Below are 57671 nucleotides of genomic sequence, written 5' to 3'. Positions count from 1 at the left end.
CTGTCGATCATGGATAGCGGTGTGGCTGCGATGAACCGGGAGCCCGATCTGGAGTTGGCCAAGGCTGCGATTCCCGCCAATCTCAAGCTGGTGGAAAGCCTGACTCGTGAATTACCTGCCAACCGTGAACTGAGAATCCATGCGGCGCAAGGTTTTTATGGCTATACATTCGGCTTTGTCGAGGACGATAACCCTGTACGTGCTTCAGCGCTCTATCGCAGAGGGCTGGAACATGCCTTGGCGGCACTGGAGACAGCCGGACTGGGGGATCCCATGAACATGCAGCTGGACGTGCTGCATCAAAAGCTGGCAACTCTTGGACGCGATGCGGTTCCTGACCTATTCTGGGCTGCATCCAACTGGGCCAAGTGGATCGACATGAACCGTACCGACCCGGCACGTATCGCCGATATGGGGAAGGCGGAGGCACTTATGCAGCGGGTGCTGGAACTCGATGAAACCTTCTATTTCGGCGGCCCCCATATCTTCTTCGGAGTATGGTATGGCAGCCGCCCACCGATGCTGGGAGGCAATTTCGCGCTGTCCGAAATGCATTTCGGCAAAGCGCGAAATATCACACAAGGCAAATTGCTTATTGCTGACGTGCTGTATGCACAATATCTCGCGGTGCAGCAAGGTAACCGCAAGGCATTCCACGACAAGCTCACCGCGGTAGTCGACACGCCGCCGGATAATTTTTCAGAGATGGCGCTTGCCAACGCAATCGCTCAACACAAAGCAAAAAACCTGCTAAAAAATGAGGAGGAATTATTTTGATGATAAGAAAATGGGTGTTTTTCCTGTTGCTGCTGTGTGCGTTTACTGCACGGGCGGATGAAACTTATGTGCTGAAATTCGCCACCCTCGCGCCGGCAGGCTCGACCTGGATGAATGTGATTGCGGAATGGGCGGGCAAGGTAGAAAAAGAAAGCCAGGGCCGTCTCAAGTTCAAGTTCTATCCCGGCGGCGTTTCGGGAGACGAACCCGACATGCTGCGAAAAATTCGCTTTGGTCAAATTCACGGCGCTGCCATGACAGGGCATGGCATCGGCTCCATTTATTCTCCGGCACGCGTACTGGAAATTCCATTCCTGTTCCGAAACTACGAAGAAGTCGATTATGTGCGGGCACAGATGATGCCGGAAATCCGCGCCGGTTTTCGCAAGAACGATTATGAATTGCTGGGGTGGATGGAAGTCGGCTTTGTCCGGTTCTTTTCCCGTACGCCGATAAACTCCATGGACGACCTGAAAAAACACCGCATCTGGCAATGGCAAGGAGACCCGCTTAGCGCCGCATTTTTTACCGCCAGCAATATCGCTCCTGTTCCGCTACCGATTACCGAAGTGTTTACCAGCCTGTCCACCGGGTTGATCGATACGGTTATTGCGCCGCCTCTCGGCGCCATCGCGCTGCAATGGTTCACAAAAACACCCTACATGACTGAAGTTCCCATGGCGGATGGCATAGGTGGCTTGGTTGTATCCGGCAAATTTTTCAATCGCCTGCCCAAGGATTTACAGGAATTACTACTGCGTACCGGCAACGAAGCCAGCGAAAAACTGCTGCTTGAAACACGCAATGACAACGAAAAAAGCCTGGGAGTGTTGAAACAGAATGGCGTTACTACCACCTTGGGATGGAAGGATATCAAGGAAGCCGATGTAATCAGCATCCGCGACCGCGCCGCCGCCGACTTGGCCAAGAGCGGTTACATCCCGACCGAGGTGTATGACCACGCACGCAAGGCGCTTGGCGAATACCGCGAGAAAAAGGCCAAGCAGCGATGAACAACCACGCCCGCAAATACTCTTTGCCGTCGAGAATCGAGCAATCTCTGACCCGCGCAGAAACGCTAGCTGCCAGTGCCTGCCTGGTAGCCATGCTGGTTCTGTCGCTACTCGAGATCGGCGCGCGCAACTTTTTTCATAGCGGCATCCCCGGCGCATCGACGCTGATCCAATATCTCGTACTGTGGGTCAGCTTTCTCGGCGCAGTGGTCGCAGTACGGGAGCGCCACATCAAAATAGACATCGCCACGCACCTGATTAGCGAAGCCTGGCGCAACAGGCTGGAACGGCCCATCTTCATCTTTTGCACGCTGGTATGCGGCACCCTGTTCTGGCATGCGGTGCGTTTCTGGCACGACGAATGGCTGAACGTATCCAGCGATGATAAATGGATTGCGGCCATGGGAATTATTTTCCCAGTCAGCTTCTGCCTGTTGTCGCTGCATTTCGCCTTGCGCGTCATCATCGGCCCACGCTCTGCAAGGCGCGTAAAATGACTGCCACTATCGTCATTCTCTTGCTGATCTTCGCCGCGCTCGGTGTGCCACTGTTTGTCATCATCGGCGCAGGCAGTCTGGTTGCCGTGTGGTCGGCAGACCTCGACCCGGCCGTGCTGATGGTTGAAATGCTGCGACTGGCTTCCTCACCCAACCTGATGGCCATCCCCCTCTTCACTTTGGCGGGCGTAGTACTCTCCAAAGGAGGCGCACCGGAACGACTGGTAAAACTGTTCAACGCCGCCTTCGGCTGGATGCCGGGCGGACTGGCGGTGGTCGCACTGACTACCTGCGCCTTTTTCACAGCACTTTCCGGCGCGTCCGGCGTTACCATCCTGGCCTTGGGCGGCCTGCTTTATCCCATGCTGTTGCGTGAAGGCTACTCCAAGCGCTTCTCGCTCGGACTGCTGACAAGCTCCGGCTCGCTGGGGCTCCTTTTCCCGCCTAGCCTGGTGGTACTGCTTTACGGCATGGTTGCAGGCGTCAACATCGAGCAAATGTTCAAGGCGGGCATTATTCCCGGCCTTATCCTCCTGGTAATGCTATCGATCTACAGCATCTATAACGGGAACGTAGGCAAGGTAAGAAGGGAGCCGTTCTCGCCCAAGGCACTGCGACGCGCTGTCCGCCTTGGTATATGGGATTTGTTGCTGCCTGTGGGCATCATTGCAGGCCTGTTGGGCGGCTTTGTGACAGTGACCGAAGCCGCGACCTGCACCGCCGCTTACGCGCTTTTTCTTGAAGGCGTTATCCACCGCGACCTGACCCCGGTGACCCAGATGCAAGGCTTCCCGGTTGCGGGAAACCTTCTGCTAGGCGTGCTCAGGGAAACCTGCATTTTGAGCGGAAGCCTGCTGATTATCCTGAGTGTCGCAATGGGGCTGACCAATTCCATGATCGACGCCCAGATACCGATGAAAGTCATGTCGTTGCTGGAAAATAACGTTACCAGCCAGCTTCAGTTCCTGCTGCTGCTGAATGTCTTCCTGCTCGCTGTTGGCTGTGTGATGGACATCTTTTCCGCTACCATCGTGATCGTACCGTTGATTCTGCCTATCGCGCTCCGCTTCGGAGTGGATCCAGTCCACCTCGGCATCATATTCCTGGCGAATCTGGAAATCGGTTACCTCACGCCACCGGTAGGCATCAACCTGTTCCTGGCCAGCCAGAGATTCAAGGAACCGATGTTAAGCCTGTTCCGTGCCTCGTTTCCGTTTCTGATGATCATGATGGTCTGGCTGGCAATCATTACCTACATTCCAGCGCTATCGCTTTATTGGAAGTGATTGACACTCCCCAACCCCTTTCCCGCCAGTGGGCGAGGGGTTGGGGCAGCAATTAAGTTCTACCGTACACATCATCAAAGCGCACGATATCGTCCTCACCGAGATATTCGCCGCTCTGCACCTCAATCATGACCAGATCCGTCCGTCCGGGATTTTCCAGACGGTGCCTGTGCCCTGCGGGAATGTACGTGGATTCGTTAGTCCGGATCAGCATGTTTTTGTCATCATTAACAATACTGGCTGTGCCGCTAACCACTATCCAGTGTTCACTCCGGTGGTAATGCATTTGCAATGAAAGCGAAGCGCCCGGCTTGACCATGATGCGCTTGATCTTGAAATTATTACCCTCTTCCAGCACCGTGTAGGTTCCCCAGGGACGAACCACCGTACGATGCAACTTGTGGCTATCGTGATTCATCAGCTTGAGTTGCTGAACCACTTTTTTTACATCCTGTGCGCGCCCACGATCGGCCACCAGCAGTGCATCCGGGGTATCGACAATCAGCAGGTTGTCCAGACCGATCGCCGCCACCATGCGACCATCGCTCTGGATGTAGGAATTACCCACATCCACCAGCACCGCCTCGCCGACAATGCGGTTGCCCGCCCCATCAGGAACGGTGAGGTCGCTGATAGCGTTCCACGAACCAATATCGCTCCAGCCGAAATCACCAGGAACCACCGCTACCACTTCAGATTTTTCCATAACCGCATAATCAATGGAGTTTTCCGGGATGGCTGCGAAAGTATCCGAGTCAATCTCCATCATCGGTGTGCTGCCCTGCGTTTTGCTGCGCGTAGTCTCCCAGCAAGCCAGGGCATGCTCGTAGATGGAAGGGGCATGCAGCTTGAACTGCTCCAGCATGACCCCTGCCTGGAAGCAGAACATGCCTGAATTCCACAGGTAATGGCCTGAACCGACATATTCCATAGCGGTCTCGTAGGAGGGCTTTTCAACGAAGCGCTTGACGGTGTGGCCCTCTGCCTCAATGTAGCCAAAACCGGTTTCCGGCGCGTTGGGAACAATACCGAAAGTCACCAGCTTGCCAAGTTCCGCCAAGTCACAAGCCTGCTTCACGGCAGCGGCAAACGCACCCTGATCTTCGATAAGATGATCAGCGGGAAGCACAAGCATGATTGCCTTACCATCAAAATCAGCGGTAACTTTCAAAGCGCCAAGCGCAATTGCCGCCGCCGTATTTCGCCCGAAAGGCTCCAGCAAAAAGGTATCCGCCACGCCAGGAAAGGTTTTCTTGGCAGGCTGATATTCATCCCTGCTTTTGAAGTAATGCTCACGATTCGTGATGGTCAGCACCTCGCGAACACCTTCAAGCGCAGAAGCACGCGCAAAGGTCTTCTGCAACAGGCTTTGCCCATCAGGCAGCTTCATGAAAGGCTTGGGGTGTGATTCACGGGAGATCGGCCACAAACGGGCACCGACCCCACCGGAGAGAATGATGGGTATAAGCATATTTACCTTATGAAATCATCTAGCGTGGGCTTCATAAATAGGTCACATACAGAAACGATACCCACCCCCTTACGGGGGAGGGAGTAACCAGCGATTCCGGGCGATGGACAAATCAAATCTTGGCCAGCACCCCCTTAGCCTCCTCAATACCCGGGAAGCTGGCTTTTGAATCAACCACTTTCTGCAGAGCGGTCTTCGCTGCTTTCATGTCGCCTTTTTTGTACAAGGCCATTCCCAGGTGGTACTGGAAGATCACAGCCTGAGGCGCTTTGTCCGCAGCTTTTTGCAGTAACGGCAAAGCTTGATCATTCTGACCCGATTTGTAGTAAATCCAGCCCAGCGTATCAACGAAGGCTGGGGTGGCCGAGTTTTCGAAGTGCTTGGCCAGTTCCAGCGCCTTGTCCAGGCTGGCTTTATCACCTTTCTCGGTAAGGAGGGATGCCAGGTTATTTGCCGCAGCCTCAATCCCTGGGGTTTTCTTCAGTACGGCTTCATATTCAGCAATCGCCTTGTCATTATCACCAGACCGCTGATAGAGTTCCGCCAACGACATGGACATCCTGGCATCGCCCGGTATCGCAACAAGCCCTTGCTGCAAGGAGTGTATCGCAGCTTTAACATCGCCACGCACCAAGTTGAGACTTGTAATATCAAGATAGGCAGCGGATACCTTCGGATTAAGCTGGATAACCTTGCGGAACGCCCCCTCGGCTTCCGCGTATTTCTTCTGGCTGACGTAGACTCCGCCAAGCAGAAGATGCGCCATGAAATTATCGGGCGTCGCCTGAATCGCCTGATTGATGCGAGCAACCGCCTTGTCTGTCTTGCCTTGAACCGCCAGTACATTGACCATCGCAGTCAGAGGTTCGATGGACTTGGGCGATTTACTCAGCGCCAGCTCAAATTCCGCCAGAGCCTGATCGAATTTCTTCTGCGCCTGATAAATCAGGCCCAGGCGGTAATAGCCAACCGGCTGATCAGGCGATGCCGCCTTGAGTTTGGACATGCTGCTTTCGGCAGCGCTCCAGTCCTTCTTGGCCGCCTCCAGTTCAGCTTTTGCCTGAAGAGCATGCAAATTCTTCGGATCCGCCGTAATAACAGCATCGACATCCTTCAACGCCCCATCATAATCCTGGGAAGACGCTAGGAAATCAGCTCTGGCCATCCGAACATTCGGATTATCGGGAAATTTGGAAACCGCATTGTTAAATGTTTCCTTGGCCAACTCCGGCTCCTTATTCGCCAGATGTGCCTTAGTCAGTAGCCCGAGCAGATCCACCGAATCAGGCTGATCCTTGAGCAAGCTGCGGAAATCGGCAATGGCGCCCTTGGCATCGCCCTTTACCAGCAACATCTTCCCTCTGAGTAGTAACGCCTGGTTGTCCTTCGGATTTTCCTTCAGCACTTCAGCAACCAGTTTCTCTGCCTCATCCTTCTTGCCAGCCTGCATTTCCATTTCAGCAAGTTGATTCCTTGCCTTCAAGCCTTCCGGTCCGGTCTTGTCGAGATCGATGATATCCAGATACAGTTGACGCAATTTCTCAGGCTTGTTCGTGGCCTGGTAAATCTTGGCCAAGCCAAAACGCACCTTGTATGCCTTGGGTTTGTTCTGAATGACAGACAATAATTCTTTTTCTGCCTCCTCAGGCCCCTTGCGGGTTGCCAAAAACTCCGCCAATAACAGGTAGCGCGTCTCGTCTTCTGGATCGGCCTGAATGGTGTCGCGCAGCGATTTTTCAGCCTTGTCTACCTGGTTCGTACGCGCATAAAAAGTCGCCAGGGTAATCCGGTATTCCAGTTTTTTCGGATCGATTGCGATAATCTCAATCAACTGTTTCTCTGCACTTGCCATGTCATTATGTTTGGTCGCAATGGACACCAAACTCATGCGCAGAGAAACATTCCTGGGATTATCCTTAATCCCCTTCTCCAGCACTTCCTTCGCCTTCGCCTCATCGCCCTTCTTGGTGTAAAGCGCTGCCAGCAAACTCACCGCTTCAAACTGAGTGGGGTCCGCCACAACGACCTGGCTGGCTTCCTGAATAGCGCCGGCTTCATCACCCTTACGTGCCATCAGCGCCGCCTTCAGAGTATGTGCCGCAGGATCCGCCGGTTTCTTGGCAAGAATCTCGTTGACCATTTTTTCCGCCTTGACGGCATCATTGGACAACAAATAAATTTTTCCCAACTTGGCTTTGGCGTCAAGATGCTCGGGATTCAATTCCAAGGCCTTCGAATAATTACCGTAAGCCTTCGGCCAGTTATTCTGCTCCTCCTCCAGCACACCGCTCATGTAATAAGCGTCGGCATTTTTGGGATCAATCTGCAGTACGTTCTTGAACTCGACCCGGGCCTTGTCGTAATCCGCTTGCTCCAGATAAGCCTTACCCTTTTCCAGGTGTTTGGCTTGACGCTCCGCCTTGCCGCCGCAACCTGACATGGAAATGGAAATAGCCAGCAGCATCGCAAGCAAATAGGATGGTTTATTGTTGAACTTCATGTCACTCCTCCAAGAGCTTCCTTAAAATACGAAACAAATATTTTTCTCAGCGTGTATTTAACTGATTACGCGCCATACCGCCGCATAAAATCCTGATAAGCCTTCCCGATACCCTCATCCATTGCGGTTTTCGCGCGCCATCCCAATTTGTTCAAATGCGTCACATCCAGCAGTTTCTGCGGCGTCCCATCCGGCTTGCTGGAATCAAATACCAGTTCACCATGGAAACCCACCACCTTGGCCACTCGTTCCGCCAACTCACGGATGGTTATATCTTCCCCCACACCAATATTGACGAATTCTCCGGTATCATTCGCATTCCGGTTTTCCATCAGAAAGACACAGGCATCAGCCATATCATCGCCGTACAAAAACTCGCGTCGTGGGGTACCGCTGCCCCACACGCTAACCTGCGCATCTCCACGTATTTTGGCTTCGTGCATCTTGCGGATCAGCGCTGGCATCACATGCGAATTCTGCAGATCGTAATTATCTCCCAAGCCATACAGGTTGGTCGGCATCACGCTCATAAAATTGGTGTCGTACTGGCGATTATAGGCGCCGCACATCTTGATGCCGGCAATCTTGGCAACCGCATAGGGCTCGTTGGTCGGCTCCAGCACGCCCGTCAGCAGATGCTCTTCCTTCATGGGTTGAGGAGCAAACTTCGGGTAGATACAACTTGAACCCAGAAACAGCAGCTTCTTCACTTCATTAGAATAGGCTGCGTGAATCACGTTGCTCTGGATCATCAGGTTCTGGTAGATAAAATCCGCCGGATAGGTGTTGTTAGCAACAATCCCCCCCACCTTGGCAGCGGCCAGAAACACGTGGTCCGGCTTCTCCTGCGCAAAGAACTCTGTTACCGCCCGCTGATCCTTCAAGTCCAGTTCGGCATGCGTGCGCGTCACGATATTCGAATAACCGCCCTTTTCAAGGCGGCGCATCAGCGCCGAACCCACCAACCCGCGGTGGCCGGCCACATAGATCTTGTCGCTGAATTGCATGGCGTTACTCATGGTAATCAAACGTTTTGAAGCCCTCACGCCGGCATAGATCATCCCGCTCAGAAGCTTTCAAATCTTCGCGCACCATTTCAGCGACCAGTTCCTTGAAGGTCACTTTAGGCGTCCATCCCAGCTTGGTTTTTGCCTTGGTCGGATCACCTAGCAGCGTTTCCACCTCGGTAGGGCGGAAATAGCGGGGATCGACCGAAACAATACACTTACCGGCAGCGTCATAACCCTTCTCATCAACGCCAGAACCCTCCCAGCGGATTTTAATCCCCAATTCTTCCGCAGCCGCATCGACAAAATCACGTACGCTGTACTGCACACCCGTCGCAATCACGAAATCTTCAGCGTGATCCTGTTGCAGCATCAGCCATTGCATTTCCACGTAATCCTTAGCGTGGCCCCAGTCGCGCTTGGCATCCATGTTCCCCAGGAACAAGCAATCCTGCAAACCCAGCTTGATACGCGCCAGCGCGCGAGTAATTTTGCGCGTAACGAAAGTCTCGCCACGAACAGGTGATTCGTGGTTGAACAAAATCCCGTTGCAGGCATACATGCCATACGCTTCACGATAGTTAACGGTAATCCAGTAGGCATAAAGCTTCGCCACCGCATAGGGCGAACGGGGGTAAAACGGCGTCGTCTCCTTTTGTGGAGTTTCCTGCACCAACCCGTAAAGTTCTGAAGTGGATGCCTGGTAAAAACGGCTTTTCTTTTCCAGCCCCAGTATCCGGATCGCCTCCAACACCCGCAGCGCCCCCAGCGCATCAGAGTTGGCCGTATATTCCGGCTCCTCGAACGAAACCGCCACATGGCTCTGCGCGGCCAGATTGTAGATTTCATCCGGCTGCACCTGCTGAATAATCCGAATCAGGCTGCTAGAATCCGTCATATCCCCGTAATGAAGAATGAAATTCCGGTTAGAAACATGCGGATCCTGGTAAAGATGATCGATGCGATCGGTATTGAACAACGATGCACGACGTTTGATGCCATGTACGATATAACCCTTTTTGAGCAGAAACTCTGCCAGATAAGCCCCGTCCTGCCCTGTTATACCTGTAATAAGCGCTACCTTTTGCATATTATTTTTCCTGTATCGAATAATCCCACTAATCAAAGTTGCAGCAATCCCTTGGCACCCAGAATACCAGAAGCCGCCATCACCGAAATATTCAGCACCCTGCCCCAGAACTTGTTGCCACGGTTAATGATGATTTCACAGCCGTAGAACAAAATCACCCCCTTGATCACCATCTCGCCGAATGCTGAGTCCGCAGAAGCCCCATCCATGAACAGGCCACTGGCAATGACCAGAAACACCACCAGATAATCCATCGGCGTCGAACGGAAATCGACGTCGTGCACATAGCGCACCACGATGACAATAGCCAAGGCCAGCGCAACAAAATACGCCCAGCGTAGTTCGGGAAAATCTTCCGGCAACTGCGAAGTGTACTGATGAGTCAGATAAACAAGAAAGGCAGCCGTACCATAAATGGCAATCCGCACCAGGTAGGCGTTGCTCTGCACGCGATCGAACAGCATCGCCACCAGCAAGACAGCCGCAATAGCAACCCCAGTCAGTCCAAAATCGCGCGGCACATCGCCGACCCATAAGCTAACGATAACAAAAAAAGCGGGGACCGTTATCCTGATAAACAGGGTTGGTGCCGTGCTAAATAATGGATGGCTCTTGAGTGACAAAACAAACCGGCTCAATCGGGATTCTGAACCATGCCGATTTACCCGCCAGCCAGTGCGCTCGCCCAGAATAAGCAGGACAAATACCAGAGCACATACACCAAGGTAGAGAGACAGCAGGACGGCATCAGCCTCATACTGTAACGCCAGAGCGCTAAGCACAAAAAACGTCTGGATAGCGTAAATAACCACGACCGACTGATAATGATCGAAACCCAGATCAAGCAGGCGATGGTGGATATGGTTCCTGGTCGCCTTGAACCAGTTCAACCCCTGATAAGCACGCTGAGCAAACACCGCGAGAATATCCACAATCGGCAGCCCAAGAATCAGTGCTGGCAATGCCATGCTCAAACCCGTGTTGGTCTGCTGGGTCAGGATCACCGCAAGCGCGCCCAGCGAAAACCCAAGAAACTGGCTGCCAGAATCCCCCATGAACACGCGTGCGGGATGCGTGTTGAAACGCAGAAAACCAAACACCCCACCCATCACCGCAAGGGCGATCAACGTCACCGCGATACCATCCGCGACATATGCCAGATAGGCGACGCATGCCAGACTCAACATCGACTCACCAGCCGCCAATCCATCCAGGCCATCGGAGTGGTTAATCGCATTGATCATGCCAACAATAGCAACCACCGTGAACGGCTTGCCAATATATGCAGGCAGCGGATCGTCCATAAACGGCACCAAGGCTACCCAGACATCGCCAAAATAAACCAGGCCGATGACCGCAACAAACTGCCCGATGAACTTGACGTAATGGCCCAGTTCCCGGCAATCATCCCAGGTACCAAAAATCAGCAGCACGACCGAGCCGAAGAGATAAAAAGCGATGGCAGAACTGATCGGCACCCACAACAGAATGGAAATCAGCGCGCCAAGCACGATACCAATCCCGCCCACACGAGGAATCGGTACAGAATGAACTTTGCGCGGATCAGGTAGATCGACCATTCCCAGCACCGGCGCCAGACGGATCATGATTGGAATGATCGCCATACTGACAAGCAAAGCGGTCAGCAATACAAAAAGAAAATTCAAGAGCCCTCCCGTATGTCACCCAATATATTAAGGGCAACTTATTATACTTTTATGAACTCACCCACTAACTACCTAATATGCGATGTAATTAACCTCGTGATCAAGCTTTGCAAAACCTACTACTAATAAAGTTGAATCGCATAGATGCACCGCCACCCCCTTTGAGAAAGCGGGGAAACCCCGCAACATCATTAATCAGGCACAAAGCTACTCAACTGACCAGCCGCCTCCTTGAGAAAGCGCTGCAACCGCTGCTCCGCTACCGCAACATCCTCGCCCGGCATTACTGGCGCCACCAGCCTGACCAACGCGCCATCCGTGCGATTACGCGTTAGCGCATCCCAGAAAATAAACCATTTCACCAGATATTCATTGGTAATCACGCGCCCACGCTGCTGGAACCAATAGTACGTCAGCTGCTTTTGTTCACCCAATTGAATCACCGCGCGGTTTACCACCAGCGGACGACCGTTCATGGTTACCCCTTCCACAACATGCTCCGCCAGCCCTACCATTGTCCAGCCGCCGCCCGGAATACAGGTACGTGGCGAATGAGCCGATTCACCCTTGCGCTGTGTAGCATAATAAGCCATGTATAAATTGACTGGCTTACCCGGCTCTTCTGAAAAATCAACCAGCAGATAGTCGTCTAGTTTCAATGCATCCAGGTAAATCTGCTCCAGGCGATTATCTTTACCTTTCCAACTACCTAACTCAAGTGGAAACGTAGAGAAATCCTTGCGTTGCGGTGGAACCTCGACACGTTCCGGCATGAGCATGGTTACTATGGACACCGCCATTACCACGAACAGCGCTGACAGAAAAGGTTTGGTAAGCTCACGACTCCTCACTTGGGCACCTTCAGGCGTATGCGCAGGCAATTCCAGCCCGAACGCCTCGCGCAGAGGCAGACGCTTATTTCCAATTTTGGAAAGCACCCACATTTCAACGACTAGAACCGCGGTACAAGCCATGAACACGGCCCATCCCTCAAAATCGTGCAGAAAACCCTCAGCCATCTCCTTACCCCAATACTCCACGGTCACGCCGATTATGCCGATTCGAAAACTGTTCATCAGCACTGTAACCGGAATTGATGAAAGGAATACAAAAGCCCTCTTCCAGAATGCCGCCTTGAAAAAGTAAGCCGAGATGAATCCCAAAGTCATCAGCGGGAATAGATATCGCAGACCACTGCAAGCCTCTACCACTTGCAATTTCAAGCTGCCCAAATCGATCACATTCCCTTCCAGGAACACACTGATACCAAACAGGCGAATGACCCAGACCCCAATCTCGGAGGATATAAACTGCAAGCGAGTGGAAAGTTCCGTAAGCAAAAATGACGGCAACGGGATCATGAAAGCCAGGAAAAGCAATGGCACGGCAACGATCTTGAAGCCCTGCCAGCCGCAGAATGCCAGCACCAAGCCCAACACAACCACCAGAAAAGAGTAATGAACGATCAGGAACAAAGTGCTCAGGTTACCGAGCAAGAACAGCGCCAAGCCAACCAGTACCAATACAAACCCTGCCCAGGAGCCATTGAAATCAATTCGCTCAAGAAGATCTTTGCGCTGCCAAATGAGGAACAGCGTAATGAAAGGGATCATATAGCCATAGCTATATTCTTCCTTTGTGTCCCACATCGCGACCAGCGCCTTCAGGCCTTCGAAATAGATCACTCCGGTTAACAGGCACAGAACAGCACCAACCAGCCAAATCCACAAAGTCGGCCGCCATACAACTACTGCATTACCCGAATCATTCATCATTCACGGCCTCATCAATTTCGTCACATTCAATCACTTCACAGGGAATGCCTGACGTAAAACATTATCTTTCTTCCAGTTGCGAACTGCATATTCCCTTCCATCCTTCCCCAGGCTAGAACGCCGCCCAGAATCCCCAGCCAGTGTAACAATCGCATCACGCAATCCAGAGACATCCCCTGGATTGACCACAATCCCGCAATCCTTCACCACATTGGCAATTTGCGTGCCTTCACGTACCGTTGCAATCACTGGCCGGCCACTTGCAAGTATTGCCGTCAGCTTGGACGGCATCACCAGATCCTCTGCATCGCCCCGCTGAGGCAGCAAATGGATATCCGCCAGGTTCAACAGCTCATTGAGCCGATCCATCGGCTGTAGCGGGAAAAATTTAACATTCCCGAGCCCCTCAGACATTTCCATCAATCTTTGCCGGGATGCGCCCTCTCCGCAAAGAATAAAAAGCATATCCCGGCGCTCAGACAGCATTTTGGCCGCCTCTATCAAAATCTCCAGCCCTTGCTTTTCCCCCATGTTTCCAGAATAAAGCAAGATTTGCACATCTTCCGGAATCCCCAGTTCCCGCCGGAAACCTTCTACGTTATCCAGAGGGTAAATTGCCGAAGTATCCACCCAGTTCTGGAACAATACCCTTCTGCTGCTATCCACGCCCTTGCCAGCCAGTCTTTCGACCATGCGTATGGATATGCTGGAAACCCTGTCGAACCGCCGCAGCAACCATTTTTCTACTGCCAGCACAGCAGAACGCAACTTTCTGGAGCGCAATATCCCCAGCTCAAATGCCGCGTCCACTTCAAAATCCTGCACATGCAGCCAGGCTTTAGCGCCCGCAAGTCGTGCCGCCATCCAGGCCGCTGGGGCGCAAAACAGCGGCGGCTCGATCGTAAACACGATATTCGGCCGCCAAATCAGGCCATGCCAGATCATAAGTGGAAAACAACTCATGGCAAAGCTGCACAGATGCAATATCCTGGTCAGACCTGTAGGTTTTTTTGGAACCCACAGTGGACACCTGAAGACAGCTACCCCAGCCACAACTTCCCGCCTGTACCAGCCAGCGGAATATCCCTTGGCAACTCGCCATGCTGGATAATATGGCGGTGCTGTAACTACACGAACTTCATGCCCCTGTTCGGCCAGCCATTCTGCCATCTCGCCTGTGTATTTGCCAATCCCGGTTAATTCCGGGGAATAGTTGATGCTATTGATCAGGATCCGCATTCGACAACCATTCTTATGTTATATGGGAAGACCCTGCTTGTGCCGCTCCAGCTCCCGCGATTTGAGAACAATCATATATTCATAGATTGATTGCAGTGCCGAATAAGTAAACCCGGCACGGCCATCCAGAAAACCCCGCTTCAGAAAATACAGCAGCGTGAATTTTATCAAGGGCCGCGCAGGAAGCCGATAAAACAATTCCTTTTGATGATATCGTTTTTTATGAAAATCTTTCTCGAAAAATGCCTTCCATAGGCTAAATTTTTCATTATTCGATCGATTACTCACAATTTGCTGCGCTTCAAAAGTGCTATATGAATTGTGACGCTCTACCCAATGCGAAATTCCCTTGCCAAAAGGGAAGTGATCCAGATAACCGCTCACTTGCCCAACAGGGCCATCAGGGATAGAGATCGGATTTACCAACCTTTCGTACCGCATTTTTTCCGGACGAAAAAGGCGAAGGTAGAAAGGCGAAGTTTGCACATGCTTGAGCCAGCGCCCCATAAAAAAATCACGCCGCTGTATGCGAAAGGCGACATTCTCACCTGGATTCTCCACCGCTTTACGGACTTCCAGAATCAATTCCGGCGTCATCCGCTCGTCCGCATCAATATAGAAAACCCATGGATATTTAAATGAAATATTCTGGAGCCCCCAATTCTGGTGAGCCGCCCAATTATCAAATGGCCTTTGAGTGACCGTTGCATTGGCGGATTTTGCGATTTCCACCGTTCTATCAGTGCTATTGGAATCGTACACATGGACATCATCTGACCAGCTTACCGACTCCAAACAACCGGGGAGGTCTTTCTCTTCGTTTTTCGTCAGAATCAGTACAGAAATCATAATAACTTTGTTCCATAAATATTCATTGAGCAAAATGGCATCGATATTCCTATATCCACCATCGAACTAAAGATTCTCATGGTGAACCCTATTCTTTATTTTTCGCGCCGGAATACCTCCATATACTGACCACGGCTCCATATCTTTTGTTGCGACACCACCCAAACCTAAAACGGCACCCTCCGCCATATTCACCCCAAGTTGGACCGTAGCACGCGAGCAAACCCAGGCATATGCTCCAATACGTATAGGTTTGGCTATTAACGGGAACGCCGGATCATCGGGATCATGGCTCGCCCCACACAAATAGGCTTGTTGCGAAATAACACTGTGAGATCCCAGATAAATCGGTTCTGGATTATAAATAATCGCCTCATCGGCCACACCCACTACATCGTCGCAAATCAGGTTCCACGGCGCCCAAATCCTGGCCTGGGGATAAATATGGCAACCTTTACCCAGCCTGGCGCCGAAACAACGCAACAAAAAGGCCCTCCAACCGTGAAAAGGTCTCGGCGACGGCCGAAAAAAAATTGCGTACACGATACCCCACATAAAACGCATAAGCCGATTCTTGAATGAAAAGCTAGCCGAAAGATACGGGTCAGGCAGCCCCTGATTGCTTGAACTCACTTTCTCCCCAATCTCATTATCTGGACAGTACCGAATACAATCTCTTTACAGCCGCACTTATTTCAAAGTGTTTGGTAAAACATATCAGCGCATTCTGCTTCATTTTCTGTTGATCTTCCGGTTTCATATTCAGCCATTCTTTCAGCATGCCTATCGTACCATCCAGATCATCGTTGGCGACAATGCCTGCCCCCTCTGCCTCGACTTCCCTCCAGATATTGACCCGTTTGGAGATCAGAGCCGGCAAACCACATGCCAATGCCTCTGCAACCACAATGCCGAAATTCTCCTGATGGGATGAGAGCACGAATACCACCGCTGCCCGGTATGCTCCCCATTTCTTATCTCCGGACAACATGCCCGTCCAGGTAATACGTTCCGCGATTCCCAGCAATTTACTTGTGGCCTCAAGTTCCGCTTGCCACCCTATTTGATCAGGCCCTGCCATGACAAGGTGCAACGAGGGATCTGCCTTCGCCACTCGCGAAAACGCTTCGATCAACAGATCACAGCCTTTTTTGGGGTGGATACGACTGATAAAAAACAACAGTCTTTTATTGCGAAGCTCAGGATAATCATTCAAAAAAATCTCGCGCTGGAGTGCCGCATCCCCCGGCGGTGCGGAGGTTCCGTAACCCACCACCTCTTCATTGCATCGATATAGCCAGAAGGATTGCCGTGCAAGAATCCGCTCTTCTTCGCATGTAAACAAAACCGCTTTTGCATCCCGAAGTACACGATACTCAGCCCAAGGCCAGTAAAGCCATTTCTTGAGGTGTTTGAATGGGTAGGTTCGCTTGAACCATGGGTCCAGCATGCCATGCGTAAAAACAAAATAAGGCGTCTTGCTGCCATGCAATACGCGCCAAGCAGCAAAGCCATGATATTGCCATAGACCGTTTATGATTATCGCATCATAGTTTTTGTGGTGCGCCTGCAACCAGGGAATCAAGTTTGGCGCGTAGGCATAATGTATGCTTTTGCTAAGTAACCGGGGTGGCCCCAGGGCATGCACCTTAAACGGAAACGCGGCCAACCAGGGCGCAGAAGGGTCATCCATAGATGCCACTTCCACTATGGAGCCCGCCCCTTCAGCTATCCGCGCAATTTGCTTGACGCCCTCAATCGGGCCACCACCTTCGGGGTTCACCGAAGAAATAAGATGCAATATGCGCATTTAATTAACCATCCCCCAGCAGATCGCTTTCGAATCTGCTAATTGTTCTTGTTTGTCTTCTTCATAGGTTTGGATCAATTGCAACACCCTCTCATCCCGTTCTAACTGTTTGCTCACCAGACCCTTCCTATGATCACACACCATTACTCCTATTTCGCTCTCCAAATATTGACCGTCCCACCAGTCATCGTAATAGGCGGCAGCGATCGGCCAAGGTTGTATATCCGAGTATTTTGGCCTATTGGAGCAATAGTGCAATTCGAGGGCAAAGAGAATGCATGATTCCTGGCCATCTGCAAGATATCTCCGCAACGAATATCTCCGGATTTATTTTTAGGCCAGTCGAAATCAACATACCCGTTGGATACGCCAACTATGCTGGATGCAACCCATCGCCCGGTTGCCACTAAATCATAATAGCTTGGATCTTCTACCGCCCTGGAGTAAAGGGTATATGGAGCAGATGGCTTTGATACTCGAGCTCTGGCCGCCTGCGCTGTATCATAGGGCTGTTTTTGCCCAATTAAATCAACCAGAACCTTTGCTGACAATATGTATCCCGTCGATGATGGATGCAACTGATCGCTCATGTTTGTAGACGAAGGGGGTGATACCTGACCAAAAACCCTGTCTTGAGTGTCGAGCACAACCACATTATCCCATTGATTTTCAAGTCGCTTATAAGCATTTCGTAGCAGCGTGGAATAGGCCTGTGCATTATTATTGGGTTTAACAAAACCGTATCCGTTAATGTCTACTGATAGAAGACTATTCGGCATTCTGAGAACGATATCCGCATTAGGCACCCCTGCCCGGATGCTGTTAACAGCTGACGTTAGCCTAGAGACAAGTTGGTTCTCGGTTGTTTGACCTAACCTTACATCGTTGATGCCATAGCTAATAACATAAAGATCTGCCTGCGCTGCAATTGAGGCAGTTAATCCATAAGTCACTCTGTCTCTCAGAAACTCGGACAGACTTGCACCATTTTCTCCATAATTCAGGATAGATTCGACACCATAAAGAGCCTCGCCTTCCTTCGCATAAAAATCATTAAGCTCCTTGAAGAGCATGGTTGCATTGGATGTCGTGCTGTCACCCACAAAACAGATTTTTTTTCCAGCTAACCCATTGGCAAACCAACGCGAAAGACGTACATCAGTATCTCGGTATCCGGAACCGGCAAGAACCACAACAGCAAAAAGAAGTAGTAATAATTTTGACACGTCCTTGAAAGGGAAGATAAATTTCATAATACACCAGTGCTAAAAAGAACCACCCTGCCACAAGCAGCCCTCAAGAACGCTTGATACCCAAAAGTGCCACGTGGCTTGCCGTTTTATAGGGATTAATTTGCCCATCCTTGGTATTCAACAAATGAATACTCTTACACTGCTGCCTTATTAGCTCATAGTTATCAAACACCGAATATGAATAGCCAAGACCATCTCCTTCTGAAATCGTATATCCCTTACCTTTTGTTTTTATAAAATCTGCTGCTCGCCATAACCCCAACAAATTAATAATCTGTTTTACATTTCGTGCGATAGCCGACCCTTGCCCAAAATTGTTACTATCAGACAAAAATATGGCCTTCTTGGCTACACGAAGCATTTCTGATACGACAATCTCTGGTCTTCTAATATGATGTAAAACACCAAACTCACAAACCAAATCAAACTCGCCATTTTTATACTGAAGGTTAAGCGCATCACCACCCACCAAGTCGGTCGGAGCTATCCCATTCTTATATCCTATCTCTCGCAGTTCTTTGACCGGCTCGATTCCCACAATGCGAATATCCGGCCGTTTATCTTTCAAGTAGAGTAACGTTCTACCGGTTCCGGAACCAATATCAAGAATTGACTTAACCCCCAGATAATTCAGTGCTGATTCCATAAATGACAACGCGAAATTATGTTCATCATCCTCCCCGTCAACATGCATCTCGTTATACCGACACGCTGTTTCAGCATAATAGTTGCGCTGCAGCTCTACTTCATCAATATTATTTGACACCATGAACTCCCCCTATGATTACGTTTTACAGCTAACTTAATTAATGCCATCACGGATTCCAACCCACGCTTCGATAGGAGCCAGAAATCGTACCGTCGAATACGAGAATTGCCTTGCCGCTCTTTGTTTAAGTATTCGTGCTGGGTTCCCAGCCACCACGCTATAAGCCGGAACATTTTTAGTGACCACCGCACCCGCCCCCACCACAGCACCATACCCGATACTGACTCCGGGTAAAATAATGGCGTTGGTGGCGATCCAGGCATAGTCTTCCACAACGATTGGCGCTTTGACATGCTTCCAGTCCGGATCGTCAATATCGTGACTTGCAGTTAGTAGAATGCAACCATCATTGACAACCACATTATTCCCAAACACGATTCTGTCGTGTAGCGCCAGGTGCACACGGCTACCCAGCACGCATTCTCGGCCCATTTTCAAATTAGACGCTTTCCCGTTTAACTCCACTGTACCTATGACAGAAAGGTCTCCAATCTCAGCACCCTTTAACGACAGGCGATAGACTCTGTAAAGGATACGGATCAATCCATTCAAGTTGACAACACGTTTTGCCCACACTTTAAACCATAGATATGAGAAGGGTGTTTCTCTGATTCTGTGGCGAAACAAATATGATAGGTAACTAATCATTCGCAGCCACCCTGAAATAACGGTTATATGAAAAAAAAGCGGCGGCAAACATTAAGCATTCAGCCAGTAATATTGCATAACCAGCACCCGTCAATCCAAAGGCCAACAAGAACACCCAGCCCAATAATAAGGACAGTGCCGATATAGCCAAGAAGTACCACGCAAATCGGGTATGTTTGTTAGTTGCCATCAGCGCAACCCAGAAAGGTTGCCATAGAATATGGACTAACGCTGCGAGTGTGAGCCCTATTAGCAATAGAGAGTTATGCGCAAGCGCCTTGGTCACCCACAAATCGATGACGGTTTCACCCAGAAAATAAACTGCCAATGCGGACACTATGCTTAATACGATTCCGAATTGCAGCATTTTGGTAACCAGCTTTTTGGCTTTATCGATGTCGTTGGCACCAAAGGCATAAGATAATTCCGGCCATATTGCTTGATTAATTGCAGTTGCCAATTGGATTGGCACTCGCGTGAAAGTTCTATAGATACTGAACACCGCCACCCCAATGGAACCGACCATACCGCCGACAAGCAGGATAAATCCCTGTATGGTAAAAGACAGGCCCAGCGGAAAGCACATGGATGCCAATGAGGGGCGTAGCAGCATTCTTATTGTCTGCAGACTGGCATGACTAATCCCAATCCGCAGAGGAGATCCACTCCTGCCAAGTATTAGCCACAAACTGACGTTGCCCAACATTCTGACCAGCAGGAAAGCCACCGCGACCTCAACAACCCCCCCTCCAGTTAATACGACAACTGTTGCCACAACCCACTCCATCAACCGGATGACATTGACGGCAGCAACAGAAAATGGGTTTCTTTTCAGCACCCTGAATGGCAGCTGCAAAATACCTGTCTGCATGCTCAAGGCGACGTGGGAAAATAAAAGCAGCAGGGTGATACTTAATGTCCCACCGGTGATTTTCGTTAAGCCAAGAAATTGGCCTGGCTCTATAAACCAGACAATGACCACCACAGGGATTAATACAACAATTGACAGGGAACTGACCATGACCCAGGTGCTCTGGAATATGGTCTGCATTTGCCGGATATCACCCTTTTCAGCGATCAGGGCCAACGAATTACCGGCCACGAGGCTAAGCCCGATATCGCTTAACACCAAATAGGAGGGAATAGCCGACAGCGTAATCCATTCCCCATATAGCTGAAGACCCCAGGCATGGATCAAGATAGGAACACTGGCAAGCTGGATTAATATCGTGACCGCTTGCCCGAAACCATTCGCACCAATGCCGTGTATGATTCTACGTTTAGTGCTCATTTAGCGCTCATCAAAGTCAAATTAATTTTAAGTAGTGCCGCGCTATATTATTCTAGTCAGCAGGAAGCACCCCTATTCCTACTAATGGCCACCTGTCTCTGGGTTTGCTTTCTGGCCGCAGCCATCACCAAACCGACAAATATCCAGTTATAACCATGTATTGTGCCGGTTCCTGTAATGTTCCCAGCAAGCATATAGAAACCGATAAATCCTAAAAGGATCATTGGAAGCAGGTTTTCTGTGCGCGCACACCGGATGCATTGCCCAAAAATTATCAAGGTAAAAAACACCCTGTACCCAATATATAAAATCCCAAAGGCAGGGCCAACTTCCATGACGACCCGAGGCCACTCATTTTCAGGCAAGACTATAGTCGTTTTTCCTAGCGCCAGTTTGGAACCACCGCTAGTGCCAAAACCAAGCCCATACCCTACAAGGGGAGCTTCAAGAACGACATCAAAAAATTCAGTGAAAGGTGAAAATGCTCGATTCGCGGTGCCTTCTGATTTATCTGCCTGATCAACGCGCGTGGAAAGGGCATCAAACGAATCTTTAAATGGCCCCATGAATAAAAACGCACCTACGCACAACAAAAAAAACAGTAATAGAGCACCAGTGAGTTTACGCTTAATACCCTTGGTAAATGAAAGCCCGAAAAAAGTTGCCAACACTACCAGACCGGCTAAAAAAAATGCCGTTCTACTGCCAGTTAACAGTAATGTCGTAACCGAAGAACCCGTGGCCATGACAAGCCAAGGCAAGGAAAGAAGAGGTGCACTCTTTCGATAAAGCCAGGCGAAAACAATCATGGCTATCAAGCTTGCGGAAAACATGGTTTGTCCCGCAGTAAACGAAAACGTACCCGTTGTTCGAACAATGTTATTTGCAACGATGAAGACGTGCCCGGTACTGTAAGCCTGGTTGATGAAACTGTGCGGGGGGGAGATGTACTGAAAATAAACCAGCACTGACAGCGGTATAGATACGTAAAGACTCTGCCTGATTAGCTTGTAAATATCTTCATGGTTGAAGGCATCTTTGATAACAAACATCAAAGGCAAGTACATAAAATACATGCGCCAACCGTAAACCAGCGTGAAGATATTCATGTCAACAATAGCAATTTGTACAAACATCAGAGGGATAAAAATGAAAGCTATAATCACCCCTGCTGTTAATAACCCATCACGTTTAACAATGTGGTAACGCCACGCGACAAAGTAGACCAGCAAAACAATTGGATCACGTGCAAAGAATATGAGTTCTTGAAGCTCGGGGAACACCCATTTCCGTAATGCGCCTTCAAAAAGCAAAAGCCAGTAAATCCAGAAGACATATTTAACTACTTTTCTTCTGGCTTTTTCAGACTTGTTAACGACAATTGATTTCTGGCTAATGTCGCTCGCAATGGTATTGCTGACATTATTGGATAACATGTTTCACCAGTTCAGATTGATACCGTGCCCATGAATATCGCTTGGCCGTTTCGAGAGCTGCGATTTTCATTTGATTAAGCAGGTCTATGTCATTGGCGAGTATTTCCAACTTTTCCGCAATTGCTTCGCAGGAACGAATCGGTACGATAAACCCATCTTTGCCATCGGTGATCACATCGGGCCCACCGCAATTTGTAGAAGCGATAACAGGTATGCCTTGCGACATGGCTTCCAGAATAACCAACCCAAAGCCATCCCAAAGCGAGGGAAAAACAAATACATCATGGCACCGCATTTCCTTCAGTACTTCATTATGCGGAAGACTGGGAAAATAACGGCACTTCTCAAGTTGCCGGTCCAATGGGATGCAGGTTTGATTCCGACTCCCAATAACGGTCAGTGCAATTTTATCTTTAAGGAGATCGCTAGCACCAAACAAATAAGAAATCCCCTTTCCCTGGCTAAGATTACCTACAAACAATACTTTCAGCTTTCGTGAATTATCTTTGTCAGGAATTACCTGTTGAATTGGTGTGGGTGAACCGTAAGGAATTATCACAACATCCTTATTAGCGAAATTGCCCAGCGTCAAATTGCTGGCGGTAAAATTACTTGCCACAATAACTTTGTCGGCAAGTGCAATTTCTTCATCCTTACGATTGAGTTTTTCAGTACTGTAATTCAGCGCTGCTATGGTTACGGCCCACTCAGGATTAAGCTCTGCTTCTTCCTGAAAAATATTGACTGCCGCACGCCAATAAGCACTAGCAATCTCATAGTTGGTGGTAACTCCCATTTTTCGGGCTGTCTGAAAAGTTTCTAGTGCCCCGTCTTCATAAGCGTAAACACCTTCCACCGACCCCATTTTAGATATCTGACGAGCTACGTTCCGGTCAAGGTTATGGTAAACAGCATCAACGCAACACAGACCCGTTTCATGCCGTGTTAAGGCGTCAATATTTAGAATTTTAGCCAGCAGGCGGCAGGCCTCTATTATTGGGTAAGTCGACACTTTTTCTTTGGGCAACATTCCATACTCCCTGCGCCGAAGCGTCGCCAGAACAGAGCGAGGAAGTATCTTTGCGAATCGGGAGTCCTCTTGCCATGCTACCGTTGTGTAAAAACGCTCGAGGGAATTAGCAAGATGGAACGCCAAGGCTGCATTTCTAACATTCTGATTTCCAGTGGGGTGACTAATTATCATAATTACTGCCCTACCTGCCTTCCTGCAGCGTAAATAGCGGGGTTGTTTTATTGTTGTTGATGAAAAGACCCAGCATTTCCGCAGGGTCATTGTTTGAACTATCGAGAATCAACCCCGAGTGCATCCGTTTGGAAACAGATAGACCTACCTTGCTGTTAATGAAAAAATTGAGCTCGGCCTTTTGGTCTTTCCTGTCTGTAAGAATGCTTGCATCCAGCTGCCTGATATCAAAACTGCACCCATTACAAAGTGTGTAACGCTGAAAAAGACTCCCGGCTATTGTCTGGGTAAAATCCGTGTGCACGAAGCCTAGACTTTTATTGGTTTCAAATGCCGGGTTGCCCTGATTATCAATAAATATAGAATTGGCGAAAAAGTTTGAAAGTGGGTGAATGGCACTTATCACCTTGCCATTGTTTTTAAATTGGCTGTCGATGAACGCATTAAGCCCATTACCCCTTTTTCCAGGCATATCGAGCGCAATGGTATTGTGTTCAAACTGGCAGCGGTAGCAGACATTTTTATCCATATAGGTCGTACCAGGCACATCACCACCTTTATACAAGGTGTTTGGCCGCTGCATTATAGCTGTCCCACAATTTATGAAATTAATATTGTCCAAAAAATTGTTATCCCAAGCGTATATGCTATCCAGGAAGATTGCAGCGTTACTCATGTTTCGAAACGTAATGTGCGACAGGACACTTCGATGATATTGGGCTCCGCCCCCTGACCCTTCAGTATCGTGATGTATGCCGTTCCTGCCACCCTGTAGTGTTAAATCCGCCAACACAAACCACGTTGATTTTAATTCATGGTTAATATGATTAGCTCCGACAATAAGGTCCATGTCGCTGCTATTGGCAACAAGGATAGTTTTATCCTGACCTGCACCAACTATTCCTTGACCATCTTTTAATTCAATTGATTTCGACAGATAGTAGATTCCAGGCTCTAACTTTGCAATATTTTGACGGTCAATAAGTGACTGAATCGATTCAGAAGCATTTTCATAAACCTTCAAAATGTTCTGGCTGTTTGGCCCAAGCGGATTGGGTATTTTCAAAAATTTTGGTTTCTCCCAATTTTTATAAACAACTTTTTCTTGTCGTAGAATTTCATTTATCGCAGGCCGGGATAATGAAGACAGTTGATTGTTCTCCGCAATTTTCCAATTATCAAACAATTTAGGCTCATTATTTTTGAATAATTCAGTAACTTTGGTTTCTGCATTTTCTGCCTTGTGGCCTATCTCAAGGGTATTAATTGCCAGTAACTCCTGAACATGCTTTCCCAAGATCAAGCCTGGCATTGATTGAGTCTTAACAAACGAACCCATTAGAAATATTTTTTTCGCATCAAGGTTAAAATATTGCGCACTCTCAATGCGAAGATTACCGCCATGTGGCATGAATATGCTGAGAAAGTCGGTATTCGAGACATTGATTGCTGCAGGGTAGTCCATAGGGGCCTTCATCTGCCACGACTCAATATCTATCCCGGTAAAGGTGATATTCTTTTGCTGGTCTATAATAATACTGTCCCCCATAGGACCCAGAATATTAGTCCAGACAAAGTGATTGCCGTAAGAGGGTTCAGTGCTGTTTCCCAGGATTGTCAGGGCAGGCCATGCGGTGTGGGTCATCGTTTTGATGAAGCGGTTGTTGCGTATATAACCTCTTTTAGAATTATCGATATTAATAATCCCGCCCTGGAAGTCAGTGAACAGGTTGTTCTCCAGCTTGGCATGTTTTATTTCTATAGAAGTTCGTATACGATTAAAACAATTTCTCGAGGTAACAAGATCAGAAGCTGGAAAAACAATTTTTCCATTATGGATATCGCTGACAATAACATTCTCTGCGCCAGCGGATATGACAATGTCAGGCACTTTAGTACCAGCCAAACCATACAAAGCCTGATTCGATTTCATTTTAATCGGGAAAGCGCGCGTGTAATCACCATTTGGGTCCAACCGCACAACGCCATGTTCATTTAATGCACTACCCAACTGTAGTGCTTTATTTACTGGCAAATAAAAAGCATCTTGAGGCACCGCAGCTTGAGCCAGTTTATCCGAACACAGCAGAGAGCCAGCGTTGACAACTGTAGCGTTCTGTATCAACAACGCAATCAACAAAGTCGAAACGGTAACCCTTAAAGATAATGCTTTCTTAATTCGCATACTGAGCTTCCCTGCGCCTTTTGTCTTCCAATGAGTGGTTTTCATGCCTACAGCTTTTCATCATATTGAGTACAGCCCGCGCCAAGTTCATTGTCCTGCTGCAGCGTCCCACTGGCTGGGAGTGAATTTCTGAACTTACCCCTGTCAAAAAGATTCTGTCTCTTTTGTAATTGATACGAAATAAAGCGGTCTGGTTTTCATTTCGATGACCAATGGTTCCCATGATACCCACTTCATATTACAGCCCGATTCCGTTCGATAAAAAATCACCCTCTTTGCTGTGCTTCCTCTCAGTAACCCTGGTTAAGCAAGACTGCCACTTATCGGACAGCATGAGTTCTCAAGGCATCCCCTCTCGAAGATTCATGTTTCTCTGCGTAGATGACCTGATAAATATTCGACAGCAATGAAATCGCCGCATTTCGCGAAGTGAAGCGCGAGGCAAAACATTCGTGCGATTTGCTCCGCATAAGTTCACGGTGAGTTGTATCCATACTGAACCAACGTTCGAACATGGCAACGCAGCCTGGCACGGTATCTTCTTCGGCCAATCCCGCACCGTCCATAACAATTGGACGCCAGATATTGACTGCCTTGGAAATCAAGACAGGCACTCCGACTGACAGCGATTCAGCAACAGCAATACCAAAATTTTCCTGGTGCGATGGCAACACAAATGCTTCTGAACATTGCAATGCCCCCCACTTGTCATCTCCTAACAGCATGCCCGTCCAATAAATGCATTCATCGACTCCCAAACGTCGGCTTAGGGACTTAAGGGACTCGGCATAAGGCCCATCAACCGGGCCTGCCATGATAAGGCGCATGCCTTTCATATCCCACAACCCCTTGTCGCGCAATTTAGCGATCGACTCTATGAGAATATCCGGCCCTTTTTTAGGGTGCACGCGGCCGAGGAAAACAAAACGTCTGAAATTCTTCAGTTCGGGGTGCTTTTCCAGAAAGGGTGCCCCATAGTCTTTATTCTGATCTGGCGCACCGGGGGTACCATAATTGACCACAATTTCATTGCAATCGTAGAGCCAGAAGGACTCCCGAGCCAACATACGCTCTTCCTCACAGGTGAACATCACTCCGCGAGCATCACGCAAGGCAGGATAGACCCCCCAAGGCCAATACAGCATCTTTTTAAGGTGCTTTAACGGATATCTGTACTTGAACCACGGATCAAGCATGCCGTGCGTGTAGACATAATAGGGTAAGCTCGATTTGCGTAGCGCCAGCCACGTGCCGAAACAGTTATAACCCCAGATGGCATTCACCACCACGACATCATAATTGTGGGCGTTAGCACGAAGCCATGGCACAAGCCTGGGTGTATAACCAAATATTTTGGAAGCCGGACCCATGGCATGCACGGGATGCGGAAATTTTCCCACCCATTCGCTGGCCGGGTCGTCAAGACTCAAGATTTCGATCTTGTGGCCATAGTTCTCATTGATTTTGGCTAGCTGCTTGACACCCTCAATAGGGCCTCCACCTGTTGGATTTACCGATGCAATTACGTGCAAAATGCGAAGCTGCATAAGTCAATCCTTAGCGACTTGCGAACACTTCGGGCATTCACATTGGTGAGAAACAGTGGAGGACAGAAGCTCATCCATGGGTATCCATCGCCCATCACTCCCTTGAACTGCACCACAGCCATGGCAAACGTTAAGCAAGGCACGCATCGCTTCCATTCGTTGACGGTGCGTTTCCAGGGTGCGTTTGAACATCAGAATAAAAAAACCAGCCAAAAAATATACGATGCCACGAATCAGACCGTTCCAATAGCGAAGCCATTCCTCGCTGTATTCCTGTCCAGACATGCTGCTGCTTAATATCCATAGACACACGGCCAAAACAACACTTATGGCAAGCCCCTTCCGGCCAAACTCCCAGGAGAATTGCGCAACTGGAATCATATAAAGAGGAAACAACGCAACTTCGTGACCTACTGTCAACTGACCTAAAAAGACAAGCGGAAAAAAAATAATGCCTGTCATAGTGCGCATGAAAAATTTAGATAAAGACAAAGCCCTTATAGTCATTCTTTTTCCTCAATGATTAATATATTGTGTTAACCAGTCAGATCTCTAACATACCAATCCATGGCTTCCTTGAGTCCCTCGTCGATGCGATGTGTCGGGGCATATCCCAGCAGGTTTTGGGCTTTGCTGATATCCGCCAGAGAATGACGCACATCGCCGGCACGGAAGTCCCGGTAGGTGGGTTTGAAGTCTTTCAGGTGCGGGAAGCGTGGTTCGAGCAGGATTCGAATGCCTTCGAACAACTGGTTCAGGCTGGTACGATCACCTACCGCCACGTTATAAACCTGATCCACTGCGTCCGGATTGTCGGTGGTGGCGGCCAGAAGGTTGGCCTGCACGGTGTTGTCGATGTAGCAGAAGTCGCGACTGGTTTCACCGTCGCCGTTGATAAATACCGACTCGTTTTTGATCATGCTGGCAACCCACTTGGGGATTACCGCGGCATAGGCCCCTGCCGGATCCTGGCGCTGACCAAAAATATTGAAGTAACGCAGGCCAACGGTTTTGAAACCATAGCAACGGGCAAATACGTCTGCATAGAGTTCATTGACGTACTTGGTTACGGCATAGGGGGAAAGCGGTTTGCCGATCAGGTCTTCTACCTTGGGCAAGCCAGGATGATCGCCGTAGGTGGAACTGGATGCCGCATACACAAAACGCTGCACCTGCGCATCCCGCGCTGCCACCAGCATATTGAGAAACCCCGTGATATTGTTTTCATTGGTCAGGATGGGATCTTCCAGCGAGCGCGGCACGGAGCCCAGCGCGGCTTGGTGCAACACGTAATCGACGCCGTAGCATGCCGCAGTGCAATCTGCCAGGTTACGTATATCTCCTTCGATCAGGCGGAAACTCTGCCACTGCGTCGGGGTGACCCGTGCTTCTACCTGATCCAGGTTATGGCGGTGACCGGTGGAGAAGTTGTCCAGCCCGACCACTTTCTGGTCTAGCTTAAGCAGCGTTTCCAGCAGATTGGAGCCGATAAACCCGGCTACGCCAGTGATCAGCCAAGCATGCGAATTGCCCTGAAGGTGCTGTTTGAGTTCATGATATTTTGTCATTGGTTTATCGTTATATTGAGTGTGTTCAACGCACTGTGATTTCCCTCTTCCAAACCCTCTCCCGCAAGCGGGAGAGGGAGTTCAGGATACTTACAGGCGCCAGACAGTCAGGCCGGCATCGCGCAGGGCCTTGCTGTCATAGGCAGATTTGACGTCGATGAAGGCACCGCCCGGTTTCAGCTTGGTCAGAAAGTCAGACAGTGGCCGCTCCAGGAATTCCTTGTGTGCCACAGCGGCCACGATAGCGTCAGCCTGCGGCAACTTGTCCCAGGCTGTGAGGCTGACGCCGTATTCGTGCTTGGCTTCACTGGCATCGCCTATTGGCTCGTGTACCAACACCTCGATGCCGTAGGTTTTGAGTTCGTTAATGATGTCTATCACCTTGGAGTTGCGCAAATCGCCGCAGTTTTCCTTGAAGGTGAGCCCGAGCACAATCACCTTGGCACCCTTGACGTGGCTACCCGCCTGTATCATCTGCTTGACGGTCTGCTCGGCGATAAATTTTCCCATACCGTCGTTGATGCGCCGGCCAGCCAGGATAACTTGCGGGATGTAGCCGAGCATGTCGGCCTTGTGGGTAAGATAGTAAGGGTCCACGCCGATGCAGTGGCCGCCTACGAGGCCGGGACGGAAGGGCAGGAAGTTCCATTTTGTACCCGCCGCCTGCAAGACTTCGAGGGTGTCGATGCCGAGCTTGTCGAAGATGATGGCGAGTTCATTCATGAGGGCGATATTGAGATCGCGCTGGGTGTTTTCGATGACTTTGGCGGCTTCGGCTACCTTGATGCTGGATGCACGATGCACCCCGGCGATGATGACCATTTCGTAGAGCTGGGCGACTTTCTCCAGAGATTCGGCATCGTCACCGGAGACCACTTTGAGGATTTTTGTGACGGTGTGCTCTTTATCGCCAGGGTTGATCCGCTCCGGGGAGTAGCCAATATGGAAGTCCTGCTTCCATTTCAGGCCGGATTCCTTTTCCAGGATGGGGACGCAGATTTCTTCAGTGGCGCCAGGGTAGACTGTGGATTCGTAGATAACGATGGCACCCTTCTTCATGTGTCGGCCAACACTGGTGCTGGAGCTGACCAGTGGGCTGAAATCGGGTTGGTGCGCTTTGTCCACCGGGGTGGGCACGGCGACGATGATGTAGTCGGCCTTGCCGATCAGTGCAGGGTCGGTGGTCAACGTGAGTTGGGTAGCGGCGCGCAGGTCGTCACCACTCATTTCACCGGTCGGGTCACAGAAGCGTTTGTAGCTTTCTACTTTCTCGCTAGACAAGTCGAAACCGATGGTCTCGATTTTTTTGCCGAATTCCACTGCCAGAGGTAATCCCACATAGCCCAGACCAACAACCGCAACGATACTCATGATTCGCTCCCTAAAGTAATGTAATTATCTACCTAAACTGGTACTACCCCCGACAGGCTGGGGATTTATGTAATTTGATTATCCCACGAAACTCCGCTTACTTCACCCCAGTTACCGTGGCGAGGCGCATAGATCTCGTCATTCCTCCAGGATTGCGCACTCAGGCGTAACCCTCTGGATTGCCTACCTGCCAGCGCCAGGCATCTTCACACATTCTTTCAACCCCGAATTGCGCCTTCCAGCCAAGCAGGCGTTCAGCCAAGGCAGGGTCGGCATAACACGTTGCAATATCGCCGGGGCGTCTATCCACGATCTTGAATGGCACGGCACGGCCGCTGGCTTTTTCGAAAGCCCGAACCATGTCCAGCACAGAATAGCCGTGCCCCGTTCCCAAGTTGACCGTAAGCGGTTGGCTCCCTTCCCACCCATTCAATGCCTGTAGTGCTGCAAGATGACCTTTTGCCAGGTCGACGACGTGAATGTAGTCGCGCACGCCAGTTCCATCAGGGGTTGGGTAATCGCCGCCAAACACGTTGAGGTGAGGGCGACGCCCCACTGCTACCTGGGAAACAAAGGGCATCAGGTTGTTGGGAATACCGTTCGGATCTTCGCCGATCAGGCCGCTTTCGTGTGCGCCGACGGGGTTGAAGTAGCGCAGCAATGCTACCTTCCATGAAGCATCCGAGAGCACGAGATCGCGCAAGACGTCTTCGATGATCAGCTTGGAACGGCCGTAGGGGTTGGTGGCTGAAAGCGGAAAGTCTTCGCGTATCGGCACTGTAGCCGGGTTGCCATAGACGGTGGCGGAGGAGCTGAAGACGATCTGCCGCACGCCGGCTGCGCGCATGGCGAGGAGCAAGGTCAGCGTGCCACTGATGTTGTTGTCGTAGTATTCAAGCGGTTTTTCCACCGATTCGCCCACTGCTTTCAGGCCCGCAAAATGAATCACCGCTTGCGGCTTTTCTGCTTCAAAAATTGTTGATAGCGCTACCCCGTCGCGCACATCGGCTTCATGGAATGACACATTTTTTCCAGTGATCCCCTCCACGCGGCGCAGCGCTTCGCGCGAGCTATTGCACAGGTTATCCACCACCGCAACGTCAAACCCGGCTTCAAGCAGCACCAGACAGGTATGAGAACCGATGTAGCCGGCGCCTCCGGTGATTAATATTTTTTGATTTTTGGTCATTTTTCTCATTCTCTATTTGGCTTGCCTCTCCCACTTTGTAAAACAGGGTTTGAGACGAATTCGTTTACTGTGCGCACTCTACTTTTTGTTACTACAGCCTCGCCGCATTCCCACCACGTTCCGGCACAATCCTGTAAAACAGGTTTTTCGCATTCTTCAGTTTGATTTCCTTCAAGCCGTATCCGACACGAAAATGCCTTGCCACTGGATGCGATGGGCCAATACCTGAATCCGAACCAAGCAGTGTATAAAACCCCGGTGCCAAGGAGTGGGTGCGTATCGTCAGTTCGCCATTGCTGAACGACACTAGGTTGCCACCATAGGGATTCGCCAGCGGTTCCCCGATAAAAACACCCTGACCGGGCATCGCCACGCTTTTCCAATAGGCTTCGATCAGCGTTTCACCACTGGTGTAGTGGCCCACCAGGACGCCCGGATACGGAAATTTACCAGGGTAATTGCACGGCTCGACCACTGCACCATAGCTGCCGGTCGCACCCGCCTCCAGCCAGCGCAGGCTACTCATCTGGAAACTGTCAGTAAGCTGTCCGCCCGCAGAAGTCAGGTGATCGGCAATCGCGCCGGGAACGAATGTATTGCTTGTTAGCTTATCTACCTGTGTCATGCCGGTGAAATAAAATAGCACGTCAGGTTTTTTCTCAATGTAATCCGCCTTGATCTGTTCCAGCTTTACTACACGTCCGAGGTAACGGCGTAGCGGCTCGAAGCCCGCCGCCCGCACATTGCGGTTCTTGTCACTGGTATCCAACAGATAGCCAGTGCCTGCCGGAAAGGTGCTATCGGACTGCACACCGCGGTCGATCAGTTTCTTCACATCCTCAATACTTGATCCCGCCAGGCTGATGGTCGGGCGCAGGCCGAAATCCTTGAATGGTGTGACACTGGCCGAATCGAAATAGGGATTGGGTTTCGTTAACGCACAGCCATTTGCACAGAATTTTTTGTCAAATCCGGCGGCAAACGCAGTGGTGATAGACATGCAGTCGACTCGGTAAGGTTTAGTCCAGGTAAGCGCAAAGGCCTGCACCTGCTGAGGCGTTTTGGTATCGACCATTGCCTTGATTCTGGCAAACTCGGTCTGGCTCATCACGGTTGAGCCAGGCGCAAAACTGACATGGATCATATTCACGTCCGGAATGCCGCGCTTGATCTTGTAATATTGGGCAATTTCGACACTGAGCGGGTCAGCATCATTGACGATCACGGCGAGATCAGCAGAGCCGAGACTGGTTTTGGGGAAAATGACGGTGGGTGCTAAAACGCCAGAAGCCGGATCGGGCAACTCTGGCGCGGCATAACCAAGTAGCACCCAGCACAATGCCAGCACAAGGAACGGCGCAACGATGAGAGAGCGGCTTACTTTTCCCTTCAGCACGATTGCTTTTTTCCTTATGTAAAGAACCACTCCATCTCACTCAACTCCTCACACCAGTGGGAGAGCGGAGTCTTGCCGAATTAATATTTGAAGGAGTTGGGTGAAATAGTCTGCATCCAGTCACGCCGAATCGCATGGATGCTATCAGAGAATCCGTCTCCTCCTTTTGCAAAGGAGGGTATCCAGCTAATTCAACGTGACTGATTTAATCAGTCATTTTTTTATGGAACGGACAGCGGCTATTAATTTTTCATACAGTTCCGTGTGCACCAGTTTTAAATACTGGATAACCCCAACATCGATCGCCTTGAATCGTATTTTTCCAGGTTCACCAACCAGATCCGCGTTATTGCCGTTAACAGCCGAGGGACTTTCCACATCATCCTGACCATCATCGTCCCCAACAGATTCCTTCTCAAATCGGGATACACGCTCAGAAATTATTTCCAGATTGATTCCAGTCAGGAGATCGCTAGTCTTTTTTTTTCCTGCACAGGGAAAATACCACCCTTTTGCTTGTCTGCCGCCACGTCATGCACGATTTGCGCGTCAATCTTCTCTTTTTGTTCAGCGAAGCCATAAACCAGGGAAGTGTCGCACAACAGATTAATCAGTCGAGGCACACCCTGGCTATGCTGATAAACGGCATCGCAGGCCACATCATCGAACAAACCTGGGTTATCCACACCGGCAACATTGATCCGATGACGAATATAAGTTCGAGTTTCATCCTGATTCAGCGCCTCCAGGTGGTAATCCACCGCAATACGCTGGGCAAACTGCTCCAGATCGGGACGGCGTAAGGTGTCGCGCAGTCCCGCCTGTCCCACCAGAATCACTTGCAGCACCTGATCCTTGTCGGCATTGACGTTGGAAAGCATGCGCAGTTCTTCCAGAGTTTCGGCAGACATGTTCTGCGCTTCATCGACAATCAGTACAGCGCGCTTGTTCTGGCCATACTGCTGAACCAGAAAATCAAGAAAGGTATGGAACATCTCGACTTTTTCCTTGCCGCGATACTCCAGGTTGAAGGCGAACAGTATCCACTGCAACAATTCGCCGAATGACTGGTGGGTGTTGGAAATCAGGCCAACGGTCACATCCGGCCCCATTTGGCCCAGCAGATGACGGATCAGTGTAGTTTTGCCAGTACCGATTTCACCGGTGATCACGTTGAATCCCGCCTGATTCATCAGGCCGTATTCCAGCAAATCAAACGCCATCCGGTGCTTGGGACTGAAATAAAGGAACCCTGGATCAGGAATGATGGAGAAGGGTTTCTCACGAAACCCGTAAAAAGCCTCGTACATGCTCAGTGACCCTTGCGTTTGAGGAAATGCTTGATCCAGCCGGTGGGCGTCTTGGAACGGGTGTCTGGCTCCAGGGATTTATTCAGCACCGTGCCTATCAGATGGGTTGAATCCAGCAATCCGGCAGCGCGGGCAATATCCTCGGTCTTGGTTTTGGCTTCTTCTACCACCAGAAGCGCGGCATCCACGTAGGGAGAAAAAGCCAGCGCATCCGCAGCGGACAGCACGGGAGGGAGGTCAAAAAGAACAATACGCGATGGATAGCGACTCTTGAGTTCCTGCACCAACTCCACCATCTTAGGTGATCTCAGCATTTCCGATGAATTCAGCAGTGGCTTACCACCAGGCAGAATCACGAAACGTCCGATCCCCGGATGGACCAATATTTCCTCCAGCGGCGTACCGGAAGTCAGATAATCACTCAGACCCGGCCCATCTCGCAAGCCGAAATGCTCATGTACCCGAGGGTGTCGCAAATCTGCGTCCACCAGCAAGACGGTCTGATCCACTTCCATCGCCAGACTGATGGCCAGGTTAATCGCTGTCAGCGTTTTTCCCTCGTTCTCACCCGGACTGGTTACTGCCAGCGCATTCCAGCCGTTCTCGCGCATCTTCTGCAATACCTGGGTACGCAAAATCTTGTAGGCATCGGTAAAAATACCCTGCTCGAAGCCGGTAACAATACGCTGTTCTCGCAGGAAATCGCGGGAAACCTTAATACTTCGTGTCTGGGTATATTCAATCCGATCAACCGTTTCGTTGCCCACGGCTTTTGAAGCTTCAGACGGACTCGAGCCACCAAACCCCTTGCCGGTATGAGCTCGCTCTTCCCGTGCCCTTTCAAGCGCTTCTCTTATGCGTTCCATATCATCCTCAGCCTAACCATATTTCCAGCTTGCGCATAATCATGTACCAAAGCACGTCAATCGGTACCCATAAAAAATGTATCAACAAAACAGCTAACGTAATTCCCGCAATCACGCCAAGAATGAGCGAAGTTTTGAGCTTTGTTTTTTTACGCCGGTCTTCCGCGTTATCCATGTAGGGGATCACCGAAAGCAACGGTGCATCAAGCAAACCAGCCAGTATTTTCGAACTCTTTATGGAACTATCCATGCTTTCCAGCACACCCGCATAGGCAATCCCGCCCCCCAGCGACAGAATCATGCCCAGCAACAGGATGGCCGGACGATTCGGGCTCGTCGGTTTTTCCGGTAATTGTGCAGGGTCGATTAGCGAGAAGCGTTCGCCCTTGCTGTCCTTTTCCATCTGCTGAGCCACCTCTGCCTCCATCAGCTTGGCCTTGATTTCCTGATAGCGCCTTATGGAATTCTCATGGTCTCGGCCCAAATCGAGATACTCTCGTTCGACTTGCGGCGCTTGCTCAAGACGCGACACATAGGACGCCATTTTTTCTTTCAGGTCGTTACGCTTAGTGCGCAATGTCTTCATCTCACTAAGGGTAGCTTCAAGTTGAGTTTGCATGGAAATATATGCAGGGTTTTCTGGCTGTTTGAATTTCGGTGCATCGCTGCCATTTGCAACCGTCTTTTTATGCGACTCTTCAAGCGCTGCAATGGCTTTCTTCAACTTGACAACATCGGGATAATCATCAGCGTATTTATCGCGCATGGTCGCCAAGTCAGAGCGCATGCGAGTCAGTTGCTTGGCCTGCTCCTGCATATCACCATCGCCGCCTGTTTCCTTTTTCAGCGCCTGCATTTCCCGGCGCATTTTGATTACATCAGGATGGTTGGCGGAGTAAATTCCGGAAAGACTGACATATTGCGCCTGCAATGTCTTGAGGCGCTCATCAGAATCGAAAATACGTTCCCCACTTGCAGACATCATCGGGCTGTTGGGCTTCATCTGAACCAACTGACCCTCCAGATAAATCTTTCGCTCGTCCAGCACGTTAAGTTGCCGGTCAACTTCCATGACTTCAGAATCGGTGCGATCCCGCATCTGCATGTTAAGACCAGTCAGTTCTGGCAATCGACCCTGGTTCTTTTCCTTGAAAACAGCCAGTTTCGTTTCAATTTCCGAAATGTGCTCGCTCACACGATCAGCCTCCTCTGATAGAAACATAGAGGTTTCGCTTGTTTTTTGCTGTCGTGATTTAAGGTTTTCGTTGAGATAGAGGGTAGTCAACTCATTCGCCACTTTCTGAGCCCCTGCTGCCGTTTCGCCGTCATAGGCCAGGGTAAACGCAATAGCAGCCATTGTTTTCTGACCACTGCGCTTGTCGATCACATCAGCGCTCAGCATGTTGAACTTGATGTCCTTACGCATTCGGTCCAGAATCTCCTCAGTGGTTTCGCGCTGGCGCTGCTGGGGATATAGATTATATTTCTCGATAATCTGCATCATGTTGGCGCGGGTCATCACATGTTGGCTTATAACCTGGAGGCGCTGGTCTGCATAGCTGGTAATCGTGGAACGCACTAGTTCAGCAGGGATTTCCTGCTCCTCGATCAGGATGGTTGCGCTGGAGCGATAGACTGGCGGCAGCAATAAGGCCACCAAGACGCTGATCACCGCTAGGATGCTCATCGTCGTCAGGATTTGTTTCTTGCGGCGACGCAATGCAACAAGATAATCCTTCAGGTCTTTTGTTTGCTCTTCCATGATTCCTCTTTATATCGTGATATTCGGGCGATACGCCACTACATTGTCAGGATTTTTCAGCACCGTCGTCACCATGCTACCGGGAAACGGCCATTTTTGGCCAGTTATAGGCCAAATTGAGATACACCGCATTCGATGTCGTGGTATTGGCAACAGCCTCTGATTCATATCGCTGATAGCGATAGCCGGCATCGAGCGTCCACCACTCCGTAAAACGCCAGTTCAATCTTGGATCAAATGTGTAATAACGGCTACTGGGTGATGCCAAGCTGATGTACTTGGTGTGATATGAAGCCACGTCAACAGCAGCTGTTAGCTTTTCAGTTAAACTTTTATTCAATGAAACACCAACTCTGTCCGTCTCGACCAAGCCACTACCGCTTGGATTTGTTTCCCGACTCGCGAAACCGCTCACTGTCGCCGCGTCGAAAGTCTTTTCCAGCGTAGCGCTAAAGGAAGAGCCGCTGCCACTAGTTTCACTAGTAAAGGTGCTTATCGGCGTCCCTACGATGGTATAACATGAAGTACAGGTATGATTCACGCTGGAAACGGTACTGCGGCGCCCTACCGACAAGGAGCCGTTCAGGGTTTCAGAAAACTGGTGGGTGGCGCCCACCTGTATGTTTCTCGTACTGGATTCGTTTAAGCTGGCATCAGTCCCACTCCCTAATGATATGATCCCCGGATCAATAGAGATGATAGTGACTCCAGTAAGCAACCTGGAGGTCGGCGCATATTTCAGTGCTGAATAATTTGCGGATACAGTCACCTGATCCCGTTCGGACAACTGGTAACTTAAAGTGCCTCCCACCTGCTGATAGGTGTAATCATTCAGGTTGATTTGACCGTATTTCACATCCTGGAAATTATAGTCCAGTTTGACTGAGCTTCTTTCTGTCAGCGTACGCGTCCAGGAGGGACTCAGGCCAAGAACACTGCGCTGGGTGCGAACCTGCACGACCCCCGTAGTATTACGCTCTTCAGCAGTCGAATCCTGCTTGTATGACGCATTCATGGCCCAGGCATTGAGTTCCGACCTGAAACGAGTAAGCAGGGTGAAGAATAGATCATTTCGATTTTCCACCTGAGGATCGCCAGCATATTGATTAATACTCATCTGCGCCGAACCGCTGACTTCAGACACTTCTGTTGCACTACTCAGCTTGACGCTGGGCGTAAGCCGGCTCTGCCAAACGCTAGGATGAGGCGATGCCGTGAAACGAATATTGTCGTTGTATTCTTCGCGCAGGCTGATGGATGGTTCGATCGACCACTCGGCGGCAACCACGGCACCCGACGAGAAAATGGAAAGCAGCAAGGAGCAAAAGAAAGGCGCCTTTCTCATGCGTGGCGACTCAAATTGCATCAACAATTCAACCCTTCAACCATTGGTTCACGCAGCGACACCTTCGACTCACGGCACCACCACCACGTCGCCACCCTTAAGCTGAATATTCTGCTCCAGGTCTTCACCATTTTTCACGTCGGAATAACGGAATGGAAACACGATGTCCTTTCCGCCTTCCTTGCGCATGATTTTGATGCCGTTCTCTGCGGCAAATGGCGTCAACCCTTTAGCCATGCTGAGCGCCTGAAGCACATCAACATAACGGCCGGCCGGAAACTCGCCGGGATTGTTCACTTTCCCGATGACATAAATTTTATTGCCGCCCACCTTCAGAAACGCAATCGACACCACCGGATCAGGAATAAACTTTTCCAGGCGCTGCGCAATCTCTTTCCGCAACTGCCCTGCCGTTTTTCCAGCAGCCTGAATCTCTCCGATCAAGGGGAAAGACACGCCGCCATCGGGCCGAACCAGCACTTCCTTTTTGAGCCCTTCTTCTTTCCAGACAGAAATTTCCAGAACATCCTCCGGACCGATCTGGTAGCCCGAGTCCACCTCCTCGACAACCGGCTCAACCTTTGCTGCCGCATCCATGGCGACAGGCTCAAGCTTCACCACTTCGACCGGCGCCTGCTCTACTGGCTGTTCTGCCAAGGCGGTGAAGCTCAGAATCATTCCAAGAACGATGGCGGGTAATATTCCTGCAAAATTTTGTTTCATCTTGTCGACCTGTATTTGTCTGAAATCACACTCAGGCATCCCTGCCTGATGCAAACATACTATCATTAGTTTTGTGTCATATAAATGACAATTCCGACTCGGAATTGGAAAAACTTCCTTTTCGTTATTCGCACCTGCTATCTATTTTCTCAACTTAACATGAGAAATTGCAATCTGATAGACGTCATTGCTCTGCTCGCTACCCAATAACCTCAGAAAATCCCGCAGCTCGACTTTTTTGGACGGGTCGCCTAGCGCTGTTCCGCGAAAGCTCAACCCGTCACTCACCGACCATTCCCCTTTGCCGACCAGACGCAACACCCCAGATATCGTGGACACACTGATCTTCGCAATTTTCTGATCGCCCTGGATGTTCACCCGATAGTCACCGAGCGGATTGACCTGACTCAGGCCCAGAGAGGCATCGCGCCATTCCAGTTCAGCCGTACCACGAACACCTTGCTGACTGAGGGTAAATTCATCTGTGCGGATTTTCAACGCTCCATTCGGCTTCCAGGTTTTCCAGGTCGGCATGAACTCAGACAGGAGCGATACCGGCATAGTGGCTCTCATCTGGTGCAGGCGCAACTTGCCGAATCCTGCCGCAATAATGCTGCTGGAGGCATTCTGCCCATCCGCCACTTCCACCATCGCCGCCAGTTCCAGCTTCAATAAGGGCAAAAGAAGAATTTCCCAGTTGACACTACCCATGGACTTAAGCCCGCCATCCGCCGCTTTGATCATCAGCTTCCGGGCCTTCCCATGCCATAACCCGCCTTCCGGCTGCACCAGAAAAACCCTATTATTGGTCAGGTGCGTCAGCATCCATTCCATCATGCTCGCTGGCGCAGTGACAATCAGGCTCGCCACGTACAGACCGATCCCCGCCAGCGCGTAAAGCGGGCGGCGATTGCGCGGCAAACCGGTTGCTTCAGCTATCATCCCGACTTCCCGGCCAGCACTGCCTTGATCCTGACCATGCCCGACTGCGGCAATGCCTCGACCTGACAGGACTCGAGGCGTATCCGATATTGCTCCTGCAGGTGCCCCAGCCACCTGACCCAACTATCGAAGGGAACCGTGGTCATCGAGATGCGGATACGCCCGTCGCCCTCCACACTGACTTGACTCATGCTGTCACGCAGCTTGAAGGCAACTGCCGAATTCTCAACTGCGCTGCGTATCCCGCCATTCTGCGATGAAGCCGCTGCAGGCAATGTTTTCAGCCTGGCCACTTCAGCCGCGTTTAAACGCAACTGCTCTGCACTCGCCCTTAACTGCGGCAGGTTGGCGCGCAATTTCTGGCGATCATGAACGAGTGGCTGCCAGACATAAAAAAACAGCACCCCGACCAGCAACAAGCCGAAACCACCGCCGATCAGCCAGCGCTCGCGCGGGGATGCCTGCATCCAGAATTGCTGGAACCTTTCTTTCATAAGCCCTCCCCCTTCAGCATCAGGCGTACTATCGCACCACCCGATTTTGGCGTTTCCACTTTTTCAATATCGGCCTTCATTCCGGCAGACTGGAAACGGCCTCGCATTTGCTCAGGCGTTTGTGAGCCGCGCAGCTGCACGTCAATCTTCAGGACGCCCTTCTCGTATTGAATGGTCTGGATAGAAACCGGCTCCGGCCGAGAGAGAACGGGAGCTGCTTTAGCCAGAACCGGCAGGAAATCCGCAGGATCGGACAAACCTTGCGTATGCCGCAACTCAGCAAGATTACGCTGCATTTGCAGGGGGGCGTCCACAACCACTTTGGCTTCCGGAAAGGCTTGGCGGAAGGCCTTTTGCATGTCGGTATCGAGCTGACGCTTTTCGTAGCTCAGCATCATCCAGTCGGCCAGGCCGCCACCCAACTGCAGCGCAACAACAATACCCGCCAATATCAGGGGAATGCGCAGTCGCTGCCGCAAGTCCGGCTCGAATCTTGCCGGAGCAAACTCACCTTGCAGCAGGTTGACCCCTTTCTCCATGCCGTACGCAGCCACAGACCAGTCCCATGGGTCGGCGACCGCCACCTTGATGCCCAACCGGGTTGCCCAGCTTTCCAGATCAGGCTGATTGGAGCCTTCGGCGAGCAGTAAATTGATTTTTCTGGGCGCACTGCCTTTTACCGCCGCTTCCTTCGCCGCCAGCAACAAACCTAAAGGAGGAACCTCGGCACTACCTCCATCCAGAGACTGCCCCGACACCATACCCGTGCGCACGAAACCTTCCAGCCCGTTCCAGACAACCGTCCACGTCCCCAGAGGCACTGCAGGCATCAAGGTTTCAGGCCACATTCGCCAGGGAGGCAGGCCTGCGCTTTGCAGTGCCCCGATGACGCGCTTCATCCACGCCTTGTCGATCACCGCCACCACCGTTTCACCGCCAGGAAGTTGAGGCCCTGCAGCTACATGGATGGAATCGGGGTCGTACATCAGCTTCTCTTCCACAATATAGGGAAGTAACTGGAACATTTTTCGGCGGTTACGTGTAGGCACTTTCACCTGAGCCAAAAGCACCAGGCTCGACGGCACCACAACCTGAACGCTATCGGCCCTGGGCATGGCTTCCAAAGGCCCTTCACCACGACGCAGGACGCTCCCCACCGAATCGCGCAACACCCAGCGACACGCCTCGCTTGCCTGCACATCGAGTGAAGCAGGCGTCAGCGAGGCAGCGTCTCCGGTGAAATGCTCAGGGATGTGAATCTGCAGAAGCGACAAGAACTTTCCTTTTTAAAAACTACGTTTCACCGCAAAGGACGCAAAGTAACGCAAGGTAACACCTCTACATTTTTCTTTTCTTTGCATACCCTTGCGTCCTTTGCGGTGAAATATAACGTCGATCATACTGAAGCAGAGCACCAAGTCAGTTGGTTTTTTTCCAGACCACCACAGGCCACTTTTCCCCCTGCCTCGCCAACAAGGCCTTGTAGCCGGATTGGGCGCGGCCGAAGTTGGCCAGACTCGTCACCATGAAATATCGGCTGTTCACGCTAAAATCATTATCCCGAATCTGCGTCACCTTGGTTGCCGGCAGGTGCGCCCGAAAGTCGGCCTGATCCTGAAAATAGCTGGACTTTCTTGCCTCCACCAGCGCTTTTGCGTCACCCAGGGACATATCCTGAAACAATGCCGCCAACACTTCCGCCGGCGCCGTATTCACATTGACCGGCGTCGGTTCAGGCAAGGCCGTCACAAAAGGGCGCAAGCGCTCAACCATCTCAGGAGCAAACCCCTTGACCCGATACAGGTTGCCTACCTCGACCATCATCCGGTTTGCTGCCCGGTATGAGGGATCCATGGCCAAATAATCGAAGTCTTCGGCACCACCCGGATAGGTCGTCTCGGAATCCGCATCAATCCAGTCCACTACGGCATTAGCCAAATTAACCGGCAGAGCAAGCAGTTCCAGCAAGCGCTGGAAAATGGCCAGATCCGTCTGGCTAGCCTTGCCGTTGCGCACCAGGTTATTGAGATTGAACAAGCCCTGCTGATCGGCTACACTCCCGGTTACCTGGCCATTCTCAACCGGCAGCGGCGCCAGCACCGATGCCCATTTTTCACCCAGATGATCGACATTATTATTGCGCGCATCGTCAGCCAGAACCGCCCGTGCCCAGTCAATTGCCGCGCGGGCAACGGCTTGCGCCTGAGCCTGGTCGCGCAGATTCTCTACCTGTCTTACCCATATCTGCTGCTGCCAGGCCATGAATGCGGCCATGCTGGCAGCCAGCGCTACGATCAGAATCACCGTAATGAGTGCGACGCCCCGCTCTCTTGCGCCATTACGGGGATCAGGCTGAACATTCATGGCGCGAACATCCGGGTCACCTGCTCACCCGATTCCAGACCGAGCCTGACCTCGACCGCTCGCGGCAAGACGATATTCTGCCCGATTACCGGCCAGTTTGTCTGCCAGACTCCCTTATCGTCCAGATAGCGCACCACAAAGATTGATACATTGCCCAGCGCCTTACTAACCGTGGGGCGCGTATGCGGTGCCTGATCCAGCACCGGCCAAACCAGCAACTCAATGTTCTTGTCGCGCAAACGATAGCCTAAGCGCTGCAAATCTCCCAGATGCCCCTGCTGGCCGGGAAAACCCATGCGCGTGAATATCAGCTGGGCATCATTCTCGCCAACCACATCCGGTTTTCCCAGAAAGGCGGGGGCTAGCAGATCGCCGCTGTCGCGAACCGGACGGTCAACGGCATTGGTCACACCCTCTTTCATCTGAGCGAAAAATACCGCCAGTTCGCGCCACTTCCGATTATCGACCATCAAGTGCTCGCGCGTTTCCAGCACCGCATTCAATCCCCGGTATGCCACCACCGACATCACGGAAAAAATGGCCAGCGCCACCAGAAGCTCGATCAGGGTGAAGCCATGCAGCGTGAAAATCGCGCGCGGGCTACGGGCACGTTTTTTTGATCTGCTCGTTGCAATGCTCGCCCCTAGCATTCTCAATCCTTGCCCCGTCCCAGATACCCTACCAGTTGCGCCAGGGCATGCTCACCATGATCGCGTGCGTACACTTTGATTTCAATCCGGCGAAACGCAGTATTGGGCGTATTGGCAACGCGTTCTTCCCATCGCAGGGGTAATCCCGCCTGCTCAGCCTCACCGCTTTTTGTCCCGAGATCGGGCCATAGCGGTTGGGAGGTATGCTCCGCCAGACGATTCTCCGCAACCCAGCTCGCCAACAGCCGGAGCTTGAGTTCATGGGAACTGTCAGCCATCTGTGCGGATGCACGTGCCACTGCCGCCATGGCAATGGCCAGAATAGCCAGCGCAATCAACACTTCCAGCAGGGTAAATCCGTTTTCCTTATTCATCGTTCTTCAGCACAAGCTTACCCAGGTTGTCGCCCGCAATCGACACGCGACTGGTATTCAACACAAGATCGAGTTTGAACGGCATATTCATCCCGCCCGGTGAAAAAATCAGGCGTTCATTCATGGCCGCCTTCACCGAGTTGATTTGCAATTCCGCGAGCGTCACTCCTGTCGCTAGATCGCGATCACGGAACAGATCATCCCCGCTGACGGTTGCCCACTTACCTTTATCGTCCTTGCGCCAGAAACGGGTTTTATCTCCCTCGACCGACCACGCAATTTCCTTTCCGCTGATGATCGCCTCATCGCGTGCCTGTTCGAACAACAGCGCCAGTTTCTGCGCCTCTGTCGTCAGCACGCGCTTATCGTCCGGAACGAGATTGATGCTGATCATGGCCACAGTAATGCCGATAATCACCAGCACCACCAGAATCTCAACCAGAGTAAAGCCGGCCTGGCGCAAGACATTCATTTTGGAATTACAGGTTCCACGACCCGATATCCGCATCATTGCCTTCACCGCCGGGAGCACTATCCGCACCCAGGCTGAACACGTCGATTTCGCCGTGCGTACCCGGATTCAAATACTGGTAATCATGGCCCCAGGGATCTTTCGGCAGGCGGTCGAGATAACCGCCGGATTTCCAGTTTGGCGGGATCGGAGCGCCCGTCGGCTTTACCACCAGCGCCTGCAAGCCCTGATCCGTCGCCGGATAGCGGATATTATCCAGTCGGTAAAGCTTGAGCGCCTGACCCAGAGCGGCAATATCCTGTTTTGCGGCAATCACGCGCGCCTCATCGGGCCGACCCATGACTTTCGGAACAATCAGCGCTGCCAGGATGCCCAGAATCACCACCACGATCATAATTTCGATCAGGGTAAATCCGGATTGCCGGCACTTCGAAATACACTCCATTTACAACCTCCTACCGTTAAGTCCAACACTCCCTCCCCCTTTATGAGGGAGGGCTGGGGAGAGGGTGAGAAATCAATCATTACCCTCACCCCTACCCTCTCCCGCAAGGGGAGAGGGGGTTAATCAGGGCCCTATTAGGGAGAGGAAATGTATCTCCCCAAGCAAAAAAACCCCATATTATAATAAACATGCAGCGCCAACGATGGGTAAATGTTCCCAACCCTGTCGCGAAAATGTCCGAATACCAGCGAAGGCACGAACACGGCAAGAGCCCAAAGCGGTGGATGGTAAAACGCATGGGCCAGCACAAACAGCACCGATGTCAGCAGATTTGCCTGGGTCATGCCCCAACGCTTTTTCCCGCCCCAGGTGCGCAGCCGGAATTGCCCCTGAACGACCCCTCTGAACAGCAGCTCTTCCAGCACCGGCTGCCCTATCACCAGAGACAGAAAAAGGGGAACATTCGCTGTGAGGGAAAACGTCGGAAGCAAGCCCGGGGAAATCTGCCAGAATGCCAGCCAGACCACCATTCCCGCCAGCAGCGCCAACATGAACTGGCGATCGCGGTAAAACGGACGATACCCGGCAAGCCCCACATCCGCCAGCAGCCCGTTGAGCATCAATGCACCAGCTGATTCATCTCGAATATCGGCAACAGGATCGCCAGCACAATCACCAGCACCACCCCTCCCATCAGCAGAATCAGCAGGGGCTCAAGCAAGCCGGTCAGGGTCGCGACACGGGTTTGCATTTCCTGGGATTGCTGCACCGCAATGCGCTCCAGCATCTGATCCAGCGTGCCGCTGGCTTCGCCGCTGGCGATAAGGTGAATCATCACCGGCGGAAACATTTTTCCGTGCGCCAGCGAGCGGCTAAAGCTGCCACCCTCCCTGACCATGCGCACGGTTTCTTCCAGCGCCTTGCGCATGGGCAGGTTGCCCAGCACTCCCGCCCCGGCCTGCAATGCCGTCAACAGCGGCACCCCGCTACCGACAAGGATGGCCAGTGTGCTGGCAAGGCGCGCGGTATTGATGCCGCGGATCAATCTTCCAATCAGCGGCAAGCCCAGCAGCCACAGATGAAAACGGTAGCGTACCGGCTCGTGCTTGAGCGCCCTGCGCGCACCCCATGCACCCGCAGCAAGGGCTGCCAACCAGATGAACCAGGTACTGCGCAGAAAGCTGCTCAGGCCAATCAAGGCACGGGTGAGCAAAGGAAGCTGCTGGTGGGTATTCTGAAAAACGTTGACCACTTGCGGCACCACATAGGTTAACAGCCCGATCACAACCGCCACCGCAACCAGGGTCACCATGGCCGGGTAAATAAAAGCCAGCGCCACTTTTTGCCGCAACGCATGCCGGTCTTCCATGTAATCCGCCAAACGCAGCAGCACCTTGCTCAGCTGGCCGGATTGCTCACCGCTCTGCACCAGGGTTTGATACAGCTCCGGGAACACGCTGGGATATTTCGACAACGCTCGAGCCAAAGCATGGCCTGCGAGCACTTCACTGCGCACTCCAGCGAGTATTTGCCGCAGGTGCTGCGATTCGGACTGTTCGATCAAGGCATTCAGGGTCTGGTCGATGGGCAGGCCGGCATTCAGCAACGTCGCCATCTGACGGGTCAGCAAACTGAGCTCTGAAAGCGGCAGCCCGCGCCGCAGCGACCATCGCCACCCGCCGGAAACACTCTTTTCCGATAAAGCATCGACCCGTACCGCGATCAGGCCCTGCTCGCGCAGATTCGAGCGAACCTGGCGCGGCGTATCCGCCTCGATCACCCCTGTTCGGCTACGCCCATCGGAATCGATGGCTTCGTATTTAAATCCGGACATCTCTCGCCACGCGCAGCACTTCTTCCAGTGTAGTATCGCCGCTCGCCACCCAGCGCATCCCATCCTGCCGCAAGTCAATCAAACCCGCGCCCATTGCGTAATCGCGCAAGGACTGCTCGGATCCACCATCATGAATCATGCGGCGCAAGTTCGCATCCACGGACAGCAACTCATAAATACCTGTGCGCCCCCGGTAGCCGGTCATATTGCAGCTAGTACAGCCGGTGGCCGCATAAAGGGTCTGGGGAGGATGCGGCAAATTCAGCACGGCCAGCTCGGTCGCATCCGGCGCATAGGATCTGCGGCAATCCGGGCAGGTATGCCGCACCAACCGCTGCGCCAGCACACCCAGCAAACTAGAAGCCAGCAGGAAAGGCTCCACGCCCATATCGATCAGGCGCGTCACCGCACCGGCCGCATCATTGGTGTGCAGCGTGGCCAGCACCAGATGACCAGTAAGGCTGGCTTGAACGGCGATCTGCGCGGTTTCCAGATCGCGGATTTCACCGATCATGATCACATCCGGGTCCTGGCGCAGAATCGCGCGCAAAGCTCGGGCAAAAGTCATGTCGATGCGCGCATTGACCTGGGTCTGCCCGATGCCGTCCAGGTCGTATTCAATCGGGTCTTCGACAGTCATGATGTTGCGGGTGGCCGCATCCAGGCGCGACAGCGCGGCATACAGCGTCGTCGTCTTGCCCGATCCGGTCGGCCCCGTCACCAGCACGATGCCATGCTGCTGATGGATCAGGCTGTCCAGGCCAACCATGGTTGCGGCACCCATGCCCAGACCATCCAGATCGAGACGCCCATGCTGCTTGTCCAGCAGGCGCAATACTACGCGCTCGCCATGCCCCGTAGGCAAGGTGGACACGCGCACATCCACGGGGCGGCCCGCGATGCGCAGAGTAATTCGGCCATCCTGCGGCAAACGCTTTTCCGCGATATCCAGTTGCGCCATCACCTTGATCCGCGATACTACGGCTGCATGCAGGGAGCGCTGCGGTTCGATCACGTCGCGCAACTGGCCGTCAACGCGAAAACGCACGACCGAACGCGTTTCATAGGGCTCGATATGAATGTCCGAGGCCTTCTCGCGCAAGGCTTGTGTCAACAGCGCGTTGATCAGGCGAATGATCGGGGCATCATCTTCGACATCCAGCAAATCGCCGATCACAGGAAGGTCCTGAGTCAGCTGCTGCAAGTCAAGATCCTGTTCCATATCGTCCATCAGGCGCGCAGCGTGATCGTCCGCGCGTGCATAAACCTGGGCAAGGCACTGCTCGAAAACGGCCGGTTCAAGCACCACCGTATGCAACGGCCGTCCTAGAGTTCTGCGGGTCTCGGCCAGGGTTTCTGCCTGCAAGCCATCGCGCACCCAGACCTCGATCTCGATACCAAGCTGGCGCACCGCGATCACGCCCTTGCTTTTGGCGACATGGTAAGGCAGAAGCTGCGTGATCTTGGGATCGGGAGTGGAAAGTTTTTGATTGGGCATGGCGTGCTATTGAGAGTTTCCTGGAAATTAAGGACCCATCCCCTTCAAAGGGGTGAGTGGAAATGGGCTAAGTCGGCGAACCGACCTACCACCATTCTGTCCTTCCGTCAGGGTGAAGGAACCACATCAGCCTGCTTAGGAGGAGCCACCATTTCCTTCGCATCATTCACCTTACCGGCTTCTTCCTTTTTCTTCTTCAATTCCGGCAACTGAGGCGCGACAATATCCGGCAGAAGCAAATGCGACCCCATCTGGGTCTTGCTCTGAACATTGCGAATATAGTCGTAACGGTCGCCAGTCAATGACTCGGAGGCAACAGAATTACGCAATACCACTGGCCGCAGGAAAACCATCAGGTTGGTTTTGACATGCTTGCGCTTTTCGTACCTGAACAGGCTGCCCAGAATCGGGATATCGCCCAACCCGGGTACCTTGTCGACGCCATCCTGCACATCGTCCTGAATCAGGCCGCCCAGCACGATGATTTCCCCATCATCCACCAGCACTGTCGACTCAATGGAACGCTTGTTGGTAATAATGCCGGCCTGGTTGGTCGTATCCTGAATACTGGACACTTCCTGCAAAATCTGCAGCTTGACCGTACCTCCTTCAGCCACTTGCGGCTTGACCTTCAAGGTCAGGCCCACATCCTTGCGCTCGATGGTCTGGAATGGATTGACCGAAACCGACCCGCCCGTAACGGCAGCCGCCTGGGCATAACTTCCGGTGATAAAGGGAACGTTTTTACCGATAACGATCTTGGCTTCCTCGTTATCCATGGTCAGCAAGTTGGGCGTGGAAAGAATATTCGCGTTCACGTCCGATTGGAGCGCGCGTGCCAAGGCGGTCAGCCCCGCAATTTCCTTGCCGCCAACGGTAATCCGGCGCAGCAATCCCAGATTGAAGCCCGTCGCAGGCAGCGCCGACCCCGTAGCCAGGTTGACAATATTCGAACCGCCCGAGCCAAAATTAACCCCACCCACCACGGCGCGGTTGGCACTATCGCTGCTAAGCGGAGACTGCCACTGAATACCGAACTCCGCCGCCTTGTCCAGGGTCACTTCAGCGATCAACGCCTCGACAAACACCTGAGCACGACGCGCATCCAGCTTGTCGATGACTGCACGCAATGAGTTATAAATATTTTCCGGCGCGGTAATGATCAGCGAATTGGTTGAAGGGTCAGCCTGAACGATTCCAGCCCCGGCAGGCGCTTGCGCCCCTCCTGCGACAGGCGGCTGACCGGCCACGGCAGTCTGGGCGCTCCTGACTTCGCCGGAAAGAATCGCGCGCAGGGTTTCCGCCAGCTTGCTCGCTTCGGCGTTGCGTAAGTACACCACATGCATATTCCCAGAGTCGCTGGACGGCGTATCCATTTGCGTGACCAAGCTGCGCACACGGGTTATCTGAGCAGGATTATCGGAGCGAATGAGCAGGCTGTTGGTGCGAACATCCGGGGTAACCATAAACCGCAATCCGGGTTCGCCCGTGACCGCACCCGGCGCTCCAGGCGCCGTGGCCAAACCCTCCACCAGCAAACGGCTGAGCTGCTGCGCCAAATCCAGCGCCGACGCATATTTCAGCTTGATGACGACCAACTCGCCATTGCTGGGCTGGTCGATCGAATCGATGATTTTATTAATACGCTTTATATTATCCGCATAATCCGTGATCACCAGCGTATTGGTATTGGGATAAGCGGAAATCGTATTGTTTGGGCCGATCAGCGGGCGCAATACCGGCACCAGCTGGGCTGCCGACTCGTACTGGAGCGGGTAAACCTGGGTAACGATCCTGTCGCCGCTAACCGCCAGCGATTTCCCCGTCGTAATGCTGAAATTCTGTTTGGCATCCGCCTCGGGGACAATCTTCACTACACCCGACCCCTCCACTGCCGAAAATCCCTGCAAGCGCAACGCCGAAAGCAGAATCTGGTAAGTCAGGCTGCGGGGAACCGGCTTCGAGGAAACGATATTCACCGTGCCCTTCACCCGCGGATCAATCACAAAATTCTTGCCGGTGATCACCCCGACTGCCTTAACCACCGATTCGATATCGGCGTTCACGAAGTTCAGAGTAACCTGCTCCTCCTCGGCATGCGCAGACACCATCCCCAACCCGCACAACACGGCACCCATGACCAACCAGGCCCGGCAAAGCGCTTTACTCATATTTCCCCCCACTACTCTTTTTGAATTCTTATTGAATTGAATAAGTTAACGTTAAGGCCTTGCCGCCGCGCACGCCGTTGAGCCTGACCTGTCCCGACTGCTGCATTTGCTGATAGAACCGACCAATATCCTGATTGCTGGCCACAGGCCGATTGTTCAGTTGAACAACCACATCGTTCTGCTGCAAACCCAGCTTTTCCGCCAGACTGCCCCGCGGCGCGTATGCGACAAGCATCCCGCCTCCACCCGGTCGCGCAACAAATTCCCCCAAATTCATCAGCTGCTTTGGATCCTGCAACGCCTGATTCAACTCGTTTCTGGAAAAGCTATAACTGCCTGGTGAACGCGACTGAACATTCAACCTGAAACCTTCAACTTTGGAAATACCGCCAGACCCGGCTGCTCTGGATTCCAGGTTGAGCCGCTCGACCACCCCCTTGCGACGCACTTCCACGTAATCGGGATAAACAGCCACCAGCACCACACCAGGGGCAATCTCCATACCCCCTTTCACCGGCTGATCCGGCTTACCGTCCACGCTCAGAATGGCGAAGGCCGGCAAAGAGCCGATCGCCGCAAAAACCCCATGCAGTTTCAGGTTGGAAAACGTTGCAGGTTGCGATTCAGGCGCGCTACTTTCACCCGACGCGCGGCCGAAGAGATGAGAGGAAAAAACCGCACCAGCCGCCACCGGAGCAGACAGTAGCGCAGCATCGGCAGACATCCGCTTGGCTTTCGGGGTCAGCACCAGCCACGTCCATTGCGCCAGCAGCCAACACAACAGAACGACCAATCCACCCGATAACAACGTAGCCCATCGCGCATGGATAAATTGACGCAGTATTCGCTGAAAATCGGGGATTACGGACATATCCGAAAAGGATACCGCATATGGGTATTTATGGGAATCGCTATTGAGCATAGCGCTTACCCCGAGCTCAGTGCTGAAGTTCCTACAACAACAAGCCGGATAACTAACACGACGGGGCCAGCATAAAGCAACAATTGACACGCTGATGAGGGGAAATGGTGACAACCATTACACGGATTCGCACGCAGTGGTCTGTGTTTCTGGATCGAAGATCGGGTCTATCTTTCATTAATCCGGTGGTTCCATAACGTTCGCCGAGTTTTCTGCAGTTGTCAGTGACCGCGCCACCATAGCACCTCGGTCACACGTTCCGACGAACCCAGAACTTGTAGCAGTTCTCAAAGGTAATAGGGTGCCGGTTTTCGAATATCTCCCAATTACCTAGCGATGTCATCTCAGGATCGTCGGGATACTCGATACGATAAAGTGATTTCGACTCCGGGTAATCAAGCTCAAAACCGATAAAATCCAGATCCAACTCATCAAGCATCTGCTTGAGTTGGGGAATGGTTATATATATCTCATGTACATGAAAGGCCAGATCGCGGAAATTGCTCGCACTGTAGAACGACCAGGAATTCACAATCGGCTTCAATTGTGGGTCATCGGAGAGCATCAGATCCTGCCAGCATTTGCGCAGACCTTTGAGCGTGGATGGATAATCCCTAGCGGCAATATAGCTCCTTACCACCGCAACACTTTGCCGGGCAATCTTGCTGTACAGGCCTATTTGCATCAGCCCATCAGGTTTCAGCAAGCCACATAGCACCCGCCAACTCTCGACAATATCCGCCGTATGATGCAATACGCCGAAACAGTTTATTAAGTCGAACCTGCGCCCCAGACCACCCAAAGCCAGAATATCCCCTTGCAAAAACTCGATACCATTCAGTCCAAGTTGATCGGCTTTGCGTTTTCCATACGCCAGACTCGAGCGGCTCAGGTCCATCGCCAGAATGCGCGCCTTCGGAAACTGGCGAGCAAACAGCGCCGGTATCAATCCGGTGCCGCAACCAGCAACCAGGATATCAGGCGCATTTTGCCCACCAATCGCAAACGTGGCCGCGGGAAACAATCCTCGAACATAGGCCTGCAGAGAGTCCTCCCGGGCAACTCCGGGAAGATCAACCCAACGCGGAAAGGGATTTTCCTCATACTGCTTCCGGACGGTTTCAGATACTCCCTCGCGAACTTCGGCAATAACACCCAGCGTTTTCTTTATCGAATCCTCCATCATCAGATCGCGAATCTGCAATCCAATGAGCGAATCCCAAGGCATCGACCAGCGCCGTTCTGAAAAATCCGCGACATCACGCAACCGACACAATGGCATATATGCGCCAATCATCGCAAGCCAAGCGCCCAGCACAGTCTCGGCAGCAATCCCTTCAACCTGATCGACCAATATCTTCAGCCACGACAACTCCTGATCGGTTATGCTGAAAATGTATTCGTTATCGAAACATTGGGTGGCAAGTGCGGCGAGGAACTCATCGCACCCGAGTCCGGCAGATGAACCCATGCCGATGGACTCAACCATCTTCCCCAGCAAATGTCTGCGCAACGCAGTCAACAGCAACTCCATCTGCCGATCGGTAACGAGAGCGCCACGCAGCAGGCCAACCAAGAGCCGATCATTCAATATTGAAAGATCAATGTTGTCGAAGGACACCTCTGGCGCATCAAGCGTCATGCGCTGGTACAGTTCGCCGAACAACCGCTCCTGCGTCAAGGCGCTTATCACGGCATGAACCATATACGGTTTGTCCGAACCGCCTGATATCAGCGCGTTGGTCAAATCCGCACGGAGCGCCGCATCGACCTTTGATGTAAAACGAACGTCCTGCAGAAATCGGCTGAAATAAAACCACGATTCGGTATTTTTCGGATCGTTCCTTAACGACTTCCGGATTGAACCAAAAGCCGCGAAGACATTGCCCAGATCCGCCTGCTAAAGCGCTATTTGCCGATACACACGCGACCGTTCCTTTGCGCCGAACTTCCTGGTGAGTTTTGTGAGCTTCGATTCCAGGCCAGCAGAGGGACTGATCGCATAGGCGCGACTCAGGCTGTTGACTGCTTCATCCATGCGATCGACCTGCTGAGCTAGCCGAGACAACCCTTGCCAGGCAGCAAAGTTTTTATCATCAAATTGCAATACGCTACGGAATGCGAATTCCGATTCTTAAAACCGACCTGCCGTGCGTAATCTCTCGGCTTGTGCAATCAATTCATCCATTGAATTGGCGGTTGGATTGGTATGCAACAATTATAATGCTCCCGATATTTTTTACTCTAATGACGTGCTAATAAATTGACTAGTCGTCATTCCCACAAAAGTCGAAATCTATAAATAAATATAGAGCGCAGCGGACGTCGTGCTTTCGCCGGTACGACGAAAAAATCAGCACTTCCCTAATTTACATATTGAAATTGCGTTAGACAACCTGCTTGCGTCCCAAACTAATCAGCCCCAACAGGCCAGAAGCAAACAACCAGGCAGCAGCCGGAACAGGTACCGTGGTAGCTTCAACACCCGTCACTGTGATATTGAAAATTTCACTATACGCAGCACCATCGAAGCCGCCCCAATTACTACCCATGTTACCAGCAGACACGATCCTGCCAGTCCATGCACCTGCACCCGCAGCACTTAAAGCGCTGCCAGTCACATTGACCGAAGGAGACCCATCGAAACAATATGCTGCAGTAGAATTTCCCGTGGTGAAAGGAGTATATGCTCCTGTGCCCGGACAATATGTTGCCCATGCGCCATGAGAGTCGAGGTTCCACGCCTGCTCACCAAGAGAGTAAGCAGTAAATTGTCCGATGCCAGTTCGCCCCTCCAGATTCAGGGTCATGTTGCCACTATTGTCGATAACACCAACCGCATTCGTGGTATCCACCATGCGCGTATTGAAGTCACCCATAGCGGTGTACTTGTAGGTATCCATATGGAAACTGGTCAAATGAATCGTGTTGCCTTCCGCCCCTACCGTGAAATCCATCCATCCTATCCTGCCGTCGCCGGCAACCGCGCTGCCGATCCCATTGGTGGAAGCCATACTGTCGTTATCGGTGAAGTCGTCACTACCGATTCCGTTAACAGTGCATGACTCGCCAAATGCGTGGCAACCACTGGTTACCGTGATCGTTCCAGAGGAACCGGGCTGGAGAAATGCCGCCTGAGCGGCACCCAGAGAGAATGAACCAACGAGCGCAAGAACCATAGCCGTAATTTTCATCAATCCCTCCTGAAAGTAGAATGCATCTTTGATGATAGATTGATCACCCACGCATTGCTCGAATAACAGAAAGGAAAAGCAGTTACCGGGGATATTGATTTGACATTCGCGGAATTCAACATCAAGGGAGCAACGGCACCGATTACCTCGATGCCGCTGGTACCTTTAACTCAACTTGGCATGCGGCGGCGCGCCATGCCCAGCAGACCGATCAAGCCCGAACCCAGCAACCAGGCGGCTGCAGGAACCGGTACGGCTGCCAGGGAGGCGATGGCATAGTCTGAATGGCCGGTTGGATCAACATAGGTCAGCGTGCGCTGCCCATCGGCGCGCATGAGGAAAGCATAACCGGCGAAGAAATTCCCATAACATACCGCCCCGGCCTCCGGGCTGGCGCTTAGTGCCGAATTATAGGGGTCACAAAGCTGTTGGGTATCCTTACCTGCAATGGTGTAATTCCAGGTTCCATCCGCATTAAGATTTTTAACACCGGGCGAGAGGTAAGAATTCGCCTTGAGCCACACGCCCTTCGGTATCAGGCCAGCCCCCAGGAAAGATACCCGGTTCTTGTAAGCGGCATCCAGGGCCGCGCCCGACACTTCGCCGTTGGCATCCAGTGGGTTGATCTCGGGATTATTGTTGTTCATCACCGCGCTACCCGTGTAGTACTGGTCTCTGTCAAGGTTTACGACATAGCTGCCGTAACTGCGCATCACGAAGTCGGGTATGATTTGCGTGATCCCCCCCGCGAGCGACTGCCTGGCGTTACCCATGTACACATCCATGGACAAGTCGAACTTCACTTGACCCGCCATGACCTCCAGGGCATTCGGTCCGGTCAGTACGGACCCGCACCACCCGGTGGCATCAGAGGAGGCGTAGGGTTTGAAATTGATGTTGCTATCAATAATGGTCGAATTGTTAGCGGCACCCGTTGTGTCATGGTAGTTAAAAGTGTCGTAAAATTGAAAATTCATGTCATTTTTTGCGACCTGATAATTGCCCGCCTTATCGATCTGCATGTTATTGAAGGTGCTGCCTCCAACGGTGGTATACGTCCAGTGAAAAAAGTTCACCTGGGCATCCTGACTGGTATTGGGACGTACTGTGGTAGGCCCAAATTCGGCCATAGTGCTAGTGATTGCGGCATCGCGCGTTTTCCAATCCGGGTCCAGGGTAAGAACTTCTTGCCTCTGGCCGACTCGGCTGGAATCAAACCCGGTGATGCCGGTAACGGGCGAGGTGACCACAAAGTCATTGGCGCCTACCCCAGTCGGCCCTTTATAACCCCAGTCATTAAATGTAACCGTGCCGCCTGTGCCGCTGTAAAAGGCGGGATCATACGTCGTGACCCAATCTGTGGGCGTAGCCGCAAGCGCGTTGGTGCTGACCAGCAAAATCAGCAGGGGGCTTATCGTTGATATCGTTAAATGTCGCATGAACATGCTCCTCCAGATTTTAAATTTAATAGCTCTTAGCACCACGATAAACCAAGGCCTGATAATAAAAAAGGCAGATATCAGTGATGATATCCGCCTTTTTCAAAGCACTTAGACAAGGGCCAACGTCATAGCGCCCTCATCCAGACACAGCTCTTAGGCGACCTTGCGGCGACGCGCAACACCGACCAGACCGAGCAGGCCCGAGCCGAGCAACCAGGCAGCAGCAGGAACCGGCACAGCGGAAGGAGCTACACCTTGAACAATTGGACCACCGACGATCTGCATGTCGAACACTTCGGTGTAAGGAGTGCCTGCGAAGAACAGCCAAGGTGCACCAACATTGGAGGCGCTCACAGCTTTCACATTACCGCCCATGCTCAGCGCCGAACCCGTCAGGGTGCCGACGGCATTGGTCTGGCTACCGGAGGTAAAGGTGGCACCGACGTTCCACAGCTGCTCACCGATGGAACCGGTGAAGAACTGGGCGATACCGGTACGGCCGTTCAGGTTAAAGGACATGTTGCCCTGCCAGTCGATGTTGCCGCCCATGCCCGCAGTGTTCACTGCGCGGGTGCTGAACACGCCACCAGCGGTGCCCAGGTAGGAGTCCATGTTGTAGGAAGAAACGGTAAAGTTCACGCCGCCCATACCATCGGAGGTGGTGCTGATATTCATGAACCCGGCCTTGCCATCACCGGCAACGGAAGAACCAATTCCCAAAGTCATTGCATCGCCATTGTTGTCAACGAAGGCAGAAGTAGGAACAGCCGTGCAATTGCCGAAGGTGAAGCAGCTGGTGCCGGTGTTGACGTTCAGCGTGTAGTTATTGCCTGCAACCAGGGTAGCGGATTGAGCGGAACCGAAAGCCAGGGTCAGAGCAGTTGCCAAGATTAATTTTTTCATTATTCATTCTCCAGTTTGGTTTGGTGTAAACAACATAAATGCATGGTTCAACTTTAAGTGGCGACATTGCATTGCATCGCTAAGAACAGTTCCGTTTTGACTAACCGCTTCTAGTTCAAAGCTACCAACTCGCCACTTGCCGTAACAACATAAGCAAGCAGTGTGCCAGCTCGTTATTTTTATTGTTATTTCATTTATTTCATGATGTTATGAAATTCCAGTGGGCGTGTCATTAGTTACTAATATACTGAATCTGTAAAAACTTCCGACAAGTCTGCATACTTGAAATCTCTACCAGCCGCAGCCACGACATCTACTCTACGATGCAACACTCGTTATCTTATTATTTATAATTACAATACAGCAGGTTACTGAAATGCACACAAACCATGACCCCCGCTTTTGCCTGCCGAAACAATCTGTAATGTTTTTCGACAAGCCGCAAACAATCTGACCGCTCAACGATTTCAGCACCTTGTCAGGACGCCTGCAGGCGTTTGGCGCGAACTGCACAACACCCATGTACCGGCATATAGAAGGAATTTCCGGGGAGTTGGCGCAAACGGTTATTAAAGATTGTTGTATTTTTTAGGGTGTTTACGACGCGCCACACCAAATAAGCCCAGTATCCCTGAGCTGAAGAGCCATGCCGAGGCCGGAACCGGCACTGCCTGAATATGCACGCTAAAAATTTCAGCAAAACTTGTCGTCTCAAAATAGCCCCAATCAGAGCCGACATTACCCAAAGACACCAGCACGGCGTTGCCACTGTTATCCAGTCCCTGGCCAGTGAGACACGTATCTGTCGCCCCTGTGACATTGTTCAGGTTGCAGGACGTTCCCGTGGTGAAAGGGACATTCAGGCCTGTTCCCGTGTAACCAGGAATTCCGGCTGCATTGTCGGCGTAAAACGCTGTTCCCAGGCCGCCATTGTCAAACGCAGGAAAAAAGTTCATCACTCCCACGCGGCCGGTCAGATTGAAGGTAATATTGCCGCCCGCATCAATGTTGCCCCCCATGCCGGCAACACTATTTGCCCAAGTTGTTAAATCACCGCCAACGGATGGATAGGCATCCATGCTGAATGAATTCACCCCGAAATCACCCGATCCGTTTACGGTG

The 57671-nt window shown here is 51.7% G+C and carries 50 protein-coding genes (2 of these 50 running past the window's edge); 4 read left to right on the top strand and 46 right to left on the bottom strand.

The window, feature by feature from the left end; all coding sequences use genetic code 11:
- The 4 genes in view from SCD_RS06730 to SCD_RS06715 are tightly spaced (each overlapping or abutting the next) and all read left to right on the top strand, a layout consistent with a single transcriptional unit that may run on beyond the window.
- Window positions 1-777 carry the 3' portion of a TRAP transporter TatT component family protein gene (locus tag SCD_RS06730; RefSeq protein ID WP_009205862.1) on the top strand. Its footprint begins 99 nt before the window's first position, so the window shows 777 of its 876 coding nt (coding positions 100-876); its start codon lies off the left edge, out of view; its stop codon occupies window positions 775-777.
- The gene (gene dctP / locus SCD_RS06725) at window positions 777-1790 is read left to right on the top strand and encodes a TRAP transporter substrate-binding protein DctP (protein ID WP_009205863.1); all 1014 of its coding nucleotides are present in this window, start codon (window positions 777-779) and stop codon (window positions 1788-1790) included. Before SCD_RS06730 ends, dctP begins: the two co-directional genes overlap by 1 nt.
- A complete protein-coding gene (locus SCD_RS06720) occupies window positions 1787-2287 on the top strand; it encodes a TRAP transporter small permease (RefSeq protein ID WP_009205864.1) in 501 nt (166 codons plus the stop codon). The genes dctP and SCD_RS06720 overlap by 4 nt, the downstream gene beginning before the upstream one ends.
- Window positions 2284-3573 (top strand): TRAP transporter large permease, encoded by a 1290-nt coding sequence (locus tag SCD_RS06715; protein ID WP_009205865.1) that lies wholly within the window; start codon window positions 2284-2286, stop codon window positions 3571-3573. Before SCD_RS06720 ends, SCD_RS06715 begins: the two co-directional genes overlap by 4 nt.
- Before the next feature lie 52 nt (window positions 3574-3625).
- On the opposite strand, the gene SCD_RS06710 is transcribed toward SCD_RS06715, so the two are convergent.
- The 46 genes from SCD_RS06710 to SCD_RS16835 form a co-directional block, all read right to left on the bottom strand.
- Window positions 3626-5044, bottom strand: coding sequence for a mannose-1-phosphate guanylyltransferase/mannose-6-phosphate isomerase (locus tag SCD_RS06710; protein WP_009205866.1), 1419 nt, complete (start codon window positions 5042-5044; stop codon window positions 3626-3628).
- A 112-nt stretch (window positions 5045-5156) separates the two neighbouring features.
- Window positions 5157-7544 (bottom strand): tetratricopeptide repeat protein, encoded by a 2388-nt coding sequence (locus SCD_RS06705; protein WP_009205867.1) that lies wholly within the window; start codon window positions 7542-7544, stop codon window positions 5157-5159.
- A gap of 65 nt (window positions 7545-7609) precedes the next feature.
- Window positions 7610-8551 carry a GDP-L-fucose synthase gene (gene fcl / locus SCD_RS06700; RefSeq protein ID WP_021035821.1) on the bottom strand — a complete coding sequence of 314 codons (942 nt, stop codon included), beginning with the start codon at window positions 8549-8551 and terminating at the stop codon, window positions 7610-7612.
- Window positions 8552-8555: 4 nt separating this feature from the next.
- Window positions 8556-9641 carry a GDP-mannose 4,6-dehydratase gene (gene gmd, locus SCD_RS06695; protein WP_009205869.1) on the bottom strand — a complete coding sequence of 362 codons (1086 nt, stop codon included), beginning with the start codon at window positions 9639-9641 and terminating at the stop codon, window positions 8556-8558.
- A 32-nt stretch (window positions 9642-9673) separates the two neighbouring features.
- Complete coding sequence (locus SCD_RS06690; RefSeq protein ID WP_009205870.1) at window positions 9674-11308, bottom strand: glycosyltransferase family 4 protein; 1635 nt, start codon at window positions 11306-11308, stop codon at window positions 9674-9676.
- A gap of 191 nt (window positions 11309-11499) precedes the next feature.
- Window positions 11500-13083: a VPLPA-CTERM-specific exosortase XrtD gene (gene xrtD, locus SCD_RS06685; RefSeq protein ID WP_009205871.1), complete on the bottom strand. Its 1584-nt coding sequence runs from the start codon at window positions 13081-13083 to the stop codon at window positions 11500-11502.
- A gap of 30 nt (window positions 13084-13113) precedes the next feature.
- Complete coding sequence (locus tag SCD_RS06680; protein ID WP_041673371.1) at window positions 13114-14322, bottom strand: glycosyltransferase WbuB; 1209 nt, start codon at window positions 14320-14322, stop codon at window positions 13114-13116.
- 18 nt (window positions 14323-14340) lie between these two features.
- Entirely contained in the window at window positions 14341-15171 is an 831-nt protein-coding gene (locus SCD_RS06675; protein WP_009205873.1) for a glycosyltransferase family 2 protein, read from the bottom strand.
- Window positions 15172-15237: 66 nt separating this feature from the next.
- Window positions 15238-15657: an LbetaH domain-containing protein gene (locus tag SCD_RS16085; protein ID WP_232504438.1), complete on the bottom strand. Its 420-nt coding sequence runs from the start codon at window positions 15655-15657 to the stop codon at window positions 15238-15240.
- A gap of 163 nt (window positions 15658-15820) precedes the next feature.
- The gene (locus SCD_RS06670) at window positions 15821-16981 is read right to left on the bottom strand and encodes a glycosyltransferase (protein WP_009205875.1); all 1161 of its coding nucleotides are present in this window, start codon (window positions 16979-16981) and stop codon (window positions 15821-15823) included.
- A 149-nt stretch (window positions 16982-17130) separates the two neighbouring features.
- A complete protein-coding gene (locus tag SCD_RS16080) occupies window positions 17131-18234 on the bottom strand; it encodes an SGNH/GDSL hydrolase family protein (protein WP_009205876.1) in 1104 nt (367 codons plus the stop codon).
- A 43-nt stretch (window positions 18235-18277) separates the two neighbouring features.
- Entirely contained in the window at window positions 18278-19003 is a 726-nt protein-coding gene (locus SCD_RS06660; protein WP_009205877.1) for a class I SAM-dependent methyltransferase, read from the bottom strand.
- Between the two features lie 33 nt (window positions 19004-19036).
- Window positions 19037-19651 (bottom strand): acyltransferase, encoded by a 615-nt coding sequence (locus SCD_RS16985; protein ID WP_009205878.1) that lies wholly within the window; start codon window positions 19649-19651, stop codon window positions 19037-19039.
- The gene (locus SCD_RS06650; RefSeq protein ID WP_009205879.1) at window positions 19644-20942 is read right to left on the bottom strand and encodes a lipopolysaccharide biosynthesis protein; all 1299 of its coding nucleotides are present in this window, start codon (window positions 20940-20942) and stop codon (window positions 19644-19646) included. The genes SCD_RS16985 and SCD_RS06650 overlap by 8 nt, the downstream gene beginning before the upstream one ends.
- A gap of 56 nt (window positions 20943-20998) precedes the next feature.
- On the bottom strand, window positions 20999-22378 hold the full coding sequence (locus SCD_RS06645) for an O-antigen ligase family protein (protein ID WP_041673369.1): 1380 nt from the start codon (window positions 22376-22378) through the stop codon (window positions 20999-21001).
- On the bottom strand, window positions 22365-23408 hold the full coding sequence (locus tag SCD_RS06640; protein ID WP_009205880.1) for a glycosyltransferase family 4 protein: 1044 nt from the start codon (window positions 23406-23408) through the stop codon (window positions 22365-22367). The genes SCD_RS06645 and SCD_RS06640 overlap by 14 nt, the downstream gene beginning before the upstream one ends.
- Before the next feature lie 184 nt (window positions 23409-23592).
- Window positions 23593-25812 (bottom strand): hypothetical protein, encoded by a 2220-nt coding sequence (locus SCD_RS06635; RefSeq protein WP_009205881.1) that lies wholly within the window; start codon window positions 25810-25812, stop codon window positions 23593-23595.
- 275 nt (window positions 25813-26087) lie between these two features.
- Window positions 26088-27314 carry a glycosyltransferase gene (locus SCD_RS06630; protein WP_009205882.1) on the bottom strand — a complete coding sequence of 409 codons (1227 nt, stop codon included), beginning with the start codon at window positions 27312-27314 and terminating at the stop codon, window positions 26088-26090.
- A 3-nt stretch (window positions 27315-27317) separates the two neighbouring features.
- Window positions 27318-27821 (bottom strand): hypothetical protein, encoded by a 504-nt coding sequence (locus tag SCD_RS06625; RefSeq protein WP_021035816.1) that lies wholly within the window; start codon window positions 27819-27821, stop codon window positions 27318-27320.
- Between the two features lie 29 nt (window positions 27822-27850).
- On the bottom strand, window positions 27851-28882 hold the full coding sequence (locus SCD_RS06620; protein ID WP_009205884.1) for an SDR family oxidoreductase: 1032 nt from the start codon (window positions 28880-28882) through the stop codon (window positions 27851-27853).
- 90 nt (window positions 28883-28972) lie between these two features.
- A complete protein-coding gene (locus SCD_RS06615; RefSeq protein WP_009205885.1) occupies window positions 28973-30253 on the bottom strand; it encodes a nucleotide sugar dehydrogenase in 1281 nt (426 codons plus the stop codon).
- 160 nt (window positions 30254-30413) lie between these two features.
- A complete protein-coding gene (galE, locus tag SCD_RS06610; RefSeq protein ID WP_009205886.1) occupies window positions 30414-31442 on the bottom strand; it encodes a UDP-glucose 4-epimerase GalE in 1029 nt (342 codons plus the stop codon).
- Between the two features lie 91 nt (window positions 31443-31533).
- Window positions 31534-32838: a TIGR03790 family protein gene (locus SCD_RS06605; protein ID WP_009205887.1), complete on the bottom strand. Its 1305-nt coding sequence runs from the start codon at window positions 32836-32838 to the stop codon at window positions 31534-31536.
- Between the two features lie 461 nt (window positions 32839-33299).
- Entirely contained in the window at window positions 33300-34148 is an 849-nt protein-coding gene (locus SCD_RS06600; protein WP_009205889.1) for an ExeA family protein, read from the bottom strand.
- A 2-nt stretch (window positions 34149-34150) separates the two neighbouring features.
- The gene (locus SCD_RS06595; RefSeq protein ID WP_009205890.1) at window positions 34151-35014 is read right to left on the bottom strand and encodes a CpsD/CapB family tyrosine-protein kinase; all 864 of its coding nucleotides are present in this window, start codon (window positions 35012-35014) and stop codon (window positions 34151-34153) included.
- Window positions 35015-35021: 7 nt separating this feature from the next.
- Window positions 35022-36776: a GumC family protein gene (locus tag SCD_RS06590; protein ID WP_009205891.1), complete on the bottom strand. Its 1755-nt coding sequence runs from the start codon at window positions 36774-36776 to the stop codon at window positions 35022-35024.
- 76 nt (window positions 36777-36852) lie between these two features.
- Window positions 36853-38121 (bottom strand): porin family protein, encoded by a 1269-nt coding sequence (locus SCD_RS06585; protein WP_009205892.1) that lies wholly within the window; start codon window positions 38119-38121, stop codon window positions 36853-36855.
- Between the two features lie 69 nt (window positions 38122-38190).
- Entirely contained in the window at window positions 38191-38844 is a 654-nt protein-coding gene (locus SCD_RS06580) for a polysaccharide biosynthesis/export family protein (protein WP_198408614.1), read from the bottom strand.
- A gap of 141 nt (window positions 38845-38985) precedes the next feature.
- On the bottom strand, window positions 38986-39786 hold the full coding sequence (locus SCD_RS06575) for a type II secretion system protein N (RefSeq protein WP_009205894.1): 801 nt from the start codon (window positions 39784-39786) through the stop codon (window positions 38986-38988).
- Window positions 39783-40280 (bottom strand): type II secretion system protein GspM, encoded by a 498-nt coding sequence (gene gspM, locus SCD_RS06570; RefSeq protein ID WP_009205895.1) that lies wholly within the window; start codon window positions 40278-40280, stop codon window positions 39783-39785. The genes SCD_RS06575 and gspM overlap by 4 nt, the downstream gene beginning before the upstream one ends.
- Window positions 40277-41554, bottom strand: coding sequence for a type II secretion system protein GspL (gspL, locus tag SCD_RS06565; protein ID WP_009205896.1), 1278 nt, complete (start codon window positions 41552-41554; stop codon window positions 40277-40279). The genes gspM and gspL overlap by 4 nt, the downstream gene beginning before the upstream one ends.
- 145 nt (window positions 41555-41699) lie before the next feature.
- Window positions 41700-42644: a type II secretion system minor pseudopilin GspK gene (gspK, locus tag SCD_RS06560; protein ID WP_009205897.1), complete on the bottom strand. Its 945-nt coding sequence runs from the start codon at window positions 42642-42644 to the stop codon at window positions 41700-41702.
- Entirely contained in the window at window positions 42641-43294 is a 654-nt protein-coding gene (gene gspJ / locus SCD_RS06555; RefSeq protein WP_009205898.1) for a type II secretion system minor pseudopilin GspJ, read from the bottom strand. Before gspJ ends, gspK begins: the two co-directional genes overlap by 4 nt.
- Window positions 43295-43296: 2 nt before the next feature.
- Window positions 43297-43668 (bottom strand): type II secretion system minor pseudopilin GspI, encoded by a 372-nt coding sequence (gene gspI / locus SCD_RS06550; protein WP_009205899.1) that lies wholly within the window; start codon window positions 43666-43668, stop codon window positions 43297-43299.
- Window positions 43661-44140, bottom strand: a complete 480-nt coding sequence (locus SCD_RS06545; protein WP_041673365.1) for a GspH/FimT family pseudopilin — start codon at window positions 44138-44140, stop codon at window positions 43661-43663. Before SCD_RS06545 ends, gspI begins: the two co-directional genes overlap by 8 nt.
- 7 nt (window positions 44141-44147) lie before the next feature.
- Window positions 44148-44585, bottom strand: coding sequence for a type II secretion system major pseudopilin GspG (gene gspG / locus SCD_RS06540; RefSeq protein ID WP_009205901.1), 438 nt, complete (start codon window positions 44583-44585; stop codon window positions 44148-44150).
- Between the two features lie 134 nt (window positions 44586-44719).
- Window positions 44720-45205: a JDVT-CTERM system glutamic-type intramembrane protease MrtJ gene (gene mrtJ / locus SCD_RS06535; RefSeq protein WP_009205902.1), complete on the bottom strand. Its 486-nt coding sequence runs from the start codon at window positions 45203-45205 to the stop codon at window positions 44720-44722.
- Window positions 45205-46419 (bottom strand): type II secretion system inner membrane protein GspF, encoded by a 1215-nt coding sequence (gene gspF / locus SCD_RS06530; RefSeq protein WP_009205903.1) that lies wholly within the window; start codon window positions 46417-46419, stop codon window positions 45205-45207. The genes mrtJ and gspF overlap by 1 nt, the downstream gene beginning before the upstream one ends.
- The gene (gspE, locus tag SCD_RS06525) at window positions 46406-47917 is read right to left on the bottom strand and encodes a type II secretion system ATPase GspE (RefSeq protein ID WP_009205904.1); all 1512 of its coding nucleotides are present in this window, start codon (window positions 47915-47917) and stop codon (window positions 46406-46408) included. The genes gspF and gspE overlap by 14 nt, the downstream gene beginning before the upstream one ends.
- A 107-nt stretch (window positions 47918-48024) precedes the next feature.
- On the bottom strand, window positions 48025-50088 hold the full coding sequence (gene gspD / locus SCD_RS06520; RefSeq protein ID WP_198408613.1) for a type II secretion system secretin GspD: 2064 nt from the start codon (window positions 50086-50088) through the stop codon (window positions 48025-48027).
- 28 nt (window positions 50089-50116) lie between these two features.
- Window positions 50117-50869 carry a type II secretion system protein N gene (locus tag SCD_RS06515; RefSeq protein ID WP_232504437.1) on the bottom strand — a complete coding sequence of 251 codons (753 nt, stop codon included), beginning with the start codon at window positions 50867-50869 and terminating at the stop codon, window positions 50117-50119.
- A gap of 391 nt (window positions 50870-51260) precedes the next feature.
- Complete coding sequence (locus SCD_RS06510; RefSeq protein ID WP_148290750.1) at window positions 51261-52757, bottom strand: class I SAM-dependent methyltransferase; 1497 nt, start codon at window positions 52755-52757, stop codon at window positions 51261-51263.
- A 640-nt stretch (window positions 52758-53397) separates the two neighbouring features.
- Window positions 53398-54255: a VPLPA-CTERM sorting domain-containing protein gene (locus SCD_RS06500; protein ID WP_148290749.1), complete on the bottom strand. Its 858-nt coding sequence runs from the start codon at window positions 54253-54255 to the stop codon at window positions 53398-53400.
- A 119-nt stretch (window positions 54256-54374) separates the two neighbouring features.
- Complete coding sequence (locus SCD_RS06495; protein ID WP_021035814.1) at window positions 54375-55643, bottom strand: VPLPA-CTERM sorting domain-containing protein; 1269 nt, start codon at window positions 55641-55643, stop codon at window positions 54375-54377.
- Window positions 55644-55799: 156 nt separating this feature from the next.
- Window positions 55800-56549: a VPLPA-CTERM sorting domain-containing protein gene (locus SCD_RS16385; protein WP_009205910.1), complete on the bottom strand. Its 750-nt coding sequence runs from the start codon at window positions 56547-56549 to the stop codon at window positions 55800-55802.
- A gap of 569 nt (window positions 56550-57118) precedes the next feature.
- On the bottom strand, window positions 57119-57671 hold the 3' portion of the coding sequence (locus SCD_RS16835) for a VPLPA-CTERM sorting domain-containing protein (RefSeq protein ID WP_009205911.1). The gene runs 266 nt beyond the window's last position; only the last 553 of its 819 coding nucleotides appear in the window; its start codon lies off the right edge, out of view — the gene reads right to left on this strand; the stop codon is at window positions 57119-57121.

The sequence above is a fragment of the Sulfuricella denitrificans skB26 genome, from assembly GCF_000297055.2.
In the GTDB taxonomy this organism is placed as follows: domain Bacteria; phylum Pseudomonadota; class Gammaproteobacteria; order Burkholderiales; family Sulfuricellaceae; genus Sulfuricella; species Sulfuricella denitrificans.
This window is presented reverse-complemented; position numbering and strand designations above follow the sequence as displayed.

What these genes read in the sequence shown, in the direction of transcription:
- SCD_RS06635 (WP_009205881.1), bottom strand. Translation starts at nt 25,812, where the DNA reads ATGAAAACCACTCATTGGAAGACAAAAGGCGCAGGGAAGCTCAGTATG.
- mrtJ (WP_009205902.1), bottom strand. Translation starts at nt 45,205, where the DNA reads ATGCTCAACGGGCTGCTGGCGGATGTGGGGCTTGCCGGGTATCGTCCG.
- gmd (WP_009205869.1), bottom strand. Translation starts at nt 9,641, where the DNA reads ATGCAAAAGGTAGCGCTTATTACAGGTATAACAGGGCAGGACGGGGCT.
- gspD (WP_198408613.1), bottom strand. Translation starts at nt 50,088, where the DNA reads ATGAGTAAAGCGCTTTGCCGGGCCTGGTTGGTCATGGGTGCCGTGTTG.
- xrtD (WP_009205871.1), bottom strand. Translation starts at nt 13,083, where the DNA reads ATGATGAATGATTCGGGTAATGCAGTAGTTGTATGGCGGCCGACTTTG.
- SCD_RS06660 (WP_009205877.1), bottom strand. Translation starts at nt 19,003, where the DNA reads ATGGTGTCAAATAATATTGATGAAGTAGAGCTGCAGCGCAACTATTAT.
- SCD_RS06720 (WP_009205864.1), top strand. Translation starts at nt 1,787, where the DNA reads ATGAACAACCACGCCCGCAAATACTCTTTGCCGTCGAGAATCGAGCAA.
- fcl (WP_021035821.1), bottom strand. Translation starts at nt 8,551, where the DNA reads ATGCAATTCAGCGACAAGATCTATGTGGCCGGCCACCGCGGGTTGGTG.
- SCD_RS06630 (WP_009205882.1), bottom strand. Translation starts at nt 27,314, where the DNA reads ATGCAGCTTCGCATTTTGCACGTAATTGCATCGGTAAATCCAACAGGT.
- SCD_RS06645 (WP_041673369.1), bottom strand. Translation starts at nt 22,378, where the DNA reads ATGTTATCCAATAATGTCAGCAATACCATTGCGAGCGACATTAGCCAG.
- SCD_RS06580 (WP_198408614.1), bottom strand. Translation starts at nt 38,844, where the DNA reads ATGAAACAAAATTTTGCAGGAATATTACCCGCCATCGTTCTTGGAATG.
- galE (WP_009205886.1), bottom strand. Translation starts at nt 31,442, where the DNA reads ATGACCAAAAATCAAAAAATATTAATCACCGGAGGCGCCGGCTACATC.
- SCD_RS06640 (WP_009205880.1), bottom strand. Translation starts at nt 23,408, where the DNA reads ATGTTGCCCAAAGAAAAAGTGTCGACTTACCCAATAATAGAGGCCTGC.
- SCD_RS06595 (WP_009205890.1), bottom strand. Translation starts at nt 35,014, where the DNA reads ATGGAACGCATAAGAGAAGCGCTTGAAAGGGCACGGGAAGAGCGAGCT.
- SCD_RS06715 (WP_009205865.1), top strand. Translation starts at nt 2,284, where the DNA reads ATGACTGCCACTATCGTCATTCTCTTGCTGATCTTCGCCGCGCTCGGT.
- SCD_RS06710 (WP_009205866.1), bottom strand. Translation starts at nt 5,044, where the DNA reads ATGCTTATACCCATCATTCTCTCCGGTGGGGTCGGTGCCCGTTTGTGG.
- SCD_RS06620 (WP_009205884.1), bottom strand. Translation starts at nt 28,882, where the DNA reads ATGACAAAATATCATGAACTCAAACAGCACCTTCAGGGCAATTCGCAT.
- gspM (WP_009205895.1), bottom strand. Translation starts at nt 40,280, where the DNA reads ATGAAAGAAAGGTTCCAGCAATTCTGGATGCAGGCATCCCCGCGCGAG.
- SCD_RS06625 (WP_021035816.1), bottom strand. Translation starts at nt 27,821, where the DNA reads ATGACTATAAGGGCTTTGTCTTTATCTAAATTTTTCATGCGCACTATG.
- SCD_RS16985 (WP_009205878.1), bottom strand. Translation starts at nt 19,651, where the DNA reads ATGATTAGTTACCTATCATATTTGTTTCGCCACAGAATCAGAGAAACA.
- SCD_RS16385 (WP_009205910.1), bottom strand. Translation starts at nt 56,549, where the DNA reads ATGAAAAAATTAATCTTGGCAACTGCTCTGACCCTGGCTTTCGGTTCC.
- SCD_RS06670 (WP_009205875.1), bottom strand. Translation starts at nt 16,981, where the DNA reads ATGCGCATATTGCATCTTATTTCTTCGGTGAACCCCGAAGGTGGTGGC.
- gspG (WP_009205901.1), bottom strand. Translation starts at nt 44,585, where the DNA reads ATGGAGTGTATTTCGAAGTGCCGGCAATCCGGATTTACCCTGATCGAA.
- gspI (WP_009205899.1), bottom strand. Translation starts at nt 43,668, where the DNA reads ATGAATAAGGAAAACGGATTTACCCTGCTGGAAGTGTTGATTGCGCTG.
- SCD_RS06495 (WP_021035814.1), bottom strand. Translation starts at nt 55,643, where the DNA reads ATGCGACATTTAACGATATCAACGATAAGCCCCCTGCTGATTTTGCTG.
- SCD_RS16080 (WP_009205876.1), bottom strand. Translation starts at nt 18,234, where the DNA reads ATGAAATTTATCTTCCCTTTCAAGGACGTGTCAAAATTATTACTACTT.
- SCD_RS06545 (WP_041673365.1), bottom strand. Translation starts at nt 44,140, where the DNA reads ATGAATGTCTTGCGCCAGGCCGGCTTTACTCTGGTTGAGATTCTGGTG.
- SCD_RS06585 (WP_009205892.1), bottom strand. Translation starts at nt 38,121, where the DNA reads ATGAGAAAGGCGCCTTTCTTTTGCTCCTTGCTGCTTTCCATTTTCTCG.
- SCD_RS06650 (WP_009205879.1), bottom strand. Translation starts at nt 20,942, where the DNA reads ATGAGCACTAAACGTAGAATCATACACGGCATTGGTGCGAATGGTTTC.
- gspJ (WP_009205898.1), bottom strand. Translation starts at nt 43,294, where the DNA reads ATGCTAGGGGCGAGCATTGCAACGAGCAGATCAAAAAAACGTGCCCGT.
- gspE (WP_009205904.1), bottom strand. Translation starts at nt 47,917, where the DNA reads ATGCCCAATCAAAAACTTTCCACTCCCGATCCCAAGATCACGCAGCTT.
- gspK (WP_009205897.1), bottom strand. Translation starts at nt 42,644, where the DNA reads ATGAATGTTCAGCCTGATCCCCGTAATGGCGCAAGAGAGCGGGGCGTC.
- SCD_RS06615 (WP_009205885.1), bottom strand. Translation starts at nt 30,253, where the DNA reads ATGAGTATCGTTGCGGTTGTTGGTCTGGGCTATGTGGGATTACCTCTG.
- SCD_RS06705 (WP_009205867.1), bottom strand. Translation starts at nt 7,544, where the DNA reads ATGAAGTTCAACAATAAACCATCCTATTTGCTTGCGATGCTGCTGGCT.
- SCD_RS06590 (WP_009205891.1), bottom strand. Translation starts at nt 36,776, where the DNA reads ATGGAAGAGCAAACAAAAGACCTGAAGGATTATCTTGTTGCATTGCGT.
- dctP (WP_009205863.1), top strand. Translation starts at nt 777, where the DNA reads ATGATAAGAAAATGGGTGTTTTTCCTGTTGCTGCTGTGTGCGTTTACT.
- gspF (WP_009205903.1), bottom strand. Translation starts at nt 46,419, where the DNA reads ATGTCCGGATTTAAATACGAAGCCATCGATTCCGATGGGCGTAGCCGA.
- SCD_RS06600 (WP_009205889.1), bottom strand. Translation starts at nt 34,148, where the DNA reads ATGTACGAGGCTTTTTACGGGTTTCGTGAGAAACCCTTCTCCATCATT.
- SCD_RS06680 (WP_041673371.1), bottom strand. Translation starts at nt 14,322, where the DNA reads ATGCGGATCCTGATCAATAGCATCAACTATTCCCCGGAATTAACCGGG.
- SCD_RS06575 (WP_009205894.1), bottom strand. Translation starts at nt 39,786, where the DNA reads ATGATAGCTGAAGCAACCGGTTTGCCGCGCAATCGCCGCCCGCTTTAC.
- SCD_RS06675 (WP_009205873.1), bottom strand. Translation starts at nt 15,171, where the DNA reads ATGATTTCTGTACTGATTCTGACGAAAAACGAAGAGAAAGACCTCCCC.